At 67.2% G+C, this 55,298-nt stretch carries 57 protein-coding genes (2 of these 57 cut by a window edge); 38 read left to right on the top strand and 19 right to left on the bottom strand.

Annotation, left to right across the window (positions count from 1 at the left end; genetic code table 11):
• The 3 genes from C5O79_RS31820 to C5O79_RS31830 all read left to right on the top strand — a co-directional run.
• Positions 1-36: the 3' end of a ribonucleotide-diphosphate reductase subunit beta gene (locus tag C5O79_RS31820; RefSeq protein ID WP_039353057.1), read on the top strand. The gene continues 1,176 nt to the left of window position 1, outside the view; the window shows 36 of its 1,212 coding nt (coding positions 1,177-1,212); the start codon falls outside the window, past its left edge; it ends in the stop codon at positions 34-36.
• 82 nt (positions 37-118) lie between these two features.
• A complete protein-coding gene (locus tag C5O79_RS31825; RefSeq protein WP_081421176.1) occupies positions 119-445 on the top strand; it encodes a hypothetical protein in 327 nt (108 codons plus the stop codon).
• A gap of 28 nt (positions 446-473) precedes the next feature.
• Positions 474-1,166, top strand: coding sequence for a histone H1-like DNA-binding protein (locus C5O79_RS31830; protein WP_046544891.1), 693 nt, complete (start codon positions 474-476; stop codon positions 1,164-1,166).
• A 227-nt stretch (positions 1,167-1,393) separates the two neighbouring features.
• Here C5O79_RS31830 and C5O79_RS31835 read toward each other — a convergent pair whose 3' ends face one another.
• From C5O79_RS31835 to C5O79_RS31880, 10 genes are all read right to left on the bottom strand, one after another.
• Positions 1,394-1,867, bottom strand: coding sequence for a glycine zipper 2TM domain-containing protein (locus tag C5O79_RS31835; protein ID WP_021161893.1), 474 nt, complete (start codon positions 1,865-1,867; stop codon positions 1,394-1,396).
• Positions 1,868-1,886: 19 nt separating this feature from the next.
• Positions 1,887-2,825 (bottom strand): carbohydrate kinase family protein, encoded by a 939-nt coding sequence (locus tag C5O79_RS31840; protein ID WP_046544892.1) that lies wholly within the window; start codon positions 2,823-2,825, stop codon positions 1,887-1,889.
• Positions 2,826-2,910: 85 nt separating this feature from the next.
• A complete protein-coding gene (gene tpx, locus C5O79_RS31845; protein ID WP_011350875.1) occupies positions 2,911-3,414 on the bottom strand; it encodes a thiol peroxidase in 504 nt (167 codons plus the stop codon).
• Between the two features lie 73 nt (positions 3,415-3,487).
• On the bottom strand, positions 3,488-4,834 hold the full coding sequence (locus C5O79_RS31850) for a zinc-ribbon and DUF3426 domain-containing protein (protein ID WP_046544893.1): 1,347 nt from the start codon (positions 4,832-4,834) through the stop codon (positions 3,488-3,490).
• A 45-nt stretch (positions 4,835-4,879) separates the two neighbouring features.
• Positions 4,880-5,782 (bottom strand): 50S ribosomal protein L11 methyltransferase, encoded by a 903-nt coding sequence (prmA, locus tag C5O79_RS31855; protein WP_039353046.1) that lies wholly within the window; start codon positions 5,780-5,782, stop codon positions 4,880-4,882.
• Positions 5,783-5,784: 2 nt separating this feature from the next.
• Positions 5,785-7,152 carry an acetyl-CoA carboxylase biotin carboxylase subunit gene (gene accC / locus C5O79_RS31860; protein ID WP_021161890.1) on the bottom strand — a complete coding sequence of 456 codons (1,368 nt, stop codon included), beginning with the start codon at positions 7,150-7,152 and terminating at the stop codon, positions 5,785-5,787.
• Positions 7,153-7,236: 84 nt separating this feature from the next.
• Positions 7,237-7,710, bottom strand: coding sequence for an acetyl-CoA carboxylase biotin carboxyl carrier protein (accB, locus tag C5O79_RS31865; RefSeq protein ID WP_046544894.1), 474 nt, complete (start codon positions 7,708-7,710; stop codon positions 7,237-7,239).
• A gap of 66 nt (positions 7,711-7,776) precedes the next feature.
• Complete coding sequence (gene aroQ, locus C5O79_RS31870; RefSeq protein ID WP_039353039.1) at positions 7,777-8,229, bottom strand: type II 3-dehydroquinate dehydratase; 453 nt, start codon at positions 8,227-8,229, stop codon at positions 7,777-7,779.
• A gap of 194 nt (positions 8,230-8,423) precedes the next feature.
• Positions 8,424-8,975: a TlpA disulfide reductase family protein gene (locus C5O79_RS31875; RefSeq protein WP_046544895.1), complete on the bottom strand. Its 552-nt coding sequence runs from the start codon at positions 8,973-8,975 to the stop codon at positions 8,424-8,426.
• 7 nt (positions 8,976-8,982) lie between these two features.
• Complete coding sequence (locus tag C5O79_RS31880) at positions 8,983-9,627, bottom strand: UDP-N-acetylmuramate--alanine ligase (RefSeq protein ID WP_131932038.1); 645 nt, start codon at positions 9,625-9,627, stop codon at positions 8,983-8,985.
• Between the two features lie 246 nt (positions 9,628-9,873).
• On the opposite strand from C5O79_RS31880, the gene mpl reads away from it, so the two are divergent.
• The 18 genes from mpl to C5O79_RS31975 all read left to right on the top strand — a co-directional run bounded on the left by mpl (position 9,874) and on the right by C5O79_RS31975 (position 29,760).
• Positions 9,874-11,259, top strand: a complete 1,386-nt coding sequence (gene mpl / locus C5O79_RS31885) for a UDP-N-acetylmuramate:L-alanyl-gamma-D-glutamyl-meso-diaminopimelate ligase (RefSeq protein ID WP_046544896.1) — start codon at positions 9,874-9,876, stop codon at positions 11,257-11,259.
• Positions 11,256-11,825, top strand: coding sequence for a YqiA/YcfP family alpha/beta fold hydrolase (locus tag C5O79_RS31890; protein WP_046544897.1), 570 nt, complete (start codon positions 11,256-11,258; stop codon positions 11,823-11,825). Before mpl ends, C5O79_RS31890 begins: the two co-directional genes overlap by 4 nt.
• Positions 11,826-11,905: 80 nt before the next feature.
• Positions 11,906-13,993: an RNB domain-containing ribonuclease gene (locus C5O79_RS31895; protein WP_046544898.1), complete on the top strand. Its 2,088-nt coding sequence runs from the start codon at positions 11,906-11,908 to the stop codon at positions 13,991-13,993.
• On the top strand, positions 13,990-14,856 hold the full coding sequence (gene aroE, locus C5O79_RS31900; RefSeq protein WP_046544899.1) for a shikimate dehydrogenase: 867 nt from the start codon (positions 13,990-13,992) through the stop codon (positions 14,854-14,856). Before C5O79_RS31895 ends, aroE begins: the two co-directional genes overlap by 4 nt.
• Positions 14,857-14,870: 14 nt before the next feature.
• Complete coding sequence (mtgA, locus tag C5O79_RS31905; RefSeq protein ID WP_046544900.1) at positions 14,871-15,608, top strand: monofunctional biosynthetic peptidoglycan transglycosylase; 738 nt, start codon at positions 14,871-14,873, stop codon at positions 15,606-15,608.
• A 437-nt stretch (positions 15,609-16,045) separates the two neighbouring features.
• Positions 16,046-17,656 (top strand): peptidase S10, encoded by a 1,611-nt coding sequence (locus C5O79_RS31910; protein ID WP_039353019.1) that lies wholly within the window; start codon positions 16,046-16,048, stop codon positions 17,654-17,656.
• An 80-nt stretch (positions 17,657-17,736) separates the two neighbouring features.
• Positions 17,737-18,138: an EF-hand domain-containing protein gene (locus tag C5O79_RS31915; protein WP_122473556.1), complete on the top strand. Its 402-nt coding sequence runs from the start codon at positions 17,737-17,739 to the stop codon at positions 18,136-18,138.
• Between the two features lie 349 nt (positions 18,139-18,487).
• Positions 18,488-19,387 carry an IclR family transcriptional regulator gene (locus C5O79_RS31925; protein WP_011350890.1) on the top strand — a complete coding sequence of 300 codons (900 nt, stop codon included), beginning with the start codon at positions 18,488-18,490 and terminating at the stop codon, positions 19,385-19,387.
• Complete coding sequence (locus C5O79_RS31930; protein ID WP_046544903.1) at positions 19,384-20,409, top strand: 2-dehydro-3-deoxygalactonokinase; 1,026 nt, start codon at positions 19,384-19,386, stop codon at positions 20,407-20,409. Before C5O79_RS31925 ends, C5O79_RS31930 begins: the two co-directional genes overlap by 4 nt.
• A 22-nt stretch (positions 20,410-20,431) precedes the next feature.
• Positions 20,432-21,109 (top strand): 2-dehydro-3-deoxy-6-phosphogalactonate aldolase, encoded by a 678-nt coding sequence (locus tag C5O79_RS31935; protein WP_046546281.1) that lies wholly within the window; start codon positions 20,432-20,434, stop codon positions 21,107-21,109.
• Positions 21,109-21,888: an SDR family oxidoreductase gene (locus tag C5O79_RS31940; protein ID WP_122474493.1), complete on the top strand. Its 780-nt coding sequence runs from the start codon at positions 21,109-21,111 to the stop codon at positions 21,886-21,888. Before C5O79_RS31935 ends, C5O79_RS31940 begins: the two co-directional genes overlap by 1 nt.
• A gap of 102 nt (positions 21,889-21,990) precedes the next feature.
• The gene (locus C5O79_RS31945; protein WP_046544905.1) at positions 21,991-22,986 is read left to right on the top strand and encodes an arabinose ABC transporter substrate-binding protein; all 996 of its coding nucleotides are present in this window, start codon (positions 21,991-21,993) and stop codon (positions 22,984-22,986) included.
• Positions 22,987-23,053: 67 nt separating this feature from the next.
• Positions 23,054-24,565 (top strand): L-arabinose ABC transporter ATP-binding protein AraG, encoded by a 1,512-nt coding sequence (gene araG / locus C5O79_RS31950; RefSeq protein ID WP_046544906.1) that lies wholly within the window; start codon positions 23,054-23,056, stop codon positions 24,563-24,565.
• 70 nt (positions 24,566-24,635) lie between these two features.
• Positions 24,636-25,652, top strand: a complete 1,017-nt coding sequence (gene araH / locus C5O79_RS31955) for an L-arabinose ABC transporter permease AraH (RefSeq protein ID WP_039353002.1) — start codon at positions 24,636-24,638, stop codon at positions 25,650-25,652.
• Positions 25,653-25,681: 29 nt separating this feature from the next.
• Positions 25,682-26,488 (top strand): SDR family oxidoreductase, encoded by an 807-nt coding sequence (locus tag C5O79_RS31960; protein ID WP_046544907.1) that lies wholly within the window; start codon positions 25,682-25,684, stop codon positions 26,486-26,488.
• 49 nt (positions 26,489-26,537) lie between these two features.
• Complete coding sequence (locus C5O79_RS31965; protein WP_122473558.1) at positions 26,538-27,599, top strand: aldose 1-epimerase; 1,062 nt, start codon at positions 26,538-26,540, stop codon at positions 27,597-27,599.
• Positions 27,600-27,638: 39 nt separating this feature from the next.
• A complete protein-coding gene (pyrF, locus tag C5O79_RS31970) occupies positions 27,639-28,466 on the top strand; it encodes an orotidine-5'-phosphate decarboxylase (protein ID WP_011350899.1) in 828 nt (275 codons plus the stop codon).
• A 235-nt stretch (positions 28,467-28,701) separates the two neighbouring features.
• Complete coding sequence (locus C5O79_RS31975; RefSeq protein ID WP_047851636.1) at positions 28,702-29,760, top strand: hypothetical protein; 1,059 nt, start codon at positions 28,702-28,704, stop codon at positions 29,758-29,760.
• Positions 29,761-29,798: 38 nt separating this feature from the next.
• Here the strand turns inward: C5O79_RS31975 and C5O79_RS31980 are convergent, their stop codons facing one another.
• Genes C5O79_RS31980 through thiL form a run of 3 tightly spaced genes read right to left on the bottom strand, consistent with a single transcriptional unit; the run spans position 29,799 to position 31,869 of the window.
• Positions 29,799-30,299, bottom strand: coding sequence for a CinA family protein (locus C5O79_RS31980; protein ID WP_039352991.1), 501 nt, complete (start codon positions 30,297-30,299; stop codon positions 29,799-29,801).
• Between the two features lie 30 nt (positions 30,300-30,329).
• Positions 30,330-30,881 carry a phosphatidylglycerophosphatase A gene (locus C5O79_RS31985; protein WP_047851635.1) on the bottom strand — a complete coding sequence of 184 codons (552 nt, stop codon included), beginning with the start codon at positions 30,879-30,881 and terminating at the stop codon, positions 30,330-30,332.
• Entirely contained in the window at positions 30,871-31,869 is a 999-nt protein-coding gene (gene thiL / locus C5O79_RS31990) for a thiamine-phosphate kinase (RefSeq protein ID WP_122473559.1), read from the bottom strand. The genes C5O79_RS31985 and thiL overlap by 11 nt, the downstream gene beginning before the upstream one ends.
• Positions 31,870-32,004: 135 nt before the next feature.
• On the opposite strand from thiL, the gene C5O79_RS31995 reads away from it, so the two are divergent.
• The 4 genes from C5O79_RS31995 (at position 32,005) to C5O79_RS32010 (ending at position 36,477) form a co-directional block, all read left to right on the top strand.
• On the top strand, positions 32,005-34,347 hold the full coding sequence (locus C5O79_RS31995; RefSeq protein ID WP_269467554.1) for an NADP-dependent malic enzyme: 2,343 nt from the start codon (positions 32,005-32,007) through the stop codon (positions 34,345-34,347).
• A 378-nt stretch (positions 34,348-34,725) separates the two neighbouring features.
• Positions 34,726-35,157: a ribonuclease gene (locus C5O79_RS32000; RefSeq protein WP_039339266.1), complete on the top strand. Its 432-nt coding sequence runs from the start codon at positions 34,726-34,728 to the stop codon at positions 35,155-35,157.
• A 16-nt stretch (positions 35,158-35,173) separates the two neighbouring features.
• On the top strand, positions 35,174-35,737 hold the full coding sequence (locus C5O79_RS32005) for a barstar family protein (RefSeq protein ID WP_046544912.1): 564 nt from the start codon (positions 35,174-35,176) through the stop codon (positions 35,735-35,737).
• A gap of 317 nt (positions 35,738-36,054) precedes the next feature.
• The gene (locus C5O79_RS32010; RefSeq protein WP_160313554.1) at positions 36,055-36,477 is read left to right on the top strand and encodes a hypothetical protein; all 423 of its coding nucleotides are present in this window, start codon (positions 36,055-36,057) and stop codon (positions 36,475-36,477) included.
• A 57-nt stretch (positions 36,478-36,534) separates the two neighbouring features.
• Here the strand turns inward: C5O79_RS32010 and C5O79_RS32015 are convergent, their stop codons facing one another.
• The 3 genes from C5O79_RS32015 to speE all read right to left on the bottom strand — a co-directional run bounded on the left by C5O79_RS32015 (position 36,535) and on the right by speE (position 38,756).
• Positions 36,535-37,302, bottom strand: coding sequence for a 16S rRNA (uracil(1498)-N(3))-methyltransferase (locus tag C5O79_RS32015; protein ID WP_122473561.1), 768 nt, complete (start codon positions 37,300-37,302; stop codon positions 36,535-36,537).
• Positions 37,303-37,319: 17 nt separating this feature from the next.
• Positions 37,320-37,736 carry a VOC family protein gene (locus C5O79_RS32020; RefSeq protein ID WP_046544914.1) on the bottom strand — a complete coding sequence of 139 codons (417 nt, stop codon included), beginning with the start codon at positions 37,734-37,736 and terminating at the stop codon, positions 37,320-37,322.
• A 162-nt stretch (positions 37,737-37,898) separates the two neighbouring features.
• Positions 37,899-38,756 carry a polyamine aminopropyltransferase gene (gene speE / locus C5O79_RS32025; protein WP_046544915.1) on the bottom strand — a complete coding sequence of 286 codons (858 nt, stop codon included), beginning with the start codon at positions 38,754-38,756 and terminating at the stop codon, positions 37,899-37,901.
• 216 nt (positions 38,757-38,972) lie between these two features.
• On the opposite strand from speE, the gene tkt reads away from it, so the two are divergent.
• On the top strand, positions 38,973-41,045 hold the full coding sequence (tkt, locus tag C5O79_RS32030) for a transketolase (RefSeq protein ID WP_046544916.1): 2,073 nt from the start codon (positions 38,973-38,975) through the stop codon (positions 41,043-41,045).
• A gap of 87 nt (positions 41,046-41,132) precedes the next feature.
• Positions 41,133-42,143 (top strand): type I glyceraldehyde-3-phosphate dehydrogenase, encoded by a 1,011-nt coding sequence (gene gap / locus C5O79_RS32035; protein ID WP_039339278.1) that lies wholly within the window; start codon positions 41,133-41,135, stop codon positions 42,141-42,143.
• Positions 42,144-42,219: 76 nt separating this feature from the next.
• Here gap and C5O79_RS32040 read toward each other — a convergent pair whose 3' ends face one another.
• Entirely contained in the window at positions 42,220-43,122 is a 903-nt protein-coding gene (locus C5O79_RS32040) for a LysR substrate-binding domain-containing protein (RefSeq protein ID WP_122473562.1), read from the bottom strand.
• 151 nt (positions 43,123-43,273) lie between these two features.
• Between C5O79_RS32040 and C5O79_RS32045 the strand changes: the two genes are divergently transcribed.
• Genes C5O79_RS32045 through C5O79_RS32055 form a run of 3 tightly spaced genes read left to right on the top strand, consistent with a single transcriptional unit; the run spans position 43,274 to position 45,312 of the window.
• Positions 43,274-44,047 carry an SDR family NAD(P)-dependent oxidoreductase gene (locus C5O79_RS32045; protein ID WP_122474494.1) on the top strand — a complete coding sequence of 258 codons (774 nt, stop codon included), beginning with the start codon at positions 43,274-43,276 and terminating at the stop codon, positions 44,045-44,047.
• Positions 44,048-44,060: 13 nt separating this feature from the next.
• The gene (locus tag C5O79_RS32050; RefSeq protein ID WP_122473563.1) at positions 44,061-45,119 is read left to right on the top strand and encodes an L-idonate 5-dehydrogenase; all 1,059 of its coding nucleotides are present in this window, start codon (positions 44,061-44,063) and stop codon (positions 45,117-45,119) included.
• Between the two features lie 10 nt (positions 45,120-45,129).
• Positions 45,130-45,312 (top strand): hypothetical protein, encoded by a 183-nt coding sequence (locus C5O79_RS32055; RefSeq protein ID WP_122473564.1) that lies wholly within the window; start codon positions 45,130-45,132, stop codon positions 45,310-45,312.
• A gap of 30 nt (positions 45,313-45,342) precedes the next feature.
• Here the strand turns inward: C5O79_RS32055 and C5O79_RS32060 are convergent, their stop codons facing one another.
• Entirely contained in the window at positions 45,343-46,065 is a 723-nt protein-coding gene (locus tag C5O79_RS32060) for an FCD domain-containing protein (RefSeq protein ID WP_081421174.1), read from the bottom strand.
• Between the two features lie 212 nt (positions 46,066-46,277).
• Here C5O79_RS32060 and C5O79_RS32065 point away from each other — a divergent pair, with 212 nt between their 5' ends.
• From C5O79_RS32065 to C5O79_RS32075, 3 genes are all read left to right on the top strand, one after another.
• Positions 46,278-47,600, top strand: coding sequence for a C4-dicarboxylate transporter DctA (locus tag C5O79_RS32065; RefSeq protein WP_046546282.1), 1,323 nt, complete (start codon positions 46,278-46,280; stop codon positions 47,598-47,600).
• Between the two features lie 105 nt (positions 47,601-47,705).
• Complete coding sequence (alc, locus tag C5O79_RS32070; protein WP_046544921.1) at positions 47,706-48,713, top strand: allantoicase; 1,008 nt, start codon at positions 47,706-47,708, stop codon at positions 48,711-48,713.
• A gap of 14 nt (positions 48,714-48,727) precedes the next feature.
• Complete coding sequence (locus C5O79_RS32075; protein WP_046544922.1) at positions 48,728-49,246, top strand: ureidoglycolate lyase; 519 nt, start codon at positions 48,728-48,730, stop codon at positions 49,244-49,246.
• A 169-nt stretch (positions 49,247-49,415) separates the two neighbouring features.
• On the opposite strand, the gene fur is transcribed toward C5O79_RS32075, so the two are convergent.
• Positions 49,416-49,844 carry a ferric iron uptake transcriptional regulator gene (fur, locus tag C5O79_RS32080; protein ID WP_006400349.1) on the bottom strand — a complete coding sequence of 143 codons (429 nt, stop codon included), beginning with the start codon at positions 49,842-49,844 and terminating at the stop codon, positions 49,416-49,418.
• 142 nt (positions 49,845-49,986) lie between these two features.
• On the opposite strand from fur, the gene C5O79_RS32085 reads away from it, so the two are divergent.
• The 5 genes from C5O79_RS32085 to leuS all read left to right on the top strand — a co-directional run.
• On the top strand, positions 49,987-50,805 hold the full coding sequence (locus C5O79_RS32085; protein ID WP_039361511.1) for an outer membrane protein assembly factor BamE: 819 nt from the start codon (positions 49,987-49,989) through the stop codon (positions 50,803-50,805).
• Positions 50,806-50,867: 62 nt separating this feature from the next.
• Complete coding sequence (gene dapB / locus C5O79_RS32090) at positions 50,868-51,665, top strand: 4-hydroxy-tetrahydrodipicolinate reductase (protein WP_046544924.1); 798 nt, start codon at positions 50,868-50,870, stop codon at positions 51,663-51,665.
• 18 nt (positions 51,666-51,683) lie between these two features.
• Positions 51,684-52,352 carry a MotA/TolQ/ExbB proton channel family protein gene (locus C5O79_RS32095; protein ID WP_039361507.1) on the top strand — a complete coding sequence of 223 codons (669 nt, stop codon included), beginning with the start codon at positions 51,684-51,686 and terminating at the stop codon, positions 52,350-52,352.
• 24 nt (positions 52,353-52,376) lie between these two features.
• Positions 52,377-52,838 (top strand): biopolymer transporter ExbD, encoded by a 462-nt coding sequence (locus C5O79_RS32100; protein WP_046544925.1) that lies wholly within the window; start codon positions 52,377-52,379, stop codon positions 52,836-52,838.
• A 292-nt stretch (positions 52,839-53,130) separates the two neighbouring features.
• Positions 53,131-55,298: the 5' portion of a leucine--tRNA ligase gene (leuS, locus tag C5O79_RS32105; protein ID WP_124473190.1), read on the top strand. It continues 427 nt past the right edge of the window; 2,168 of the gene's 2,595 nt are visible here — the first part of the coding sequence; the start codon lies at positions 53,131-53,133; its stop codon lies off the right edge, out of view.

Below are 55,298 nucleotides of genomic sequence, written 5' to 3' on the forward strand. Positions count from 1 at the left end.
GAGTATCAGACGGGCGGCGCGCTGTCCTGGGAATAACCCGCAGCAGCGAACCCGTCACATGATGGAACAGCCGGCGGCCTCTCGGCCCCGGCTCAAGGTTTAGGAGCAAGAACGCCTGATGCAAAGCATGCCCGGTGCCTTAACGGCACGACGACACGACAGGCACTTTGCGAACCCTTCAGTGGGATGGGCAAACTTCCCTCCGGAAAAAGCGGACGGCCGTGTGGCGGTCCGCTTGATCAAGCGATTAGGGGTAGCGGCGCGAGGTGCGCCGGCTACCGACTTGATTTGGCGCGCGAGGCCGGGTGGCCACGCGCGCCATACCGTATTCATTAGCGTAAGCGCGTGGTATCCGCGTACGCCGATGAATAGCCCGCTTCGAAGCGCACGTGCTGAACAGCGTCCGCGGGAAGCGGGTTTTGACGAAGGGTGTAGTTTGAACTGACTCTCATCTGAACCTGAAGGAGAACAACATGGCACTTGCCAAGAAGAAACCGGCTGCAAAGAAGGCCGCAGTGAAGAAGGTCGCTGCGAAGAAGGCTGCTGCTCCGGCGAAGAAGGCCGCTGCAGTGAAGAAGGTGGCTGCCAAGAAGGTCGCGGTGAAGAAGGTTGCCGCGAAGAAGGCAGCGCCGGCAAAGAAGGCAGCAGTGAAGAAGGTTGCTGCGAAGAAGGTCGCAACGAAGAAGGTTGCTGCCAAGAAGGTCGCAGTGAAGAAGGTTGCCGCGAAGAAGGCTGCACCGGCTAAGAAGGCCGCAGCGAAGAAGGTTGCAGCCAAGAAAGTCGCAGTGAAGAAGGTTGCTGCGAAGAAGGCCGCACCGGCCAAGAAGGCTGCTGCGAAGAAGGCCGCGCCTGCGAAGAAGGCTGCTGCGAAGAAGGCCGCGCCTGCGAAGAAGGCTGCTGCGAAGAAGGCTGCGCCTGCGAAGAAGGCTGCCGCGAAGAAGGCTGCGCCTGCTGCGAAGAAGGCTGCCGCTGCTGCTCCGGCTGCTCCGGCTCCGGCGAAGAAGGCCGCGGCTCCGAAGAAGGCTGCTGCTCCGAAGAAGGCCGTCGTGAAGAAAGCTGCGCCGGCAACGACCGCGTCGACCGCATCGGTTGCGCCGGCATCGGGCGTGAAGACCGCGCTCAACCCGGCAGCAGCATGGCCGTTCCCGACCGGCAGCCGTCCGTAATCGAGGCTGACCTGCACCACCCGGACACTCACGCGGTGTCCGTGGGTTGAGTAGCGCTACTCAATCAGTCCCGCCATCTGGCTCAGGTGGCGGGATTTTTTTCGTCCGTTCTTGCCGATGTGCCGGGTGCCCGTATGTCGGCTGCGGCGAGTACGGACGAAAAAAAACGCATGTGCAACTTCGCACATGCGTTCGACCGCGGCTTGCGCCGCGTGCTGAGGTACCTGTTAGTGCGTGACGCGCGTGACGCCGCCGCTCGACAGCAGTCGCACGCGCTCGCCGGCGCGGAACGCTTCGCCGCTTGCCGCTTGCGTGATCGAGCGCAGATCGCCGTTGTCGAGGCGCACGGTGATTTCGACACCGTTCGCCGTGCTGAGGTTTTCGCCGACCGCGTTGCCCGCGACTGCGCCGACGAGGCCGCCGGCGATCGCGGTCAGGATCGACCCCTTGCCGCCGCCGATTGCGCTGCCAGCTACTGCGCCGAGTGCGCCGCCGCCGAGCGTGCCGATCGCGCTGCCGCCGCCGTCGGACTGGATACGCACCGCGCGGACGCTTTCGACCGTGCCCATGCGAACCGTTTGTTCGCGCTGCGCCTGGCCGACGCTATAGACATCCGCCGAACCGGGTGCGGTGAAGCAGCCGGTGAGCGTCAGCGAGGCCGTCAGCATGGCCGCGAGCGTGAGGGTCTTTTTCGTCAACATCTTTGCTCTCCCACAAAATTCATTTGAGACTGTAACCGAATGCAGTCTCGAAGCGTGCGTCGATTTCGGCGCGCGTCAGTACGTAAGTCTGGGGCCCCTGGTGGGCGATCTTGATCGAGCCCATCAGGCTCGCGAGGCGGCCCGTGGTTGCCCAGTCGAGGCCATGCTCGATGCCGTACAGCAAGCCACCCCGGAAGGCATCGCCGCAGCCGGTCGGATCGGAGATCCGCTCGGCCGGCACGACAGGAATCTGCTCCGTGCCCTGCTTGTGGCGGATGGTCGCGCCGTGCTCGCCGCGCGTAATCACGAGGGCGTCGACCCGGCTGGCGATTTCATCTTCGGACCATCCCGTCTTGTCGCTCACCAGCTTGGCCTCGTAGTCGTTGACCGCTACATAGGTCGCAAGTTCAATGCTGCGGCGCAGCGTCGCACCGTCGAACAGCGGCAGGCCCTGGCCCGGATCGAACACGAACGGCACGCCGGCCTTGGCGAGTTCTTCCACGTGCTGCACCATCCCGTCGAAGCCGTCGGGGCCGACGATCGCGAGCTTGATGCCCGGCGCGTCGCCCGCGTGGTTCAGGTGCGACTGCATCATCGCGCCCGGGTGGAACGCCGTGATCTGGTTGTTGTCGAGATCGGTCGTGATCATCGCCTGCGCCGTATACGTGTCGGGCAGCACGCGAACGTGATCGCGGCGCAGGCTGAGCTGGTCGAGCCGGTCGAGATACGGCTGCGCGTCGAGCGCGCCTATCGTCCCCATGATGCGCGCATCGCCGCCGAGCAGGTGCAGCGCGTACGCGATGTTGCCCGCGCAGCCGCCGAATTCGCGGCGCATCGTGGGCACCAGGAAGCTCAGGTTGATGAGGTGCACCTGGTCGGGCAGGATGTGCTCGCGGAACCGCCCCTCGAAAGTCATGATGGAATCGTAGGCGATCGAGCCGCAAATCAACGTAGCCAAGGTGTGCGTTCCTGTAGAAATGAGGAGCCCTGCGCGACAACGCCGCGCGAAAGGCGCGGCGCGGCAGGGGAAAGCGAAAGAAAGCTTACTTCAGTGCGGCAAGCGCTGCATCGTAGTTCGGCTCGTCCTTGATTTCGCCGACGAGTTCCGCGTGGATCACCTTGTCCTGCGCGTCGAGCACGACGACCGCACGTGCGGTCAGGCCGTTCAGCGGGCCGCTCGTCACGTCGACGCCGTACGCGTTCGCGAACGCGCGGCCGGTGCGGAACGTCGAAGCCGTCACGACGTTCTCGAGGCCTTCGGTCGTGCAGAAGCGCGTAGCAGCGAACGGCAGGTCGGCGGACACGACGACGACGACCGTGTTGTCGAGCGACGATGCGGCTTCGTTGAACTTGCGGGTCGACGTCGCGCAGGTCGGCGTGTCGAGGCTCGGGACGATGTTCAGCACCTTGCGCTTGCCGGCGAAGCTGGCGAGCGACAGGTCGGCGAGGTCCTTGCCCACCAGCTTGAAATCGGCGCCTTGTGCGCCGACGGCCGGGAACGTGCCGGCGAGATCGATCGGGTTGCCACCCAGCGTAACTTTGCTCATGTTCGTGCTCCGAAATAGCGCGCCGCTCGGGCGCGCGGGTTGAGACGGGCGCGCAGGCGCGCGCCGCGGCGCGTCACGGATAGAAAATCTGGACGCGGAAATTCGAGGCGGGCGTGCCGTTCGTGTCGACACGGACGACCATCGTCTGTGTCGTGCCGGGCGGCAGCCCGGCGTCGATCGGCGTGCCCGGGCGCACGTAGTCGCGCGGCGCGAGTACGCGGCGCGCGGTCACGTGGTTGGTGTCGTCGAGCAGCGTCAACTCGAGCGACGGGTAGGCGAGCGCGACACGATAGCGGTTCGTCAATGGCACCTTCAGCTCGAGCTCGCGTGGGCCGTCGAGCTGGCGCAGGTCGGTTGCGTCGAGCCGCAGGCCGTCGATCGCGCGCGGCGGCGCGACCTTGCAGCCGAGCGGCGCGCAGCCCTGCCGGAACCAGCCCTGCGTGACGGGCCAGTAGATCATCAGCGTTTCGCGTTGCCACCATGCGAGTTGCCCGACGAGCAGCACGGCGAGCACGGCCGCGACGAGGCCGCCGAAAAAGCCGCCGAGCATGCCGCGTCGCTGCGGCGCGCGCGTCTCGCGCGTGACGGCGAAATGCGGACGATCGTCGTCGGTCAGCGCGGCGGGGAAGGGGGCGGCCGGCGCGTGGGGCGCTGCGGCGGGCGTCTCGTCGTGCCGGGCGGTTTCAGCGGTGTTGGGCTCGGATCCGGCTTCGGTGACGGCTGGCGCAGGCGCGAACGCAAAGCGCGGTTCGCGCGGCGCGCGTTCGTCGTCCGGCACGGCGAAGTGTGCGGTACCGAAGGGTTCGGCGGCATCGGGAGCGGTCTCTGCGTCCGACGGAAGATGGGCGACGAAGCGGGGCTCACGCGGGTCGCGTTCGACGGGCGCGGCCGATGGTTCGGTATCCTGCGGCGTTTGCGTTTGCGTCTGCAGCGATTCGGCCGGTTGTTCGACGGCAGCGGAGGCGTCCAGTTCGGCGGGCGAGGGCGCGAACGGTGCGGGCGTACCCGACAGGTGAACGACGCCGGCTTCGGTCGACGGAAGGGCGAGCGGGATCAGCGGCTCGGTGCGCACGGTCCGCACGCTGTGCTGCAGCGACGGGTCGACGCCGGCATCGAGCCACGGCGCCCACATGTCCCAGCCTTCCGGCTTGTAATCGGTGTCGGAAGGTGACCCGGCCGGCGCTTCGGCAGCGAACAGCCGAGGCGGGGCCGGAAGAGGCGCATCACCGCCATCCGGCGCGGCAGCCGGTTCGGTCAGGGCCGGCTCGGGCTGCTGCGCGTGCTCGGGAGCGAGCGACTCGGATGCGTTGAAGACTTCGTGGCAATGCCCGCAGCGCACGAGCCCTTGATGCAGCGAGAGCTGTTCCTGCTGCAGCCGGAAGACGGTTTCGCAATGAGGGCAGCGCGTCGCAAGAAGCATGTCGAGCCGGGCGGCCTGCTGGCCAGAGTGAAGGACAGCGCTATTCTAATGGCTTTCGCGTCGGGTTCCGGCGAGGCATACCCAACCTTCGTGCTCACGCCAGACCGAGATGTCGACGTAGCGTGCGTAGACGGCCGCCACTTCGTCCGCCTGGCGCGCGAGCACGCCCGACAGCGCGATGCGCCCGCCCGGCTTGACCTTCGATGCGAGCATCGACGCCATCAGCTTCAGCGGATTCGACAGGATGTTCGCGACGACGATGTCGAATTCGCCGTCCGGGCATGCATCGGGCAGCCCATACGTGACTTCCGCATGGTTGCGTTCGCTGTTCTGCCGCGCCGATTCGACCGCTTGCGGATCGATGTCGATGCCGATGACGGGGTTCGCCCCGCATTTCTTCGCGAGGATCGCGAGAATGCCGGAGCCACAGCCGTAGTCGAGCACCGACTGGCCCGGCTTCACCGACTGCTCGAGCCATTCCATGCACAGGCGCGTGGTCGGGTGGCTGCCGGTGCCGAATGCGAGGCCCGGATCGAGTTCGAGGATGAGCGCGTCGGGATCGGGTGCATCGTGCCACGACGGCACGACCCAGATCCGCTCGCCGATCGGGATCGGCTCGAACTGCGATTGCGTGAGTCGCACCCAGTCCTGTTCCTCGACTTCGCGGACTGTGAACGCCGGTGTCTCGGCGACGCCGATCTCGTTCGCGGCGGCCGCGAGCAGCACGGCCGGCTCATGGTCGGCCGCGAGCAGCGCGACCACGCGCGAGTGCTGCCACGCGGTGCGGTCGGGCACGAGGCCCGGCTCGCCGAAGAGCGGCTGTTCGTCGGGCGTGTCGGCGTCGGCATCTTCGACCGACACCGACAGCGCGCCGAGTTCGAGCAGCGCGTCGGACAGCGCCTCCGCATGCTCACGGGCCAGTTCGACGACGAGTTCGCGATAGCTCATGCTTACGCTTCTTCCGGTGCGACCTGCTGCTTCTGGGCGAGCCGGTTTTCGAGATAGTGGATGCTGGTGCCGCCTTCGACGAACTTCGAATCGATCATCAGCTCGCGGTGCAGCGGGATGTTGGTCTGGATGCCTTCGACGACCATTTCCGACAGCGCGATGCGCATCCGGCTGATCGCCTGCTCGCGGGTCGCGCCGTAGGTGATCAGCTTGCCGATCATCGAATCATAGTTCGGCGGCACGAAATAGCCATTGTAGGCATGCGAATCGACGCGCACGCCGGGGCCGCCCGGCGTATGCCACGACGTGATCCGGCCCGGCGACGGCGTGAACTTGAACGGATCTTCAGCGTTGATCCGGCATTCGATCGCATGTCCGCGGAACTGGATGTCGCGCTGGCGCAGCGTGAGCTTCTCGCCGGCCGCGATGCGGATCTGTTCCTGCACGATGTCGACGCCCGTGATCAGCTCCGATACCGGGTGCTCGACCTGCACGCGCGTGTTCATCTCGATGAAGTAGAACTCGCCGTTTTCGTACAGGAATTCGAACGTGCCCGCACCGAGATAGCCCATCTTCTTGCATGCGTCGGCGCAGCGGTCGCCGATGCGGTCGATCAGGCGGCGCGGAATGCCGGGTGCCGGTGCTTCCTCGATTACCTTCTGGTGGCGGCGCTGCATCGAGCAATCGCGCTCGCCGAGCCAGATCGCGTTCTTGTACGCGTCGGACAGCACCTGGATCTCGATGTGGCGCGGGTTCTCGAGGAACTTCTCCATGTACACCTGCGGGTTGCCGAACGCGCGGCCGGCTTCCTCGCGGGTCATGTTGACCGCGTTGACGAGCGCAGCCTCGGTGTGCACGACGCGCATCCCGCGCCCGCCACCGCCACCTGCCGCCTTGATGATGACCGGATAGCCGATCGCGCGCGCAATCTTGACGATCTCCTTCGGATCGTCCGGCAGCGCGCCTTCCGAGCCCGGCACGCACGGCACGCCGGTCTTGATCATCGTCTGCTTCGCGGTGACCTTGTCACCCATCATGCGGATCGTTTCCGGGCGCGGCCCGATGAACGTGAAGCCCGACTGCTCGACACGTTCCGCGAAGTCGGCGTTCTCCGACAGGAAGCCGTAGCCGGGGTGGATCGCCTCGGCATCGGTGACTTCCGCGGCGCTGATCAGCGCCGGCATGTTCAGGTAGCTCAGGTTCGACGGGGCCGGGCCGATACAGACGGCTTCGTCCGCGAGGCGCACGTACTTGGCTTCCTTGTCGGCTTCCGAGTAGACGACCACCGTCTTGACGCCGAGCTCACGGCACGCACGCTGGATGCGCAGCGCGATTTCACCGCGGTTGGCAATGAGGATTTTTTCAAACATAGCGAGTATTCGTCTCTTCGAGGGGCGCGCGAACGGCGCCTGGCGGGCATCGGCGGCGCGCGGCCCGCAGGCCGCGCGGCGGACTTAGCCGATCACGAAAAGCGGCTGGCCGTATTCGACGGCCTGGCCGTTCTCGACGAGGATTTCCTTGATCACGCCGGCCTTGTCCGACTCGATCTCGTTGAGCAGCTTCATCGCTTCGATGATGCAGATCGTCTGGCCTTCCTTGACCGTGTCGCCCACCTGGACGAACGGGTCCGCGCCCGGCGACGGAGCGCGATAGAACGTGCCGACCATCGGCGACGTCACGACGTGGCCCTGCGGGACAGCCGGAGCGGCGGCGCCGCCTGCGGCCGGCGCGGCAGCGCCTTCGGTCGGCAGCGCGGCCGACGGAGCGGGCGCGCTGACTTGCGGGGCATACCCAGCCGTCGGCTGCACGTAGACCGGCGGTGCGTTCTTGACGATGCGCACCTTGCCTTCGCCTTCCGTCACTTCCAGCTCGGAGATGCCGGATTCGGAAACGAGGTCGATCAGAGTTTTCAGCTTACGAAGATCCATCGGGAATTCCCCTTTCAATACGTGAAAGCGCCGGTTAGGGGCCGGCGCTGAATCTAGATCGCGAAATCAGCCGCGCGACGTGCCTTGCAGCTTGTCCAGCGCGTGCTCGAGCGCGTACAGATAACCTTTCCAGCCGAGCCCGCAGATCACGCCTTCGGCCTGGTCGGAAAAGTAGGAGTGGTGCCTGAACGCTTCGCGGCGATGCACGTTCGACAAGTGAACCTCGACGAACGGGATGCCAACGCCGGCGATCGCGTCCCGGATCGCGACGCTCGTGTGCGTGTACGCGGCCGGATTGATCAGGATGAAATCGGTCTGTTCCTCCCGCGCGGCCTGGATGCGGTCGACCAGCGCGCCCTCATGGTTGCTCTGGAACGACGACAGTTCGGCGCCGGCTTCCCGGGCGCGCGCGGCAAGCGCCTGATCGATCTGTGCGAGCGTGACGCGGCCGTACACCTCCGGTTCCCGGGTGCCGAGAAGGTTCAGGTTGGGGCCGTGCAACACCAGCAATCGTGTCATGGTCGCTTCTATTTCTGCGGAATTGCGCGAACTTTAGCGCTATTTAGAGAAATTTGTCTAGTTTTGCCGAGCGGCCGAGCGCGCGCGACTTGCAAGAATTACCGGCGCGCCTTCAAAGTATCGGCGAATTCACGCGAAATTGCGGCGATCGACGGGCAAGTCGCCGCCAACGTGCGGGCCGCCGTTCGGGCAGGTTACAGCGCGTCGAGCGTCTTTTTCAGCTCGGCCGGCTGGATTTGTCCCAATTTTGTCTCGCGAATCTTGCCGGTTTCGTCGATGACGACCGTAAACGGCAGCGCGCCGGCAGTATTTCCGAAATTGCGGGCCAGATCGGCGCCGGCATATCCGCTGACGAATACCGGGTAATCGACCTTCACCTTCTGCAGAAAGTTCTTCACATTCTGTTCGGAATCGACGCCGATCCCGATGAAACGGATGCCCTTCTGTTTGTACTGGTGTGACAGCGCGACGAGCTCCGGCATCTCCTCGACGCACGGGCCGCACCACGACGCCCAGAAATTGACGACGACCTTCTGGCCCTTGAAGGCGGACAGCGTGGCCGGCTTGCCGTCGGTGCCCGTCAGCGATGCGGCCCACAACTGTTCGACCGGGCTGCCGTGTGCAGCGGGTGCGGCGACGGCGACACCGTCATCGGCGGTGCCGCGGAACCAATGGCCGGCGGCGAGCCCGCCGGCAACGGCGGCGGCCGCGACCACCGCGAGTGCCAACATGCGTTTCATCATCATCGTTGAATCATTCCGGTTCGGAAGGGGTCTTGCCTGCTTCGACGAGCGCGCGCAGCGCGGCGGCATCCGCACGGGCGAGCCGGCCGCGCGCGTCGGCCTTCACCGCGCCACGCAGGTCGTCGCTCGCATAGAGTGCGAGGTGGATGCCGATCGCATCGACGTCGCGCCGTGGGCGCCACAGGAAACTGAGCGTCTCGACGTCAGCGCGACCCGCGAAGTGCCGCGTCTCGGATACGTCGTACTGGACGTTCTGGTTCAGCAGGTAGATCGCGACATCCTTCGGGTTGTCGGTGAATGCCTGCAGATGGATATCCGAATGCGCGTTCGCGGTGCCGTTCAGCACGGCGCCCGTCACATAAGGATGGAACTCGGCGAGCCGGCGCATCCAGTCGAGCGCGATTTCGCGCAGGCGGCGCAGTTCGTCCGGCTGCGTGTCGCTCTGGAACAGGGCGAGGTACTCGCGCAGTTCTTCCTCGATCTGGTCGTTATCCGGCAGCCATTCGCCGGCAACGCGCGTATCGCCCAGCAACTGGCGCGCGGCCTTGCGCTTTGCGCCGGCATAGTCCAAGCCGTCCTCCGCGATCAGGCGCGCGGCGGACTGGGCGATTTCCTCGCGGACGCGCCGCGGGTCGAGAAGGGTTTTACGAGACATGATCCGGCAATCATACTCGATCGTCGCAGGGCCCGAGCGCGGGTGCGGCGGCCTGCCGCCCGGCGTGCCGGCGACGTCCGCGCGCAGCGTTCGGGCCGCCGGGCACGGCAGGCCGTCAGTTACAATAGTGTCCTTTGTGTCGCGGCAAAAGCCGTTGGCCGGGCGTCGGCCGCACGGCCTGTCCGCCGCGCCGCACACGCATCCTTTCCGAATCGACGGCGCCCGGCGGCGCGAAAGCATTCATCTATGCACATCCACATTCTTGGCATCTGCGGCACCTTCATGGGCGGTCTCGCCGTACTCGCGCGCGAGGCGGGCCACACGGTGACGGGGTGCGACGCGGGCGTCTATCCACCGATGAGCACGCAGCTCGAGGCGCAGGGCATCACGCTGATCGAGGGCTACGGCGCCGAGCAGATCGACCTGAAACCGGACCTGTTCGTGATCGGCAACGTCGTCACGCGCGGCAATCCGCTGATGGAGGCGATCCTGGATCGTGGCCTGCCGTACGTGTCGGGCCCGCAATGGCTCGGCGAGCATGTGCTGGCCGGCAAATGGGTGCTCGCGGTCGCGGGCACGCACGGCAAGACGACCACGTCGTCGATGCTCGCGTGGCTGCTGGAAGACTCGGGCCTGAATCCGGGCTTCCTGATCGGCGGCGTGCCGCTGAACTTCGGCGTGTCGGCGCGGCTCACCGATTCGAGCTTCTTCGTGATCGAGGCCGACGAATACGATACGGCGTTCTTCGACAAGCGCTCGAAGTTCGTCCACTATCGGCCGCGCACTGCGGTGCTGAACAACCTCGAATTCGATCACGCCGACATCTTCCCGGATCTCGCCGCGATCGAGACGCAATTCCACCATCTCGTGCGTACCGTGCCCGGTGTCGGCCGGATCGTCACGAACGGCCGCTCGGATGCGCTCGAGCGCGTGCTGGCGCGCGGCTGCTGGAGCGAGGTCGAGCGCTTCGGCGTCGACGGCGGCTGGCAGGCGCTGCCGGCCGAGGACGGCGTGCCGGTCGACGAGCGCTTCGCGGTGTATTCGCACGCGGAACGCGTCGGCGAAGTCGCGTGGCAAGTGCAGGGCGATCACAACCGGATGAACGCGCTCGCGGCGATCGCGGCCGCGCGCCATGTCGGGGTGCCGCCCGCGCAGGCGGCCGAATCCCTCGCGTCGTTCCGCAACGTGAAGCGCCGGATGGAAGTGCGCGGCAGCGTGGACGGCGTGACCGTCTACGACGACTTCGCGCACCATCCAACCGCGATCGACACCACGATCGCCGGCCTTCGTGCACGCATCGGCCGTCAGAATGCCCGCATCCTCGCGGTGCTCGAGCCGCGCTCGAACACGATGAAGCTCGGCGTGATGAAGTCGCAATTGCCGGCGAGCCTGGCCGACGCCGATCTCGTGTTCGGCTACGGCGCGCCGACCGGGCGCGATGCGCTCGGCTGGAATCTGGCCGAGGCCCTGGCACCGCTGGGCGAGAAGGCGCACGCATTCGACGATCTGCACCTGCTGGTGAAGTCCGTCGTCGCGGCCGCGCGCCCGGGCGACCACGTGCTCGTGATGAGCAACGGCGGCTTTGGCGGCGTGCACCAGAAGCTGCTCGATGCGCTCGGGAGCCGCCCGTGATCCTGTACCTGCACGGTTTCCGGTCGTCGCCGGAATCGCAGAAGTCGCGGCAACTCGCCGCGCGCATGGCCGAACTCGGCCGCACCGACGAGTGGCGGTGCCCGTCGCTGTCGGTGTCGCCGCTCGAAGCGATCGCGGTCGCGGAAGCGGAGGTGGCCGGTGCGCGCGACGTGACTGTCATCGGCAGCTCGCTCGGCGGCTATTACGCGACTTGGCTGGCCGAAAAGCACGGCTGGAAGGCCGTGCTGCTGAATCCGGCCATCGTGCCGCAGCGCGATCTGGAGCAGCATCTCGGCGAACAGCCGCTGTACCACGGCGGCGGCACGATCGTCGTCGAGCGCCGTCACCTGCAGGAGCTCGATGCGCTGCGCGTGCCGGCGATCACGCGTGCCGAACGCTACTATCTGTTCGCGGCGACCGGCGACGAGGTGCTCGATTACCGCGAGATGCTCGCGCATTACCCGGGCGCGAAAACGCGCGTGATCGAAGGCAGCGATCACGGGATCAGCGAATTTGCCGACTATGTCGACGACGTTCTCGCGTTTTGCGACGAAAAAACGTCTTAAACCGGCCACGTGCCGATCGAATTCCCATCATCATGCGGCGCCGCCGACGCGGCGCCCGGCAGTCTGAACGAGAGTACTGAGTGAACGTTTTCTTCGAGGAATCGGGCAGTTTCAAGGCGGGCAGCGTGCTGTCGCGCCAGGGCGACGCGTTTCAGGTCGAGTTGCCCGGCGGGCGGCGGGCGAAGGTGCGCGCGAAAGACGTGCTGATCGAATTCGACAAGCCGGCCGCAAGCGAACTGATGCAGGAGGCCGACACGGCCGCGCAGCAGATCGATCTGGATTTCCTGTGGGAATGCGCGCCGGCCGACGAGTTCGCGTATACGGCGCTGGCCGCGGAATACTTCGGCGCGACGTACGGCCCGGTCGAGCGCGCCGCGCTGGTGTTGCGACTGCACGGCTCGCCCGTCTACTTCCGCCGCAAGGGGCGCGGCCAGTACCAGCGCGCGCCGGAAGAGCAACTGAAGATGGCGCTCGCGTCGCTCGAGCGCAAGCGCCAGCAGGCGCTCGTCCAGGTGCAGTATGAAGAGGAACTGAAGGCCGGCAAGCTGCCGGAGGCGTTCGCGGGCAAGGTGCTCGGGCTGCTGACGCGGCCGGACAAGAACGCGATCGAATACAAGGCAATGGAAGCGGCGGCTGCTGCGCGCGGCGTGTCGCCGGCGCGGCTGATGCTCGACTGCGGCGGCATCGCGTCGCCGCGCGCGCTGCACGAGGCGCGCTTCCTCGCGGAATTCTTCCCGCACGGCACGGGCTTCCCGGCCGTCACGGTCGGCGCGCTGCCGGACGACCTGCCGCGCGCGGACGTCCAGGCGTTCTCTATCGACGACATCACGACGACCGAAATCGACGATGCGTTCTCGGTCGAGCACCTGGCCGACGGCCGCGTGCGGATCGGCGTGCACATTGCCGCACCGGCGCTCGGCATCGTGCGCGGCGACCCGGTCGACGCGATCGCGCGCACGCGCCTGTCGACCGTCTACATGCCGGGCGACAAGATCACGATGCTGCCGGACGACGTCGTCGACGTGTTCACGCTGAAAGAGGGCGATTACCGCCCGGCGCTGTCGCTGTACATCATCGTCAACCGCGAAACGCAGGAGATCGTCGCGAACGAGACGCGCGCCGAGCTCGTGTTCGTGAAGAGCAACCTGCGACACAACCACCTCGACGAACTCGTCAACGAAGAGACGCTCGCGGCCGGCACCGGCGACTATCCGCACAAGGACGACATCGCCGTGCTGTGGCCGCTCGCGCAGGCGCTGTTCGAGAAGCGCCAGGTCGCGCGTGCGGGCTATGGCCTGAAGCGCGAGGTGCAGCGCAACACCGACTACAACTTCTACGTCGACGGCGAGCACGTGTCGATCACGCCGCGCCGTCGCGGGTCGCCGCTCGACCTGATCGTGTCGGAGCTCGCGATCCTCGCGAACTCGACCTGGGGCGCGTTCCTGCACGACCACACGGTGCCGGGCATCTACCGCTCGCAGCGCGGCTTCGGCGCGCCGGGCCCGAAGCGCACGCGGATGCAGACGACGGCCGCGCCGCATGAAGGCCTCGGCGTGGCGCAGTACGCGTGGAGCACGTCGCCGCTGCGCCGCTACGTCGACCTCGTGAATCAGTGGCAACTGCTCGCGTGCGTGCAGCATGGCGTTACCGCGAAGCTCGCCGCGCCGTTCAAGCCGAAGGACGCCGATCTGTACGCAGTCGTGCAGGGCTTCGACGACACCTACACGGCCTACGCGGACTACCAGCGCCGGATGGAATATTTCTGGTGTCTGCGCTGGCTCGCGCAGGAGCAGAAGAAGCACGTCGTCGCGAGCGTCGTGAAGGGCGATCTCGTGCGCCTCGAGGAAATTCCGCTGCTGCTGCACGTGCCGGGGCTCGGCGTGCATGCGCGCGGCACGCGCGTGCTGCTCGACGTGATGTCGCTCGACGAGTTGACGATCGAGGCGTCGGTGCGGTTGCTGAACGTGCTCGACGCACCGACCGTGACGAGCGGCGACGCGGCCGAGGAAGAGGATGACGCCGAAGGCGGCGAAGACACGCTGATCGACGCCGACGACGCGACGGCCGAAACCGAAGCCGAAGCACTGGCGGAAGCGGATGGCGCAGCAGCTGGCGAAGGCGGCGAAGCCGCGAACGGCAACGCCGGCGACGAGGGGCGCGCATCATGACCGCGGTTGCGTCGACGAGCGGCGCCGACCGCTATGTGGTGTTCGGCAACCCGGTGGCGCACAGCAAGTCGCCGTTCATCCACGCGCAGTTCGCCGCGCAAACTGGCGAACCGGTCGAATACACGCACCGGCTCGCGCCGGTCGACGGTTTCGACGCGGCCGTGCGGGCATTCGTCGCCGAAGGCGGTCGCGGTGCGAACGTGACGGTGCCGTTCAAGCTCGAGGCGCATGCGCTCGCCGACACGTTGTCGCCGCGCGCCGCGGCGGCGGGTGCCGTGAATACGCTGCGCATCGACGCCGATGGCCGCATCCACGGCGACAACACCGACGGTGTCGGCCTCGTGCGCGACATCGAAGCGAATCTCGGCGTGTCGCTGGCAGGCGCACGCATCCTGCTGCTCGGTGCGGGTGGCGCGGCGCGCGGTGTCGTACTGCCGCTGCTCGACCGCGCGCCGCTGTCGATCACGATCGTGAATCGCACCGCGAGCAAGGCCGAAGCGCTCGTCGGCCAGTTCATGCAGGCCGCGCACGACGCGGGCTGCACGCTCGCGGGCGGCGGCCCGGACGTCGTGCGCGCGGAGCCGTACGACGTGGTGATCAACGCGACGGCCGGCAGCCTCGATGCCGCGCTGCCGGAGTGCGACGCGGCCGCATTCGGCGCGGGCACGCTTGCGTACGACATGATGTATGGCGCGCAGCCGACGGTGTTCATGCAGCATGCGGCGTCGCTCGGCGCGCGCACGGCCGACGGCCTCGGGATGCTCGTCGAGCAGGCGGCCGAATCGTTCTTCATCTGGCGCGGCGTGCGGCCGGACGGCGCACCGGTGCTGGCCGCGCTGCGCCAGGCGCTTGCGGCAAGCTGAACGGAGCGCGGCACGTGGTGGCGGTGAGCGGCACGCAGCCCACGCGGACGGTGAGCCCGACCCGCTGGATCGTCTACGCGGGATCGGTGTTCGCGGGCGCGTGGCTCGCGACGCAGCTGTTCTATCTCGCGCAGATCGCGCTGTGGTCGTTCGTGAACCCGGGCTCGACCGCGTTCATGCGCACCGACGCGTGGTGGCTGTCGCGTGACAAGCCGCCCGCGCAGATTCAGCATCAATGGGTGCCGTACGACCAGATCTCGCGCAACCTGAAGCGCGCGCTGATCGCGTCGGAGGATTCGACGTTCGCGACCAACAACGGCTACGACGTCGACGCGATCCTGCAGGCGTGGGAGAAGAACAAGGCGCGCGGCAAGATCGTCGCAGGCGGCTCGACGATCACGCAGCAGCTCGCGCGCAACCTGTTCCTGTCGCGCGAGAAGAGCTACATCCGCAAGGGGCAGGAGCTCATCATCACGTGGATGCTCGAGACGGTGCTCGACAAGGAGCGGATCTTCGAGATCTACCTGAATTCCGTCGAGTGGGGGCGCGGCGTGTACGGCGCCGAAGCGGCCGCCCGCTATTACTACAGGATTCCCGCGAGCCGGCTCGGCGCGTGGCAATCGGCACGCCTCGCGGTGATGCTGCCGAAGCCGCGCTGGTTCGACGCGCACCGCGGCTCGGCCTACCAGGCGCAGCGCGCGGCAGTCATTGCCCGCCGGATGGGCGCGGCCGAGCTGCCGCAATCGCAATGAACGGCGCGCTCGCGCCGTCGAATTGACGGTTTCGTCGCCCGTGCGCCACCCGCGGATCGTTTGTGCGCTGCAGCGCATGCGTGTCATACGCATTTCGTGCCACATCCTTTAGACGAATCCATCTATTTCGTTTTGCTGAGCAATACCGGACGCCGTGCGATTTTGTTGCCCGATATGGCACGAAATTCGGGAATTTTTAGTCTTTCAGGATAAACACGAAAGTTGGTGAAAGGTGCGTGAAATGCAACGTTTCGCAAACCGAAGCATTACTGAAAGGTGTGCGCCGCACCGGTCGCCAGCCAAATATTTCAAAATTTTTCAAAGCTGACGGGCTCGCGTATATTGGCCAGCGCCTCGGCTTATCGGCCGCAATCGAGGCGGGGGGTGGCTTATCCGGCTGCTCGACACAAAAAACATCCGAGAGAAGGAAAGCAACGATGCCAGCAAGCAAAGCGAAGCTGTTGTTGGGAGTGGTGTTTTCTTCGCTGATTCTGACGGCCTGCAACGACGACGTGACTTCGTCTACTGCTGCCAGCGCCGACAATTCAGCCGATCCCGCCAGTCAGGTGGACAAGGCGTACAACGATCCGAACAGTTATTCGTCGAGCGCAAACGCGTCGCTCGACGCCTCCGCCGCGGTTGAAAAGGCTGCCGTCACGCATCACCAGATCACCCTCAACGGCAAGACGATCCGCTACACGGCCACGGCCGGCCACCTCGTCGCGCGCAATCCGCAGACCGGCGCGCCCGAAGCATCGTTCTTCTATGTCGCCTATACGGCCGACAACCAGCCCGCGGCGAAGCGACCCGTCACGTTCCTGTACAACGGCGGCCCCGGCTCGGCATCGGTGTGGCTGCACCTCGGCTCGTTCGGCCCGCGCCGGATCCAGACGGGCGACCCGAACGCGAACACGTCGACGTTCCCGTTCGTCGACAACCAGGAAAGCCTGCTCGACACGACCGACCTCGTGTTCGTCGATGCGATCGGCACCGGCTTCTCCGAAGCGATCGCGCCGAACACGAACCAGACGTTCTGGGGCGTCGACCAGGATGGCGGCGCGTTCCGCGATTTCGTGACGCGCTACATCGCCGTGAACCAGCGCAACGACTCGCCGAAATACTTGTTCGGCGAATCGTACGGCACGCCGCGCACCGACGTGCTCGCGAACCTGCTCGAGACGGCCGGCGTGAAGCTCGACGGCATCGTGCTGCAGTCGTCGATCCTGAACTACAACGTGAACTGCGACATGGCGAGCGACTACATCGGCAACTCGAACAACGGGTCGAGCCCGGTGAGTTGCGCGGGTTTCGTGCCGTCGTATGGCACGGTCGGCGCGTACTACCAGCTCGACAACCCGAACCCGTCGAGCCTGCCGCAGTATGCGGACCAGATGCGCCTGCTGACGGCCGGCAGCTACGCGCCGGCCGTGAACGCGTACCTGGCGAGCCATACGCCGCCGCCGCCGACCCTCGTCACGACGATGGTGAATTCGACCGGCGTGAAGCAGTCGCTGTGGAATGCGGACTTCAACGTGATCCCGACCTTCTTCGACAACAGCTTCCAGCTGTCGCTGATCCCGGGCACGCTGATCGGCCGCTACGACGCGCGCGTGAACGTGCCGGTATCGAGCCCGCTGGCGGCCGACGGCGATCCGTCGAGCTCGTTCATCACGAAGCCGTTCACCGACACGATCGGCAAGTACCTGCCGAACGAGCTGAAGTACACCGCGCAGTCGGCCTACTCCGTGAGCAGCAATGCGATCAACACGTGGGACTGGACGCACGACGGCCTCGCGATGCCGGACACGATCCCCGATCTCGCCGCGGCGCTGTCGCTGAATCCGCAACTGAAGGTGTTGTCGCTGAACGGATATCACGACATCGCGACGCCGTTCTACCAGACCGAGCTCGACCTCGCGCGGCTCGGGACGCAACCGAACCTGACGATCAAGGACTATCAGGGCGGACACATGGTCTATCTCGACGATACGTCGCGTCCGCAGGAGAAAGCCGACCTCGTGACCTTCTACAACGCGGCCGCGCACTGATGCTGCGCCAGGCAGGCGACGCGCGCCCGCGGTGGCGCCGCGCCTGCCGTCGACGACCTCATTCCAGACTGGAGCCTGATATGAAGAATCGTTTCATCGTCGTTGCCGCGGCGCTCGCCTGTGTCGGCGCCGCAGCATCCGTATCCGCGTTCGCGCAGGCGAGCGACGCCGCCGCACCGGTGCGTGCTCGCCAGGCGCAGCTCGGCGATCCGTATGTACCGCCGGCCGCGCGCAAGCCGACCGCCGGCACGCAGACGACGGGCGCCGCGCTGCATGCGCAGGTGGTGCGCAAGCTCGCGCGACAGTTCAGCGCGGCCGACGCGCAGAACACGGGTTCGATCACGGAGTCGCAGGCACGCGCGGCCGGCCTCGGCTATGTCGCGAACCACTTCCGGCAGATCGACTCGGGCGGCAGCGGCCGCGTGTCGTTCGCGGACGTCCAGCGCTACATGCAGGCACGCAGCACGAGCAGCCAGCAGTAAGCGCGGCGCGCGGTGAACAAACGGGGGCGGAACCTGCTGCACGGCGGGTTCCGCCCCCGTGCACATGAAGCCGCCGCTACATCGAATACATGGCGGATTCGCGCCGAATTCTCATTATCTGGGCAACGCATTCAAATATTGGAGGCGAGTGCGTGCGCTCCTACAATCCGAAGCACATCGACAGCTTCGGACCCACGCATCGCGCGGCGCCCGACGCACACGGAGACACCTTCCATGAAGTTCGCCGGGCGCTTTACTCGGTGCATCGACCGCCGCCTCGTCGCGACGCCGCGCGCAGTTTCGGCATCGTGCGAACGGCTTCACCGATTCCGTTGAAGAAGCCCGCCCCATGACCAAGATGCCCGATACCCTTGCCCTCGACGCCCGGCGTGCGACGCCGGACGATGCGTCGCTGACCGACAGCATCGGCGCGACCAGTACGCCGCTCGATCTCGCCGCACAGCAGGCCGGTACGCAGACGTTGCTGCGCGGTCTCGCGATCCTCGAAGCGATCGCGAACGGCGCGCGCGACATGCGTGCGATCGGCGCCGCGCTCGGCACGACGCGCAGCACGACGCACCGCCTCGTCAGCAGCCTCGTGCAGGCGCGCTACCTGCGCCAGGTGCAGGGCGGCTACCTGCTCGGCCCGAAGCTGATCGAGCTCGGCACGATCGCGCTCGAGCAGATGCCGCTCACCGCGGTGGCGCGCCCGCACCTCGAAGCCCTCGCGGAAGCGACGCTCGACACGATCCATCTCGGCGTGCGCGACGGCGACGACGTGCTGTACATCGACAAGATTCCCGGCACGCGCGGCCTCGAGATGCGCTCGCGCGTCGGCCACCGGATGCCGCTCGCGTCGACCGGCATCGGCAAGGCGATGATGCTCGACACCGATCCCGACACGTGGCGCTCGCTGTTCGAGGCCGCCCGGCGGGCGCTTGCCGGCGTCAATTTCAAGCCGGACAACCGGCCCGAGACCAGCGCGTTCCTGCAGCGCATGGCGCATTACGCGGCCGGCGGCTACACGTTCGATCTCGAGGAGAACGAGGCGTCGATCCGCTGCGTGGCCGCGCCGATCCGCGACGCATCGGGCGCGATCGTCGCGGCCGTGTCGGTCGCGAGCACGATTCCGTACATGCCGCACGACCGGATGGACGAACTGATTCCGCTCGTGCAGCGCGAAGCGCGAGCCATTTCCGCGGAACTGGGCTGGAGCCCGCCGCAGGGTACCCGCAGGATCAAACGATGACGACTTCGACCCGGCCCGTTCCGGATGCCAGTACCGCCACACCGTCGCTGATCGCGCTCGACTGGGGCACGACGTCGCTGCGCGCTTATCTGTACGACGCGCACGGCGCGCTCATCGACACGCGCAGCCGTGCGGCGGGCGTGATGCATGTGCCGGGCGGCGGCGCGCGCGCGTTCGACGCCGTGTTCGAGGAAGCGTGCGGCGACTGGCTCGACCGCACGCCGGGCCTGCCGGTGCTCGCCGCCGGGATGGTCGGCAGCGCGCAGGGCTGGCGCGAGGCGCCGTACGTCGCGGTGCCGGCCGGCGCCGATGCGCTCGTCAAGGGCCTCATCACGGTGACGACGTCGCGCGGCACGACGATCTCGATCGTGCCGGGCGTCATCGCCACGGGCGAATTGCCCGACGTGATGCGCGGTGAAGAAACGCAGATATTCGGTGCGCTTGCGAGCGATCCCACGCTTGGCGCCGATCGTTCAGGGGTACTGATCGGCTTGCCGGGCACCCATGCGAAATGGGCATGGGTGAGGGACGGGCTGATCGAGCGTTTCCAGACCTTCATGACGGGCGAGCTGTTCGCGGTGCTGCGCGACCATACGATCCTCGGCCGCACGATGCGCGCCGGTGCGTCGCCCGATCGCGCGGCGTTCGTACGCGGCGTCTCGGTCGCGCGCGGCGCGCAGCACACGGGGCTGCTCGCGACGATCTTCAGCACGCGCACGCTCGGCCTGACCGACCGGCTCGCACCCGATGCGCAGGGCGATTACCTGTCCGGGCTGCTGATCGGCCATGAGCTCAACGCGCTCGACGCGATGCTCGCGGAGCGCGGCATCGCACTCGCGGACCAGCCGCTGCTGCTGATCGGCGACGACAGCTTGTGCGCGCGCTACGCCGATGCGCTCCAGGAATTCGGCCACCCGCACGCCCGCGTCGTCGCACACGCGACCGACCGCGGCCTGTGGCGGATCGCGTCGCGCGCCGGGCTCGTGCGTGCAGACGGCGAGCCCGTCTGTGCCGACCAATGAATTGTTCGACGAGGAATTTTCGATGCCGTCCGACCTGACCCTGCCCGCGCCGTATGCGCCCCACGCCGCGCTGATGCGTGCGTTCGACGCGTGCCCGCTGATCGCGATCATGCGCGGGATCACGTCCGCCGAAGCGGCCGACCACGGCCGTGCGCTCTATGAAGCCGGCTTCCGGATCGTCGAGGTGCCGCTCAACTCGCCCGATCCGTTCGACAGCATCGCCGCGCTGCGGCGTGCGCTGCCCGACGATGCGATCGTCGGCGCGGGCACCGTGCTGCGTGCCGAGTATGTCGATCGCGTGCAGGATGCGGGCGGCGCGCTGATCGTGATGCCGCACAGCGACGCGGCCGTGATCCGCCGCGCACGCGAGCGCGGCCTCGCGAGCGCGCCGGGCGTGGCGACGCCGACCGAAGCCTTTGCGGCGCTCGCGAACGGCGCCGACGTGCTGAAGATGTTCCCGGCCGAGCAGCTCGGCGTGCCTGTCGTGAAGGCGTGGCGCGCGGTGATCGACCGCGCGGTGCCGCTGATTCCGGTCGGCGGTATCTCGCCCGACAACATGGCGCCGTTCCTCGATGCCGGCGCGAACGGTTTCGGGCTCGGCTCGGCGCTGTACCGCCCCGGCCAGTCGGCCGACGCGACCGCGGCGAACGCGCATGCGTTCCAGGCCGGCTTGCGCGCGGCGCGCGGCGGAGCTGCATGATGAGCCGCCTCGCGGACAAGGTCGCGATGGTGACTGGCGCGGGCCGGGGCATCGGCGCCGCGATCGCTCGCGCGTTCGTTCGCGAGGGGGCGGCCGTCGCGCTCGTCGATCTCGACTTTCCGCAGGCGCAGCGCACGGCCGCCGGGATTGCGCAGGAGACTGCCGGCGCGCGCGTGCTGCCGCTGCACGCGGATGTCGCGCGGCAGGAGTCGGTGCGTGCTGCACTGGCGCAGACCGAGGCGGCATTCGGGCCGCTCGACGTGCTCGTGAACAACGCGGGCATCAACGTGTTCGCCGATCCGCTGACGATGACCGACGACGACTGGCGGCGCTGCTTCGCGGTCGACCTCGACGGCGTGTGGCACGGTTGCCGCGCGGCACTGGAGGGGATGGTCGAACGCGGCCGCGGCAGCATCGTGAACATCGCGTCGACGCACGCGTTCAGGATCATTCCGGGCTGCTTTCCGTACCCGGTCGCGAAGCACGGCGTGCTGGGCCTCACCCGCGCGCTCGGCATCGAATACGCGGCGCGCAACGTGCGCGTGAACGCGATCGCGCCGGGCTACATCGAGACGCAGCTCACGCGCGACTGGTGGGACGCACAACCCGACCCTGCTGCCGCGCGCGCCGAAACGCTCGCGCTGCAGCCGATGAAGCGGATCGGCCGGCCGGAGGAAGTCGCGATGACGGCCGTGTTCCTCGCGTCCGACGAGGCGCCGTTCATCAATGCCGCGTGCATCACCGTCGATGGCGGGCGCGCGGCGCTGTATCACGACTGAAGCAACGATTCGAAAGACCGCACGTGCGACGGCCGCGCGCACGCAGCGTCGAAACCAACAAGCGGCTGCATCCTGTTCGATGAAAACAAGGAGACACTGGAGATGAAACGCAGAACGTTCGTAACGCTGGCGGCCGCGGCCGCGGTGGTGATGGGCAGCCCGGTCGCGCACGCGGCCGACCCGGTCAAGATCGGCTTCCTCGTGAAGCAGCCGGAAGAGCCGTGGTTCCAGGACGAGTGGAAGTTCGCCGAGATCGCCGCGAAGCAGAAGGGCTTCACGCTCGTGAAGATCGGCGCGCCGTCCGGCGAGAAGGTGATGAGCGCGATCGACAACCTGTCGGCGCAGAAGGCGCAGGGCTTCATCATCTGCACGCCCGACGTGAAGCTCGGGCCGGGCATCGTCGCGAAGGCGAAGTCGCACAACCTGAAGATGATGACGGTGGACGACCGCCTCGTCGACGGCGCGGGCAAGCCGATCGAGTCGGTCCCGCACATGGGGATCTCCGCCTACAACATCGGCAAGCAGGTCGGCGACGGCATTGCGGCCGAGATCAAGAAGCGCGGCTGGGACATGAAGGACGTCGGCGCGATCGACATCACCTACGAGCAGCTGCCGACCGCGCATGACCGCACCAGCGGCGCGACCGACGCGCTGGTGGCGGCCGGCTTCCCGAAGGCGAACGTGATCGCGGCGCCGCAGGCGAAGACCGACACGGAAAATGCCTTCAACGCGGCGAACATCGCGCTCACGAAGAATCCGCAGTTCAAGCACTGGGTGGCGTACGGCCTGAACGACGAGGCCGTGCTCGGCGCGGTGCGTGCGGCCGAAGGGCGCGGCTTCAAGGCGGACAACATGATCGGCATCGGCATCGGCGGTTCCGATTCGGCGCTGAACGAGTTCAAGAAGCCGCAGCCGACGGGCTTCTACGGCACCGTGATCATCAGCCCGAAGCGCCACGGCGAGGAAACCTCGGACCTGATGTACACGTGGATCACGCAGGGCAAGGCGCCGCCGGCGCTGACGCTGACGACCGGCATGCTCGCGACGCGCGACAACGTGTCGAAGGTGCGCGACGAGATGGGGCTCGCGTCGAAGTAAGCGGCCCGCCGGCTGCCGCCGAGAGGCGGCGGCCGGCGGTCGATCGATCAGGAAGTAGGGAGACGACGTGTCAGCGGCACTGCGTTTTGACAATATCGGCAAGGTCTTTCCCGGCGTGCGCGCACTCGACGGCATCTCGTTCGACGTGCATGCGGGCGAGGTGCATGGCCTGATGGGCGAGAACGGCGCGGGCAAGTCGACGCTGCTGAAGATTCTCGGCGGCGAATACCAGCCCGATGCGGGCAGCGTGCTGGTCGACGGCCAGCCCGTGCAGTTCGCGAGTGCGGCCGCGTCGATCGCGGCCGGCATCGCGGTGATTCACCAGGAGCTGCAGTACGTGCCCGACCTGACGGTCGCGGAAAACCTGCTGCTCGGCCGCCTGCCGAATGCGTTCGGCTGGGTGAGGAAGCGCGAGGCGAAGCGCTTCGTGCGCGAGCGGCTCGCCGCGATGGGCGTCGATCTCGATCCGGACGCGAAGCTCGGGCGGCTGTCGATCGCGCAGCGGCAGATGGTCGAGATCTGCAAGGCGCTGATGCGCAATGCGCGCGTGATCGCGCTCGACGAGCCGACCAGCTCGCTGTCGCATCGCGAGACCGAAGTGCTGTTCAAGCTCGTCGACGACCTGCGTGCGCAGGGCCGCGCGCTGATCTACATCTCGCACCGGATGGACGAGATCTACCGGCTGTGCGACGCCTGCACGATCTTCCGCGACGGGCGCAAGATCGCATCGCACGAATCGCTCGCCGACGTGCCGCGCGAACGGCTCGTCGCCGAGATGGTCGGGCGCGAGATTTCGGATATCTACCATTACGCGCCGCGTGCGCTCGGCGACGTGCGCTTCGCGGCCGAAGGCATCGACGGCCCGGCACTGCGCGAACCCGCGAGCTTCTCGGTGCGCGCGGGTGAGATCGTCGGCTTCTTCGGGCTCGTGGGCGCGGGCCGCAGCGAGCTGATGCGGCTCGTGTACGGCGCGGATCGCCGGCGCGCGGGCGCGCTGACGCTCGACGGCGTGCGCATCGACGTGAAGCGCACCGGCGACGCGATCCGCCACGGCATCGTGCTGTGCCCCGAGGACCGCAAGGAAGAGGGGATCATCGCGATCGCGTCGGTCGCGGAGAACATCAACATCAGCTGCCGCCGCCATTCGCTGCGCGCGGGGCTCTTTATCAACCGCAAGGCAGAGAGCGAAACGGCCGATCGTTTCATCCAGCGGCTCAAGATCAAGACGCCGAACCGGCGGCAGAAGATCCGCTTCCTGTCGGGCGGCAACCAGCAGAAGGCGATCCTGTCGCGCTGGCTCGCGGAGCCCGACCTGAAGGTCGTGATCCTCGACGAGCCGACGCGCGGGATCGACGTCGGCGCGAAACACGAGATCTACGACGTGATCTACCGGCTCGCGGAACGCGGCTGCGCGATCGTGATGGTGTCGTCGGAACTGCCGGAAGTGCTCGGCGTGTCCGACCGCATCGTCGTGATGCGCGAGGGCCGGATCGCGGGTGAGCTGCCGCGCGAACAGGCGAACGAACACGCGGTGCTGAGCCTGGCGCTGCCGCAGACGAGCGCCGTCGAAGCGGCCTGACGCAGGACACGACAATCGAATCGGACATGCACGGCGCGGGCCGTGCGATGCAGGAGCAGGAGACTCAATCATGCAAGTCAACGAAAACCTTGGCAGCGCCGCCGTGAAGCCGTCGGCCGACGCGCTGGTGCCGCAGCAGAGCGACCGCCAGAAGTGGTGGCAGCATCTGACCGAATACAGCCTGATCGCGATCTTCGCGGTGATGTTCATCACGATGTCGCTGACCGTCGATCACTTCTTCTCGATCGACAACATGCTCGGCCTCGCGCTGTCGATCTCGCAGATCGGCATGGTCGCGTGCACGATGATGTTCTGTCTCGCGTCGCGCGACTTCGACCTGTCGATCGGCTCGACCGTCGCGTTCTCGGGCGTGCTGTGCGCGATGGTGCTGAACGCGACCGACAACACGTTCGTCGCGATCGTCGCGGCGGTCGCGGCCGGCGCCGCGATCGGCTTCGTGAACGGCGCGGTGATCGCGTACCTGCGCATCAACGCGCTGATCACGACGCTCGCGACGATGGAGATCGTGCGCGGGCTCGGCTTCATCGTGTCGAAGGGGCAGGCGGTCGGCGTGTCGTCGGATACCTTCATCGCGCTCGGCGGGCTCACGCTCTTCGGCGTGTCGCTGCCGATCTGGGTCACGCTGCTGTGCTTCATCGCGTTCGGCGTGCTGCTGAACCAGACGGTGTACGGCCGCAACACGCTCGCGATCGGCGGCAACCCGGAAGCCTCGCGGCTTGCGGGCATCAACGTCGAACGCACGCGCGTGTACATCTTCCTGATCCAGGGCGCGGTGACGGCGCTGGCGGGCGTGATTCTCGCATCGCGCATCACGTCGGGCCAGCCGAACGCCGCGCAGGGCTTCGAGCTGAACGTGATCTCCGCGTGCGTGCTCGGCGGCGTGTCGCTGATGGGCGGCCGTGCGACGATCTCGGGCGTCGTGATCGGCGTGCTGATCATGGGCACCGTCGAGAACGTGATGAACCTGCTGAACATCGATGCGTTCTACCAGTACCTCGTGCGCGGCGCGATCCTGCTCGCGGCCGTGCTGCTCGACCAGTTGAAGAACCGCGGCGTCCGCGACTGACCCGATCCGCTCTTACGGAGACGAACCGCATGACCATCGACACTTCCGCGCCCGACCCGCACACCGCGAGCCACGCGCGCTATGCCCGCTACCCGAGCCTCGAGGATCGCGCGGTGCTGATCACGGGCGGCGCGACCGGCATCGGCGCGGCGTTCGTCGAACACTTCGCAGAGCAGGGCTCGCGCGTCGCGTTCGTCGACCTCGACGCGGCGGCCGGTGCCGCGCTCGCGGAAAGCCTCGCGCACGTGCGCCATGCGCCGCTGTTCCTCCAGTGCGACCTGACCGACATCGACGCGCTGCGCCACGCGATCGACGCGATCCGCGCGCGCATCGGCGCGATCGCGGTGCTCGTGAACAATGCGGCGAACGACGCGCGCCATGCGATCGGCGACGTGACGCCCGCATCGTTCGACGCGGGCATCGCGGTGAACCTGCGTCACCAGTTCTTCGCCGCGCAGGCGGTGATCGACGACATGAAGCAGCGTGGCGGCGGCGCGATCATCAATCTCGGCTCGATCAGCTGGATGCTGAAGAACGGCGGCTATCCCGTCTACGTGATGGCGAAGGCGGCCGTGCAGGGGCTGACGCGCGGGCTCGCGCGCGACCTCGGCCCGTTCGGCATCCGCGTGAATTCGCTGGTGCCCGGCTGGGTGATGACCGACAAGCAGCGCCGGCTGTGGCTCGACGACGCGGGCCGCGCGGCGATCAAGGCCGGCCAGTGCGTCGATGCCGAACTGCTGCCGGCCGACCTCGCGCGGATGGCGCTGTTTCTCGCGGCCGACGACAGCCGGATGATCACCGCGCAGGATGTGATCGTCGACGGCGGCTGGGCCTGACCGTTCGCACGTCCCGCATCGTTTCTTCGACGAAGGAAAGGAGTTCATCATGACCGCCACGTCCTCGCGCGCATCGTCGTCCACCAGCCAGTCGCGCCGCGCGCGCCTGGCCGCCGCCGCGCAGCCGGTCAGCCCCGGCCCGCAGACGGCTGCCTTCGCGCAGGGCGTCGGCGCCGCCCATGCGGCGGCCGTCACGCTGTCGAACGCGTCGCTGCGGCTCGACGTGCTGCCGCATCTCGGCGGCGGCATCGCGCGCTTCGACTGGCGCGGCGACAACGGCGCGCTGGTGCCGGTGTTCCGCCGCTGCGAGCACCCGGAGACGGCAACGGACCCGAACGAACTCGCGTGCTATCCGCTGCTGCCGTACTCCAACCGGATCGGCGACGGGCGGTTCGAATGCGACGGGCGCCGCGTCGCGGTGCCGCGCAACCGCCGCGACGAGCCGCTGCCGATCCACGGCGACGGCTGGCTTGCGCCGTGGCAGGTGGACGATGCGACCGGCACGTCGCTGCAACTGTCGCTCGATCGCACCGCCGGCGCGCCGTATGCGTTCCGCGCGATCCAGTCGTTCGAGCTCGACGACGCGACGCTGTCGATCGCGCTGACGATCGAGAACGCGGGGCGCGCGCGGCTGCCGTTCGGGCTCGGCGTGCATCCGTTCCTCGTGCGCGATGTCGCGACCGAGCTGGCCGCGGCCGCCGGCGGGCTGTGGCTGTCGGGCGCGGATTTCCTGCCGGTGCGACACGTCAGCGTGCCACCGGCCTGGCAGTTCGGCGTCGCGTATCCGCTGCCGGCCGCGCTCGTCAATCATGCGTTCACCGGCTGGGGCGGCCACGCGACGGTGAGCTGGCCGCGCCGCGGGCTGTCGCTGACGGTAGCGGCCGACGCCGACGCGTACGTGCTCTATACGCCGCCCGGCGAGGATTTCTTCTGCTTCGAGCCGGTCGATCATCCGATCAATGCGGTGAACCTGCCGGGCGGCGCGGCAGCGCACGGGATGACGCTGCTCGCGCCCGGCGAGCGGCTCGCGCGGCGGTTCGCGTTCACCGTCGAGCGCACCGATGCGCGCGGCAATGCCGCGTCACGCGAGGCGGGCCGGCGACGCGGGTAAAATACGCGATCTACCAACGGTTTGCCGCGAGTCCCCGCCATGTCTTCCCCGCTTACTTTCATTGAGTCGCTGCGCGCCGCGTGGCAGCGCACGAATTCGCTGCTGTGCGTCGGCCTCGATCCCGAGCCGTCGCGTTTCCCCGTGCAGTTCGACGGCCAGCCCGACGCGATCTTCGAATTCTGCCGGCAGATCGTCGATGCAACCGCGCAATACGCGAGCGCGTTCAAGCCGCAGATCGCCTACTTCGCCGCGCATCGCGCGGAAGACCAGCTCGAGCGGCTGATCGCGCACATCCACCTCCAGCATCCGGGCCTGCCCGTGATCCTCGACGCGAAGCGCGGCGACATCGGCAGCACGGCCGAGCAGTACGCGCGCGAAGCGTTCGAGCGCTACCGCGCGGACGCCGTCACGGTGAACCCGTACATGGGCTACGACTCGGTCGAGCCGTACTTCGAGCACGAAGGCAAGGGCGTGATCGTGCTGTGCCGCACGTCGAACCCGGGCGGCTCCGACCTGCAGTTCCTCGACACGAACGGCCGGCCGCTGTACCAGGTCGTCGCCGATCTCGCGGCGAACAAGTGGAACGCGAAGAACGGCCAGCTCGGCCTCGTGGTCGGCGCGACGTTCCCGAAGGAAATCGAGATCGTGCGCGGGATCGTCGGCGACATGCCGCTGCTGATTCCCGGCATCGGCGCGCAGGGCGGCGACGTGCAGGCGACCGTCAACGCGGGCCGCACGGCCGACGGCACCGGCATGATGATCAACTCGTCGCGCGCGATCCTGTACGCGAGCAAGGGCGAGGATTTCGCCGAAGCCGCGGCGCTCGCCGCGCAGAAGACGCGCGACACGATCAACGCGCATCGTTGATCGGTTGCACCGGCGGTCCGGGCAGGAGCCCGCTCCGGGCAGCCGGTTCCGGTGGGCTCCCACGCGCGAGCCCGCCGCGTCCCCTCGGTTTTTCCGTTCCTCCGCCCGCCTGGCCTGCACTGGCGCACGCGGACAACTTCCCGTCGCTTCCATATCGCATGTCGCCAATTCAATCGAGCGATGCTCCCGCTTGTCATCGATCCGTAACGAAAATGTCAAGAAAGGGAGTGACGACATGCCCAAGCTGTCCCGCCGTCTTCTGAGCGCATTCGCTGCATCGCTGTGCATGACGTTCGCCCATGCGGCGGAGCTCTCGCACTGGCCGGCCGACAGCGCGAAGGCGCTGAACGCGATGATCGCCGCGCACGCGCACCGCGGCGACTACGCGGTGTTCGACGCCGACAACACGACCTACCGCTACGACCTCGAGGAGTCGCTGCTGCCGTACCTCGAGAACCGTGGCGTGCTGACGCGCGACACGCTCGACCCGTCGCTGAAGCTGATCCCGTTCAAGGATTCCGCCGACTACCGGGAATCGCTGACGAGCTATTACTACCGGCTGTGCGAGATCGACGACCTGGTCTGCTACCCGTGGATCGCGCAGGCGTTCGCCGGCCAGTCGCTGGCCGACCTGAAGCGCCACGTCGACGCGATGCTCGCCGACGGCAAGCCGATCCCGATCCGCTACTGGCAGGGCGACAAGGTGGTCGACGGCACGGTGAACCCGCCGCGTTTCTTCCGCGGGATGCAGGAGCTGTACAACGCGCTGCGCGAGAACGGGATCGAGGTGTACGTGATGACGGCCGCGCACGAGGAACTCGCGCGGCTCGTGCTGTCCGACCCGAAGTACGGCTACAACGTGAAGCCGCAGAACGTGATCGGCGTGACGACGCTGCTGCGCAACCCGGCGACCGGCGCGCTGACCACATCGCGGCTGCAGATCAAGGCCGGCAAGTACGACGAGGCCGCGAACCGCAGCCTGGTGATCACGCCGTTCCTGATGAACCCGATGACGTGGTACGAAGGCAAGCTGGGCTCGATCGTCGGCTGGATCGACCAGTGGAAGAAGCCGGTGCTCGTCGCGGGCGACACGCCGACGTCCGACGGCTACATGCTGCTGAACGCGACTGACGTCGCGCGTGGCGGCGTGCGCGTGTGGGTGAACAAGAAGGACAAGCAGATGGCGCAGATCCGCGCGTGGTCGGATGAATCGGCCGCGCAGCAGAAATCGCTCGGCCTGCCGGTCACGGCGGACAAGAACTGGATCGTCGTGAAGCCGGACGCGATCCAGTAAGCGGGCAAGCGGGGGTGCGGCGTGCGCCCCCGGCCCGATCAGCCCTCGCGCTCGTCGAGCAGCTTCAGCAGCCCGCGCAGCGCATGCGCGGCCGCCTGCGTGCGGATCTGGTCGCGGTCGCCCTTGAATACAAGCGTTTCGACGTCGGTGTGGAGCCGGTTGCTCCAGCCGAACGACACGGTGCCGACCGGCTTCTTCTCGCTGCCGCCGGCCGGGCCCGCGATGCCCGTGACCGACAGCGCGACCTGCGCGCGGCTGTTGCGCAGCGCGCCTTCGGCCATCGCGCGTGCGACGGGCTCGCTGACGGCGCCGTGCTTGTCGATCAGGTCGGGCGGCACGCCGATCATCTCGATCTTGGCCTGGTTCGAGTACGTGACGAAGCCGCGCTCGAACCACTGGCTGCTGCCGGAGATGTCGGTGATCGCCGCGGCGATCATGCCGCCGGTGCAGGATTCGGCGGTGGCGAGCGTCAGGTGCTCGTCACGCAGCTTGTTGCCTGCGCGGATCGCAAGCTGGTGGACGACGGAATCGGTTGGCATGCGCGTCGGGAAGCGGGAGTCGGAAATCGGTCAGCCGACGACGGAGCGCCACAGGGCGATCACGAGCAGCGTCATGAACGCGGCGACCTGGTCGTCGACCATGATGCCGAGCCCGCCTTTCAGGCGGCGCTCGAAATAGCGGATCGGCGGCGGCTTGAGCATGTCGAAGACGCGGAACGCGACGAACGCCCACAGCTGGCCGACGAAGGTCGCGGGCGTGACGAACAGCATCACGAGCCAGATCGCGACGATCTCGTCCCAGACGACGGCGCCGGGATCGGCCGAGCCCATTTTCCTCGCGGTGAATCCGGTGAGCCGCGTGCCCGCCACGAAGCCGACCGCGATCAGCGCCCACCATTCGGGCACCGTCAGATAGCGGTTGAGCACGACGAACGAGAGCCAGCCGAACAGCGAGCCGAACGTGCCGGGCATGATCGGCGCGAGCCCGCTGCCGAAGCCGAGCGACACGATGTGCGCCGGGTGCGACAGCATGAAACGCGCGGTCGCGCGCCGCGGCGCGTTGCCGCCGGATGCGGCGCCGGGCTCGGCCGCGGTGTGCGCGGGCGTCGGGTCAGTCTGCATGGAAGTGGTCGAAGCCGTGCAACGTGAGAGCGAGAGGCGCGCCGGCAGCGTCGCGCCACGCGATCGCGGGCTGGTCCGACGGCGCGGACAACGCGCGTATTGTACCGATTCGGGTGACCGCCACGCCGGCCGTCGCGCCCGCCGCTTCGACCGCCGCGCGGGCCGCCGCCGGCGCGGTGAAGCACAGCTCGTAATCGTCGCCGCCGGCCAGCGTGCAGCGGCGCTGTACGTCGGGCGGCAGCGTCGCGAGCGCGGCCGAGCGCGGCACCGCGTCGGCATCGATCTCGGCGCGCACGTTCGAGCGGACCAGGATGTGCTGCAGGTCACCTGCGAGGCCGTCCGAGAGGTCGAGCGCCGCGTGCGCGACGCCCGCGAGCGCGAGGCCGAGCGCAATGCGCGGTTCCGGGTACTCGAGCGCGCGCCGGAACGCGACCGCTTCGTTTGCGCCGGCCGCCCATTCGCCGCGCGCAACGCCGAGGCCGGCGCGCGCGTCGCCGAGCGTGCCGGACACCCAGACGTCGTCACCGTCGCGCGCGGCATCGCGGCGCAGCACCGCTTCCGGCGCGACTTCGCCGAACACGGTCACGCACAGGTTCAACGGGCCGCTCGTCGTGTCGCCGCCGATCAACTCGCAGCCGTAGCGCTCGGCGAGCGCGAACAGCCCGTTGCTGAACGCTTCCAGCCACGCGGCGTCGGCGCGCGGCAGCGCGCACGCGAGCGTGAACGCGCGCGGCTCGGCGCCCATCGCGGCGAGGTCCGACAGATTGACCGCGAGCGTCTTGTGGCCGAGGGCGTCGGGCGCGACGTCGGGGAAGAAGTGGCGGCCTTCCACCAACATGTCCGTCGAAATGGCCAGCAATTTCCCGGATCGGGGCGCGATCAACGCGCAGTCGTCGCCGATGCCGAGCGTCGACGCGCGGGCGCCCTGCGCGGCGCGGCGCGTGAAGAAGCGTTCGATCAGCGAAAACTCGGAGAGGGCGGCTGGCACGGCGGATGGATCCGAAACGGTGGAAGGAACGGCATTGTACGAGGCGAGCGGTGGCGTTCCTGCACCGTTCAGTACAATTTTGTCGCGGCTGTTGCACCCGAATCGCCGGTCTGGCGGCCGATGATTGGCGCTACAATGCCGTCGAAGAGTTATTCTAATCCGCCCGCCAAGAGACACATGTCTACCCAAGCCTCCTCCAAAGCCAAACTTCGCGAAGCCGCGCTCGACTATCACGAATTCCCGACCCCCGGGAAAATCGCGATCGCCCCGACCAAGCAGATGATCAACCAGCGCGACCTCGCGCTCGCGTACTCGCCGGGTGTGGCGTACGCATGCGAGGAGATCGTCGAGAATCCGCTCAACGCGGCGCGCTTCACCGCGCGCAGCAACCTGGTCGGCGTGGTCACGAACGGCACGGCGGTGCTCGGTCTCGGCAACATCGGTCCGCTCGCGTCGAAGCCGGTGATGGAAGGCAAGGCCGTGCTGTTCAAGAAGTTCGCGGGCATCGACGTGTTCGACATCGAGCTGAACGAATCGGATCCGCACAAACTCGTCGACGTGATCGCCGCGCTGGAGCCGACCTTCGGCGGGATCAACCTGGAAGACATCAAGGCGCCGGACTGCTTCATCGTCGAGCGCGAAGCGCGCAAGCGGATGAAGATTCCGGTGTTCCACGATGACCAGCACGGCACCGCGATCGTGGTGGCCGCGGCCGTCACGAACGGGCTGAAGGTCGTCAACAAGGACATCAAGAAGGTCAAGCTCGTCGCGTCTGGCGCAGGTGCGGCCGCGCTCGCGTGTCTCGACCTGCTGGTCGACATCGGCCTGCCGCTCGAGAACATCACGGTGACCGACCTGGCCGGCGTGGTCTACAAGGGCCGCACCGAGCTGATGGATCCGGACAAGGAGCGTTTCGCGCGCGAAACGGAAGCGCGGACGCTGGCCGAAGTGATCGACGGCGCGGACATCTTCCTCGGCCTGTCGGCCGCGGGCGTGCTGAAGCAGGAGATGGTGAAGGGCATGGCCGAGCGTCCGCTGATTCTCGCGCTCGCGAACCCGACGCCGGAAATCCTGCCGGAAGCGGCGCTCGAAGTGCGCCCCGACGCGATTCTCGCGACCGGCCGTACCGACTATCCGAACCAGGTCAACAACGTCCTGTGCTTCCCGTTCATCTTCCGCGGCGCGCTCGACGTCGGCGCGACGACGATCACGCGTGAAATGGAGATCGCGGCCGTCAACGCGATCGCCGAGCTCGCGCAGCACGAGCAGAGCGACATCGTCGCGACCGCGTACGGCATCCAGGACCTGTCGTTCGGGCCCGAATACCTGATTCCGAAGCCGTTCGATCCGCGCCTGATCGTGAAGATCGCGCCGGCCGTCGCGCAGGCCGCGATGGACGGCGGCGTCGCGACGCGCCCGATCGAGGACATGGAGGCGTATCGCGTCCACCTGCAGCAGTTCGTGTACCACAGCGGCACGACGATGAAGCCGATCTTCCAGATCGCACGTGCTGCGCCGGAAGAGAAGAAGCGCGTTGTATTCGCGGAAGGCGAAGAAGAGCGCGTGTTGCGCGCCGTTCAGATCATCGTCGACGAAAAACTCGCGAAGCCGATCCTGATCGGCCGCCCGTCGGTGATCGAGCACCGTATCCACCGCTACGGCCTGCGCCTCACGCCGGGTACCGACTTCACGGTCGTCAACACCGAGCACGACGAGCGTTACCGCGATTTCTGGCAGACGTACTACAAGATGATGGCGCGCAAGGGCATCAGCGAGCAGCTCGCGCGCGTCGAGATGCGCCGCCGCACGACGCTGATCGGCTCGATGCTGGTGAAAAAGGGCGAAGCGGACGGAATGATCTGCGGCACGATCAGCACCACGCACCGCCACCTGCACTTCATCGACCAGGTGATCGGCAAGCGCCGGGGCTGCAGCGTGTACGCGGCGATGAACGGCCTCGTGCTGCCGGGCCGCCAGATTTTCCTGGTCGACACGCACGTGAACGTCGATCCGACCCCGGAAGAGCTGGCCGAGATCACGATCATGGCAGCGGAAGAAGTGCGCCGCTTCGGCATCGAGCCGAAGGTCGCGCTGCTGTCGCACTCGAATTTCGGCACGAGCAACGCACCTTCGGCGAAGAAGATGCGCGATACGCTCGCGATCCTGCAGGAACGCGCGCCGGAGCTGAAGGTGGACGGCGAGATGCACGGCGACGTCGCGCTCGATGCGGCGCTGCGCAAGGAAATCCTGCCGGAATCGACGCTGGAAGGCGAAGCGAACCTGCTGATCCTGCCGAACATCGACGCCGCGAACATCGCGTACAACCTGCTGAAGACGGCCGCGGGCAACAACATCGCGATCGGGCCGATCCTGCTGGGCGCTGCGCAGCCGGTGCACGTGCTGACCGAATCGGCGACCGTTCGTCGCATCGTCAACATGGCGGCGCTACTGGTCGCCGACGTGAACGCCACGCGCTGAGCCAAAACGAACGCGCCAGGCCGGTCGAACCGGTGTGGCGCGTCGGGCGAAATTGTAAACAAAAGCAAAAAGAGGCGTGCCCGCAATGGGCACGCCGCGGGCAGGGCGCAAACGCGCTTCCCTCAAGCAACATCAGCATCTCTCTCCACTCAGCGTAGCGAGCACGGCAAGGAGGCAGAGTCTTGCCATGGCAGAGATGCCGCCCGCATTTTATCCTATGTAAGATAAATGTAGTGCAAATTCGGTAAAAAATGCGCGATTCCAGGTATCACTGGCCTTTCGATTCCCAAACGGACATTGATTCGCGCGGCCAATAACGCTACGCTAACGCCTTTGTTGGTCGTCAACTACTTGATTTAACAGCGGGAACCCTGGTTCATGGCACGCAAGTGGCTCCGCAACGGCGCGCTCGCGTCCGTCTTCGCGATGTTCGCGATGGGTATCGTCGGCACGCCGACGGGCAGTCTGGTTTCCGCCGCTTACGCACGGGAGGCCGTTCCGGCCGACGTGGCGGCGAGCGGGCTCGATACGATTCCGACCGCCCGTCTTCCGCGCGAGGCCGTGACCACGCTGGGTTTGATCAGCGCCGGCGGCCCCTATCCGTACGAGAAAGACGGCGTCGTGTTCGGCAACCGCGAGCGGATCCTGCCGAAGGCGAAGCGCGGCTACTACCATGAGTACACGGTGCCGACGCCGCGTGCGCGCAATCGCGGCGCGCGCCGGATCGTCTGTGGCGGGCCGTTGCGCCGGATCGACAACTGTTATTACACGGGCGACCACTACAACAGTTTTAAACGTATTGTTGAATGACTTCGGGACGAATGGCATGAGCGACTCCATCTACGCGCACGACACGGCGGCGGCGGAACTGTTCGCGGCCGGCGACGGCAATCTGTTTCAGCGTGTGATTCAGCTGCACGCGGCGGCGCAGGCCGGCGGCACGCCGGAGCAACAGGAAGCCGAGCCCGGGCTTTCATCGAACGAGGAGCCTATGAGCCTTTTCACGACCGTGCGACCCAATCTCGTGCAGTCGATCCGCGCGTTCCGCGTGCAGGATCTCGCCGACGAAGCCGGTCGGCTCGGCCAGCATTTCCTGTATGCGTATTGCGGCGCCGCGCAGTCGAAGCAGGAAGTGATGGAAACGATCGCGACGTCGTTCCTGTTCCCGAAGCATTTCGGGAAGAACTACGACGCGCTGTATGACTCGCTGACCGACCTCGTCGCGAAGGCCGGCGCGCAGCCCGGTTTCGTGATCGTCCTCGAAGGGCTGCCGATTGCGCAGAAGTTCGACAAGGAAGGGCGCGAGACACTGCTCGACGTGTTCCGCGAGGCGGCCGAATTCTGGGCCGAGCGCAAGGTCGCGTTCCGCGTGTTCTACTCGTTCGCGTAAGCGCGCACCAGCGTTCACCGTACGCAGCGTTCGTTATCGCGCCTTCCGGTCGCGTACGTCACCGGCATCGGAATCAGGTCCGCAACTTCTCGAAAACCCGCGTTTGTGCGGGTTTTTTGCTTTGGGGGCCGAATTTGCGGGCGCGCCGGGCACCCACGGACCGTACTTCACGTCATTGCAGCCGAACCAGCGATAAGCCGATAAGCAGATCGAGGCAATAGGACAACGTAGATTCTGCGGGTTTGTCGTTTGCATCCGACGAGTCGCGGAAATCCGCTCGAGCAGCGAAATACAATTTTCGCTCGTTCGCTCGTTCGATGAAATTCATGAAACGAATTGCAGGGGTTCTTATGCTTGTGATGGCGGTGACGCCGGCAACAGGCTTCGCGGAAGGTGCGCACATTTGCTGGATTTCCCACGTAAGCCGTGTCGAAGAAGGAGTAAAAGTCGATTTTCGGGGTAGCTTGCACGTGATTTCCACCCGTCGAGCCGACACGTCCGAGTCAGGCTCGGTCGCGTCCGGCGCAGCCCGACGGGAGAACCGCTCGGCCGGTTACATGCAAGAGCGCTCGCTTGTGCTGGCAATGGGCGACACGGCGGTTGCCATGTCTATTCCTGAAGATTATTGCGAGTACAAGGCGGAAGTAAGCGATGGACGGGTGGGTGTCACGGCACGCTCGATCATGCGCTTGCACGGATTGCCTCCTACCACGACAACGAAATTTATCGCCGCGGAATGAACCCGAGGCGATCTACGCGTTGAAGTAGCGCCGGATCGAATCGCTTGCAGTTGCCGATCACCATCCCCCCCAGCGCGCCGCAAGCGCCGCAAGCACGGCCGCGCCGGCCGTCTCGGTGCGCAGCACGCGGGGGCCGAGCGACAGCGCGGTGAACCCGCGTGCGCGTGCCGCATTTTCCTCGTCGGGCGACAGCCCGCCTTCCGGTCCGATCAGCAGCGTGACCGTTGCAGCGGGCGGCGCGTCGGGCAGCGACGCGAACGGGATGCTCGCGCGCGGCGACAGCAGCAGCCGCAACTCGCCGTCGGCCGGTGCGGCAGGCAGCATATCGAGCCATGCGCTGAAGCCGGTGACCGGCGCGACGTCGGGCACGCGGTTGCGCCCGCATTGCTCGCACGACGCGCGCACGACGCCGCGCCAGTGCGCGACGCGCTTGTCCGCACGCTCGCCGGACAGCTTCACGACGCCGCGCGCGGTCGACAGCGGCACGACCGCCGTCACGCCGAGCTCGACGGCCTTCTCGATCACCCAGTCCATCTTGTCGCCGCCGGCGATGCCTTGCGCGAGCGTCACGCGATAGGGCGGCTCGGCCTCTGCCGGTTCGAACGTGTCGATCTGTGCGAGCGCGCTGCGCTTGTCGATCTCGACGAGCCGCGCGCGGTACTGGCCGCCGGTGCCGTCGAACAGGGCGAGCACGTCGCCGGGCTGCAGGCGCAGCACCTGTACGTGGCGCGCGACCTCGGCCGGCAACGCGAGCGTGGCGTCGGCGCGCAGTGCCGCGTCGACGAAAAAGCGCGGCACGGCCGCGGTGGTGGTGGCTTCGTTCATGCGTGTAACGGTTGGGGTCATGCGTCGAGACGGCGCCCGAGCGCCCATCGGTAGCCGTCGAGATCCTCGATCTGCGCGAACCGATCGCCCCAGAACTGATCCTGCGGCGCGCTCAGCGACTTCGCGCCCGCGTCGAGCGCGCGCTGCCAGGTGGCGTCGACGTCGTCGACATACAGGTAGAACGATTGCGGCGCGATGGCATTCGCACTCTTCGGCGTGAGCGCGGTCGAGCCGAATGCGCCTTCGGGCGCGAACATCACGATCAGCTGGCCGCGGTAGGCCATCTCGACGTGCATGATCGCGCCGTCTTCGTCGTGCACGTCGCGCAGCTCGAAGCCGAATGCGGCCTTGAAGAAATCGATGGCCGCGCGCGCGTTGCGTACGGCCAGGTAGGGCGTCAACCAAGGCACGTTGGCCGGACGTGGATCGGTCATGAAAATCTCCTGTGGGGGCGCTTGGGCACGTGTTCTGATTCGATGCCCGGGCGTTCGTTCAGGGGGCGGCGCGGCGTCCGGGACGTTCCGCCCCGGTGCCTTGCATCGCGAATCCCGCAAGGACGCGATGGAAAAACGGAAGCGAGGCGGCTGCGCGGACGCTCAGCGGCGAATGCCCAGTGTATCGCGCAGCGCGCGCGGCAGGGCAAAGAGGGACGCATGCAGCCGCGCGTCGTAGTAGCGCAAGCCCTGGACGCGGCGGGCCGCGAGCCGTTCGTCGATGTCGTGTGCGAACAGCGCGGCCGCGTCGAGCGTGTCGCTCGCGATCGCCATCAGCCACTGCGAGCCGTACAGCGGCACGTGCGCGGACAGCGGATCGACGACCGCGAAGCTCGCGCGCAGGTCGTCGAGCAGCGCGGCGATGCGCGTTGCATGGAACACCGGCGAGCCGAGATGCATCGAGATCGCGCCGCACGGCGTCAGGATCCGCTTGAGCCGCGCATAGAACGCGCGGGTATAAAGGCCGGCCGCCGGCGAATCGGGCGGCGTGAGGTCGAACACGACGAGATCGAAATGCTCGACGGTCGACTCGACGAAATGCGCGGCGTCGCCGATCACGACCTCGACGCGCGGGTCGTCGAGCGCACCCTGGTGCACGTCGTCGAGATAGCGGCGCGCCATCCCGACCACCTCGTCGTCGAGCTCCGCGATCACGATCCGCTCGAGGCACGCGTGCTTGAGCAGCTGGCGTGCCGCGCCGCCGTCGCCGCCGCCGAGCACGAGCGCCTTCTTCGGCGACGGGTGCGCGAGGGCGGCCGGGTGCGTCATGCACTCGTGATAGACGTACTCGTCGCCGACCGACGTCATCGGCCGGCCGTCCAGCGTGAACAGGCGGCCGAGCTGCGGCGTTTCCCAGACCTCGATCTGCTGGTGCGGGGACGCGACGTGCGCGAGCCGCCGGGCATTCGGGAAGCCGTAGGTGGCGTGGGGCGTAGGGTGAAAGAGAAGCGTGGTGCTCACGGGCGGGCCACTCGGGGCGGGCAGTTCCGACGTCTGAATTATAGGAGGCCGGCGCGTTGACGGAAAACCGTGCCGGAACACTACGCGCCGACAAGGGAAATGTCAGCCCATCTGTTAAAATGACGAGCTTTGCAGCCCCGTCCGTAGGCTCCGTCCGCTTCGCGTCCGTCAGGCGCCGCACCGCGCGCCGGGAACGATTGACGCTCGAGCTTCCGGATGCCGCCGTGCCCCCGTTTCCTCGACTCGTTCTCCGGACTCGACATGACGACTTCGTCTCCCGCCTCCACCACCCTGATGGCCAATGCGATCCGTGCGCTCGCAATGGACGCCGTCCAGCAAGCGAACTCCGGCCACCCCGGCATGCCGATGGGCATGGCCGAAATCGGCGTCGCGCTCTGGTCGCGCCATCTGAAGCACAATCCGACGAACCCGCACTGGGCAGACCGCGACCGCTTCGTGCTGTCGAACGGCCATGGCTCGATGCTGCTGTACTCGCTGCTGCACCTGACCGGCTACGACCTGCCGATCGAAGAGCTGAAGAACTTCCGCCAGCTGCACTCGAAGACGCCGGGCCACCCGGAATACGGCATCACGCCGGGCGTCGAGACGACCACCGGCCCGCTCGGCCAGGGTCTCGCGAACGCGGTCGGCATGGCGCTCGGCGAAGCGCTGATGGCCGACGAGTTCAACCGTGACGGCGCGAAGATCGTCGATCACCACACGTACGTGTTCCTCGGCGACGGCTGCCTGATGGAAGGCATCTCGCACGAAGCCTGCTCGCTCGCCGGCACGCTGAAGCTGAACAAGCTGATCGCGCTGTACGACGACAACGGCATCTCGATCGACGGCGACGTCGTGAACTGGTTCCACGACGACACGCCGAAGCGCTTCGAAGCGTACGGCTGGAACGTGATCCCGAATGTGAACGGCCATGATGTCGACGCGGTCGACGCAGCCATCGCGAAGGCAAAGCTGTCGGACAAGCCGACGCTGATCTGCTGCAAGACGGTGATCGGCCAGGGCGCGGCAACCAAGGCCGGCGGCCACGACGTGCACGGCGCGGCGCTCGGCGCGGAAGAAATCGCGAAGACGCGCGAAGCGCTCGGCTGGACGTGGGCGCCGTTCGTGATTCCGCAGGAAGTCTATGCGGCATGGGATGCGAAGGAAGCCGGCAAGCGCGCGGAAACCGAATGGGATGCGACGTTCGCTGCGTATCGCGCGAAGTTCCCGGCAGAAGCCGCTGAATTCGAGCGCCGGATGGCCAACCAGCTGCCGGCCGACTGGGCCGAAAAGGCTGCGGCGATCATCGCCGGCGCGAACGAGCGCGCCGAGACGGTGGCGACCCGCAAGGCGTCGCAGCAGGCGATCGAAGGCCTGGCTGCCGCGCTGCCCGAGCTGCTCGGCGGCTCGGCCGACCTGACCGGCTCGAACCTGACCAACTGGAAGGCATCGAAGGCCGTCCGCGCGAATCCGGAAGGCCCGGGCGTCCAGCTGGGCAACCACATCAACTACGGCGTGCGCGAATTCGGCATGAGCGCCGCGATCAACGGCCTCGCGCTGCATGGCGGCCACAAGCCGTTCGGCGGCACGTTCCTGACGTTCTCCGACTACAGCCGCAATGCGCTGCGCGTGGCCGCGCTGATGAAGGTGCCGTCGATCTTCGTGTTCACGCACGACTCGATCGGCCTCGGCGAAGACGGCCCGACGCACCAGTCGATCGAGCACGTGTCGAGCCTGCGCCTGATCCCGAACCACGACGTATGGCGTCCGGCCGACACGGTCGAAACGGCCGTCGCATGGACGCACGCGGTCGCCGCCGACCGTCCGTCGAGCCTGATCTTCAGCCGCCAGAACCTGGCGTTCAACCCGCGTACCGATGCGCAGATCGCGAACATCGAGAAAGGCGGTTACGTGCTGAAGGATTGGGACGAAGAAATCGTCGCGCGCAAGATCATCCTGATCGCGACGGGCTCGGAAGTCGAACTCGCGATGAAGGCCGTCGAGCCGCTCGCGCAGCAGGGCATCGCGGCACGCGTCGTGTCGATGCCGTCGACCAACGTGTTCGACCGCCAGGACGCCGAATACCGTGAACGCGTGCTGCCGCACGGCGTGCGCCGCGTCGCGATCGAAGCGGGCGTGACGTCCTTCTGGCACAAGTACGTCGGCCTCGAAGGCGGCGTCGTCGGGATCGACACGTTCGGCGAATCGGCGCCGGCCGGCGTGCTGTTCAAGTACTTCGGCTTTACCGTCGAGCACGTCGTCGAGACCGCCAAGGCCGTGCTGGCCTAAAAGCATACGCGACGCGCGCCACCCCTCGCGCGCGTCGCACCGTGAAGCTGCACGAAACGAATTTTTTCAGCCATCAGGAGATAGACCATGACGATTCGCGTCGCAATCAACGGCTACGGCCGCATCGGCCGCAACACGCTGCGCGCGTTCTACGAGAACGGCAAGAAGCACGACATCGAGATCGTCGCGATCAACGATCTGGGCGATGCGAAGACCAACGCGCACCTGACCCAGTACGACACCGCGCACGGCAAGTTCCCGGGTGAAGTGTCGGTCGACGGCGATTACCTCGTCGTGAACGGCGACAAGATCCGCGTGCTGGCAAACCGCAACCCGGCCGAACTGCCGTGGGGCGAGCTGGGCGTCGACGTCGTGATGGAATGCACGGGCTTCTTCACGACGAAGGAAAAGGCCAGCGCTCACCTGAAGGGCGGCGCGAAGAAGGTGATCATCTCGGCACCGGGCGGCAAGGATGTCGACGCCACGATCGTCTACGGCGTGAACCACGACGTGCTGAAGGCCGAGCACACCGTCATCTCGAACGCATCGTGCACGACGAACTGCCTCGCACCGCTCGTCAAGCCGCTGAACGACAAGATCGGCCTCGAAACCGGCCTGATGACGACGATCCACGCGTACACGAACGACCAGGTGCTGACGGACGTCTATCACGAAGACCTGCGCCGTGCGCGTTCGGCCACGCACAGCCAGATCCCGACGAAGACGGGCGCTGCTTCGGCCGTCGGCCTCGTGCTGCCGGAACTGAACGGCAAGCTCGACGGCTACGCGATCCGCGTCCCGACGATCAACGTGTCGATCGTCGACCTGTCGTTCATCGCAAAGCGCGACACGACGGTCGAGGAAGTCAACGCGATCATGAAGGAAGCTTCGGAAGGCGCGCTGAAGGGCATCCTCGGCTACAACGAAGCACCGCTGGTGTCGATCGACTTCAACCACAACCCGGCTTCGTCGACGTTCGACGCAACGCTGACCAAGGTGTCGGGCCGCCTCGTGAAGGTGTCGAGCTGGTACGACAACGAGTGGGGTTTCTCGAACCGCATGCTGGATACGGCTGTCGCGTTCGCGAACGCGAAGTAATCCCGCACGTTGCGCGGCCGCTGCACGGCGGCCTGCGCGGCGAACGAGCCCGGCCCGGTTTTTCGGCCGAGCTTTTTTATTGCGCGCCGTTATTGCCCGATGTTGCCGTCACCTGCTCGAGCGCCGCGACGAACGCGCGCTTCAGCGGGCTGTCGAGGTCGGTCCACGCGAGGCCGATGCCCGTTCTGTGCCCGGCCAGGTCGAGCGGCCGCGCGAGCACGTTCGGCGGCAACGCGCTGGCGGCTTCCGCCGGGATCAGCCCGATGCCCATCCCCGCCGCGACGAGTGCGAGCATCGTCGTGAATTCCCCGAACTCCTGTGCGATCTCGAGCGTCGTGCCCGCGCGGCTCAGCGCGAGCAACATGTCGTCGTGAAGGCCCGGCGCGTAGCGGCGCGCGAGCACGAACGCGGGCTGGCCGCGCAGCGCGGCCGGCGCGATCACATCGTGGGCGGCGAGCGGATGGTCGAGCGGCAGTGCGACGACGAAACCTTCCTCGAGTACCACGCGCGTGTCGATGCCCGCATACGCGGCCGGCAGCCGGATCATCCCGAAATCGACCCGCCGGTCGTGCAGCGCGGCGATCTGGTCGGGCGTCGGCAGGTCCTTCAGTTCGAGCGCGATCAGCGGATAGCGCTCGCGCATCGTGCGCAGCACGGCCGGCAGCAGCACGGGCAGCACCGACGATACGAACGCGATCCGCAGCGTACCGATTTCGCCGCGGCTCGACAGCCGCGCCAGCTGTTCCGCGCGTGCGGCCTGCTGCAGCGTCGCGCGCGCCTCGGGCAGGAACACGCGCCCCGTATCGCTCAGTTCGACCTTGTGCCGGTCGCGCTCGAACAGGCGCGCGCCGAGTTCTTCCTCGAGCGCCCTGATCTGCATGCTCAGCGCGGGCTGTACGATGAACAGGCGCTGCGCGGCGCGCCCGAAATGCAGTTCTTCCGCGAGCGTGACGAAGGCGCGCAATTGCTTGAGTTCCATGGGCGGCGGGCACGAGAAAGCAGTGATCAATTTTCATGATAACCGTATCAAAAATGACCATTGGCGCGGCCCCCGGCAGGCAGCCGAAGATACCGTCAACGCGAGACCGGCCGCGATGGGCCGCCGGTTCGACTGGCACGAGGAGACACGCATGACCAACGCGCTTGAACGGTTCCGCCTTGACGGCCGCCGCGCACTGATTACCGGTTCCGGCCGCGGGATCGGGCTGACGCTCGCCCGCGGGCTGGCCGAAGCGGGGGCCGCGATCGTCATCAACGATCGCAATGAGGAGAAGGCCGCGACGCTCGTGCAGCACCTGCGCGAGGAAGGCTTCACGGCCGACTACGCGGTATTCGACGTTGCCGAGCATGCGCAGGTGCGCGCGGCGATCGACGATTTCGAGGCGCGCGTCGGCGCGATCGACATCCTCGTGAACAACGCCGGCATCCAGCGCCGCGCACCGCTCGATGAGTTCGAGCCCGACGACTGGCATGCGCTGATGCGCGTGAACCTCGACGGCGTGTTCAACGTCGCGCAGGCCGTCGCGCGGCACATGATCGCGCGCGGCCGCGGCAAGATCATCAACATCTGCTCGGTGCAGAGCGAGCTCGCACGGCCGACGATCGCGCCGTACGCGGCGACCAAGGGCGCGGTGCGGATGCTGACGAAAGGGATGTGCGCGGACTGGGCGCGCCACGGCATCCAGGCGAACGGCCTTGCGCCCGGCTATTTCGAAACCGAACTCAACCGCGCGCTGGTCGACGACGCGGCGTTCTCGGACTGGCTGTGCAAGCGCACGCCGGCCGGCCGCTGGGGGCGCGTCGACGAGCTGTGCGGCGCGGCGATCTTCCTCGCGTCGGCAGCATCCGATTTCGTGAACGGCCAGACGCTGTTCGTGGACGGCGGGCTGACCAGTGCCGTCTGACAAGGAGGCTGTCATGCGTATGCGTTGCATGTGTGTCGTGATCCACGGGCCGAACGACCTGCGAGTGGAAGAGCAGGACGCGGACGAGATCGGCCCGGGCCAGGTGCGCGTCGATGTCGCGATGGGCGGCATCTGCGGCTCCGATCTCCATTATTTCCGGCACGGCGGCTTCGGCGCGATCCGGCTGCAGCAGCCGATGGTGCTCGGTCATGAGGTGGCCGGCACGGTTGCGGAAGTGGCGCCGGACGTGACGTCGGTGAAGGTCGGCGATCGCGTCGCGGTCAATCCGAGCCGGCCGTGCGGCGCGTGCCGCTATTGCCTCGAAGGGCTGCCGAACCAGTGTCTCGACATGCGCTTCTACGGCAGCGCAATGCGGATGCCGCACGTGCAGGGCGCGTTCCGTAATGCGCTCGTGTGCGACGCGGTGCAGTGCGTGAAGGTCGCCGACCACGTGCCGCTGTCTCTTGCGGCGCTCGCCGAACCGTTCGCGGTCGGGCTGCATGCGGTGTCGCGCGCGGGCCCGCTGATCGGCAAGCGCGTGCTCGTGTCGGGCTGCGGGCCGATCGGCGTGCTGGCGGTGGCAGCGGCGCGCGTGCACGGCGCGGCGGAGATCGTCGCGACGGATGTCGTCGAAGCGCCGCTGGCAGTGGCGAGCGCGCTCGGCGCGGACCGCACGATCAATGCCGCGGTCGATGCAGGCTGGGTCGAGCGCTACGGCGCCGACAAGGGCACGTTCGACGTGATGATCGAGTGTTCGGGCAATGCACGCGCGCTGCGCGACGGGCTGGACGTGATGCGCCCGCGCGGGGTCGTCGTGCAGCTCGGGCTCGGCGGCGACGTCAGCCTGCCGCAGAACGTCGTGGTCGCGAAGGAGTTGTCGATCTGCGGATCGTTCCGTTTTCATGCGGAATTCGCGCTCGCGGTGCAGTTGATCAACGCGGGGCGCGTCGACCTGCGTCCGGCCGTCACGCGCGTGTTCCCGATGCGCGATGCGAACCTCGCGTTCGAACTGGCCGGCGATCGCCAGCGCGCGATGAAGGTACTGATCGATTTCGCGAACGAGGCCGCTTGACGGTGCGGCCTTGGCGCGCGACGGCAGCAGCGCCCTTGGCAAAAAGGCACGCCCGCAACGTGCGGCGCGTGCCTTTTTCGTCGTGCGGCGGAAACGGATTGCCGGCCTGCCGCATGACTGCGTGACCCGCAGCGTCGCGGCGCGCGCTTTCATCGAGCGCGTGCTCGTGCATCGCGATCCGTCGGAACGGTGACCGGTGCGGCCGGGCGGTGGCGCGGGAGGACTACGCGCCGGGTGTCGGGAAGAAGATGCCCGCGCGCTGAGCGGCGTTCGCGATGTGCGTTTCGATCGCGGTGCCGGCGGCGGCGGCATCGCGCGCGATCAGCGCATCGACGATCGCGCGGTGCTCCTGCCACGTGGACAGCAGCAGCTCGCGCCGGTAGAACGGCATGCGCTGGCTTTCCTTCATGATGTCCGCGCTGCTGCGCAGCACCGATTCGATCGCCGCGTTGCCGGCGAGATGGATGATCCGCATGTGGAAGTCGAAGTCGAGCTGCGACGCGTCGTCGAGCGCGCTTTCGGTGAGCGCGACGTGCAGGTTGGCGAGGTTGTCCTCGAACCACGCGATGTCGTCGTCGCTGACGACGTGCGCGGCCATCCGCGCGGCGAACCCTTCGAGCGCATAGCGCATCTGGTACGTGTCGGGCGGCGACGACTGCTCGGCGAAGCGCCACGCGTGCGCGGCCGTGGCCTGCGCGCTTTCGACATACACGCCCTTGCCGGCGCGGATGCGCAGCATCCCGAGCGCCTCGAGTGTCGACAGCGCCTCGCGCAGCGACGCGCGGCTGATCTCCAGCTCCTCGGAGAGCTGGCGCTGGGCCGGCAGCAGGCTGCCGACCGGATAAACGCCTGCCTCGATCCGGTCGCGGATCGTCGCGATGGCGGCGTCGGTCACGGTATGCGGAACGTTTTTCATGATGTGAACTTTGGCCGGTCTGACCGGCATTGTAATCCGCACGCGGGCGGCGCATGGCCGCCCTACGGGAAAGCCACGATCTGCCCCTGTCCGATGGATCGAAGCCAGACGGGCAGGGGCGGGAAATCCCTATTTTGTCCGTCCTTGACGCGACTATATCGGCTTCCTACTATCCACCATAACATCACTGGTCTTACCAGTATGAACAGACGAAACTGCAACCGTTGGATCGGGAGAGCGCCGTGTCGAAATTCCTCAATTCGCTGTTTGGCCGGGTAGTCGTCGCATTGATTCTAGGGATCGCGCTCGGCGCGTTCTTCCCGCATTTCGCCGAGTCGTTGCGACCGCTCGGCGACGGCTTCCTGAAGCTGATCAAGATGGTGATCGGGCCGATCGTGTTCTGCGTGGTGGTCAGCGGGATGGCCAACGCGGGCGACCTGAAGAAGGTCGGCCGGGTCGGCCTGAAGGCCGTCATCTACTTCGAGATCATGACGACGCTCGCGCTCGGCATCGGCCTCGTCCTCGCGTGGCTCACGCGCCCGGGCGTCGGGATGAACATCGACCTGCGCTCGCTCGACGCGTCGTCGCTCGCGTCGTACGCAAAGAACGCGGAGAGCCTGAAGGATACGGCCGGCTACCTGATGAAGATCATCCCCGAGACTGCGATCGACGCGTTCGCGAAGGGCGACATCCTGCAGATCCTCGTGTTCGCGGTGCTGTTCGGCTCCGCGCTGTCGCTGCTCGGCGACAAGGCGCAGCGCGTCAACTCGCTGATCGAGGAACTGTCGCACGTGTTCTTCCGGATCATCGGCTTCATCATCAAGCTCGCGCCGCTCGGCGTGCTCGGCGCGATCGCGTTCACGACCGGCAAGTACGGCGTCGCGTCGCTCAAGCAGCTCGGCTACCTGGTTGCGGTGTTCTACCTGAGCTGCTTCGTGTTCGTCACGGTCGTGCTCGGCGCGGTGATGCGGCTCGCGGGCTTCTCGGTGTTCAAGCTGATCCGCTACCTGCGCGAGGAACTGTCGATCGTGCTCGGCACGGCGTCGTCGGATGCGGTGCTGCCGCAGGTGATGCGCAAGCTCGAATACATGGGCGTGAAGGATTCGACGGTCGGCCTCGTGATCCCGACCGGCTATTCGTTCAACCTCGACGGCTTCTCGATCTACCTGACGCTCGCCGTGCTGTTCATCGCGCAGGCCACCAACACGCCGCTGTCGACGCATGACCTGATCGTCGTGCTGCTCGTATCGCTCGTCACGTCGAAGGGCGCGCACGGGATCCCGGGCTCGGCGATCGTGATCCTCGCGGCGACGCTGTCGGCGATCCCGGCGATTCCGGTGCTCGGCCTCGTGCTGATCCTGCCGGTCGACTGGTTCGTCGGCATCGCCCGCGCGCTGACCAACCTGATCGGCAACTGCGTCGCGACGGTCGTCGTCGCGGTGTGGGAGAACGACATCGATCGTGCCCGCGCGACGCGCGTGCTGAACCGCGAGCTGCGTTACGTGCCGGCCGAAGAGGAAGGCCGCGCGGCGCCGGTCGCCGGCGACCAGGCTCACGCGCTCTGAGCGCACCCCCCGCGCGGGGCGGCTTCCCCTGGTCGTCCCGCGCAACCGAATTCATGCTGCCGGCGCCTCGATGTGCCGGCACGCCATCAAACATCAGGAGACGACATGGCAGCCCCCATCCTCGATCCGAATGCGCCTGCCTTCACGCGGCGTTACATGAACCTCGCCGACCCGCGCGTCGGGGCGCAGGCGCTCTTTGCCAGCGATGAATTCTTCGCGCCGAAAGAGCGCATGCTGAATCCCGAGCCGGCCGTGTTCATCCCCGGCAAGTACGACGACCACGGCAAGTGGATGGACGGCTGGGAAACGCGCCGCAAGCGCACGACCGGCCACGACTTCTGCGTGGTGCGGCTCGCGCGGCCGGGCGTGATCCATGGCGTCGACCTCGATACGAGCCACTTCACCGGCAACTTCCCGCCGGCCGCGTCGATCGACGCATGCGTCGCCGAAGGCGACATGCCGCCTGACGACGCGCAATGGCGCCCGATCGTCCCGGCGACGACGCTGCAGGGTAATTCGCATCACTACGTGAGCGTCGACGATGCGCAGCCCTATACGCACCTGCGCGTGAACCTGTACCCGGACGGCGGCCTCGCACGGCTGCGCGTGTACGGCCAGCCGCAGCGCGACTGGCGCCAGGTGCCGGCCGGCGAGCTGGTGGATCTCGCGGCGATCGAGAACGGCGGTTACCTGGTGGCCGCGAACAACCAGCACTTCGGCCCGGCATCGCAGATGCTGATGCCGGGGCGCGGCGTGAACATGGGCGACGGCTGGGAAACGCGGCGCCGCCGCGAGCCCGGCAACGACTGGGCGATCGTCGCGCTCGCGCGGCCGGGCATCATCCGGCGCGTCGAGGTCGATACCGCGTTCTTCAAGGGCAATTTCCCCGACCGCTGCTCGCTGCAGGCCGCGCGGGTCGCGGGCGGCACCGACGATTCGCTCGTCACGCAGGCGATGTTCTGGGCCGAACTGCTCGGTGAGCAGAAGCTGCAGATGGACCACGTCCACACGTTCGACCAGCTTGCCGCGCTCGGCCCCGTCACGCACGTGCGTTTCAACATCTTCCCGGACGGTGGCGTGTCGCGCCTGCGTCTGTGGGGCGAGCCGGCTTGAAGGAGGGCAAGGGCATGAGCGAATCCCGGATCCTGCGCGTCGAGCGCCTGACGCGCGAAGCGTTTGCGCCGTTCGGCGACGTGATCGCGCTCGAAGGCGCGCGTCATTTTCCGATCAACGGCGGCACGACCGAGCGCTTCCACGATCTCGCGACGATCGACGTATGCGCAGACGGTGGCCGCCCGCTCGTCAGCGTGTTCCGCGCCCAGCCGCGCGCGCTGCCGGTCGCGGTCACGCTGATGGAGCGCCATCCGCACGGCAGCCAGGCGTTCATCCCGCTCGCGGCCGTGTCGCGCTACGCGATCGTCGTCGCGCCGGCCGGCGAATTCCGGCCCGACGCGATGCGCGCGTTCCTCGCGGAAGGCTGGCAGGGCGTGAACTATGCGAAGGGCGTCTGGCACCATCCGCTGCTCGCGCTCGACGCGGTCAGCGATTTCGTGATCGTCGATCGCGGCGGGCCGCAGCCGAACTGCGACGAGATCCCGCTCGAGCGCGCGTGGGCGCTCGAGTTCGAGCCGGCCTGCACGGCGTGACGCAAGGGCGGCGCCCGGTTTCGGCAGCCTGACGGCAGCCCGGGCGGGGATGTCGAAGGGTTTTCGAAAGCCTGGGCGCACGATTCACGCGGTACCGTTATCCCGAAATGAACACGGCCCGGGCGGCGAGATGCCGGCCGGGCCGTGCTGCATGCGCGAGGCGCGCGAATCAGTGCTTGCGGTGCGGGCAGTTCTCGGTCGTGCAGGAACCGTACATCGCGAGCGAGTGCTCCTGGAGCCGGAAGCCGCGCTCCTTCGCGATCGCCTGCTGGCGGCTTTCGATCTCGGCGTCGAAGAATTCCTCGACGCGGCCGCAATCGAGGCACACGAGGTGGTCGTGGTGCGAGCCTTCGTTCAGTTCGAACACGGCCTTGCCGGATTCGAAGTTGCTGCGCGACAGCAGGCCGGCCTGCTCGAACTGCGTCAGCACGCGGTAGACGGTGGCCAGCCCGATGTCGAGCTGCTCGTTGAGCAGGTTCCGGTAGACGTCTTCTGCCGTCAGGTGGCGCACCGGGCTTTGCTGGAAGATCTCGAGAATCTTGAGGCGCGGTAGGGTGGCCTTTAGCCCGATATTCTTGAGATCCGTCGGATTGGTCATGGCTAGGCATCCCTAGAGTACAATGCAGGGCTTCAATGTTACCGGCTTTTCGCCGTTCCAGAAACACGCGCGGCCTGCGAGGCGGGCCTGCACGGTGAGGGAAATGATTCCAGAATCTCTTTCGCACTTTCAGAGGAGCCGCATGCGGAGTGTCATCATCGCTGCCGCCGCCGTTGCCGCGCTGGCTGGTTGTTCGTCGTACGACAGCGTGACGCAGCGCATCGCGCAGAGCATCACCCCCTACCGGATCACCGTCGTGCAAGGCAACTTCGTGTCGCAGGAGAAGGCCGCGCAGCTGCAGGTCGGCATGTCGCGCGAGCAGGTGCGCGCGTTGCTCGGCACCCCGCTGCTGGCCGACATGTTCCACGCCGACCGCTGGGATTACCTCTTCTACTTCAAGCGCGGCTCGACGGCAGTCGTCCAGCAGCGCGATCTCGTCGTGACGTTCTCGGGCGATCGCCTGGCGAGCTGGACGGGGGCGGACAACCTCCCTTCGGAGCTCGACCTGCTGGCCGACATCGACGGCGACCGCGGCGGCAAGAAGGCGAAGGCGGCCGCAGCGGCGAAGAAGGCCGCCGAGGCTGCCGCCGCCGCGAGCGCCGCGCAAGCGGCCGCGAGCGCGCCGGCGCCGGAGGCTGTCGCCAGCCCGTCCACCGCGCCGGCGTCCGGTGCGGCGGTCGACCAGGATGCGAACGCGCAGGCCGCTCGCGCGGCGAACCGTGCGACGAACCAGGTGTCGGGTCAGGGCACGGCCGCACGGCGGTTCGCGCCGTCCACGCAGGCTGCCGGCGGTGCGCCGGTGCCGGGCGGCCAGCCGCCGGGCGCGGTTCCGGCGATCCAGCCGCAGTTCCAGTTCCATCGTCCGCCGCAGCCGAACGTGTCGAACGAGGCATCGCCGCCGGTCGGCCCGCAAGGCTCCGATACGCTGCAGAACCAGCCGCTCACCGCGCCGGCACAGTAAGTCCGCGTGCGGAAACCGGGCGGCGTGCGCCGCCCGTCTTTAGACCTGTCGTGTAGAAAGCCATGAAGATTGCGATTGCCGGGGCATCGGGCCGAATGGGCCGGATGCTGATCGAAGCCGTTCTCAACGATGCCGACGCGCAGCTCGTCGGCGCGCTCGACCGCGCCGATTCGCCATTCCTCGGCCAGGACGCCGGCGCGTTCCTCGGCAAGGAAACCGGGGTCAAGCTGACCGCCGACCTCGACGCCGTGTTCGCGCAGGCCGACACCCTGATCGATTTCACGCGTCCGGAAGGCACGATGGCGCATGTCGAGGCCGCGTTGCGCCACGACGTGAAGCTCGTGATCGGCACGACCGGCTTCACCGCCGAGCAGAAGGCCGAGCTGCAGGCCGCGGCAGGCAAGATCGGCATCGTGTTCGCGGCGAACATGAGCGTCGGCGTGAACGTCACGCTGAAGCTCCTCGAATTCGCGGCAAAGCATTTCTCGCACGGCTACGACATCGAGATCATCGAGGCGCATCACCGCCACAAGGTCGACGCGCCGTCGGGCACCGCGCTGATGATGGGCGAGGCCGTGGCCGGCGCGCTCGGGCGCTCGCTCGACGACTGCGCGGTGTACGGCCGCCACGGCGTGACGGGCGAGCGCGATCCGTCGTCGATCGGCTTCGCCGCGGTGCGCGGCGGCGACATCGTCGGCGATCACACCGTGCTGTTTGCCGGGATCGGCGAGCGCATCGAGATCACGCACAAGTCGTCGAGCCGCGTGTCGTATGCGCAGGGCGCGCTGCGCGCGGTCCACTTCCTGTCGGCGCGCGGCGCCGGCCTGTTCGACATGCAGGACGTGCTCGGCCTGCGCTGACACCACGGGGAAACTCCGATGGCGATACCCACCGGCGTTGTCCACTACCTCGAAAGCGGCGATGCGATCACGCACGCCGTCGCCTACGTGCTGCTGGCGATGTCCGTCGCCAGCTGGTGCTTCCTCCTCATGAAAGCCTGGCTCCTGGTCCGTGCGAAACGGCAGGGGCCGCGCGCGCTCGCCGCGTTCTGGCGCGCGTCGTCGCTCGACGCGGGCATCGCCGCGCTCGCCGGCGCCGATCGCGAGCGCGTGTTCGTGCCGCTCGCCGAAGCCGCGCGCGATGCGGCCGACGACCACGATCCGGCTGCCCTGGCCGCGCGCGTCGAGCGCAGCGAACGCGTGCTGCGCGCGTTGCGGCACGCGATGCTGCGTTCGCAGCGGCGCCTCGAATTCGGCCAGGTGCTGCTCGCGTCGATCGGCAGCACCGCGCCGTTCGTCGGGCTGCTCGGCACCGTATGGGGCATCTACCACGCGCTCGGCAGCATCGCCGCGAGCGGGCAGGCGCAGATCGAGAACGTCGCGGGGCCGGTCGGCGAGGCGCTGATCATGACCGCGTTCGGTCTCGTCGTCGCGATTCCCGCGGTGCTGGCCTACAACATCCTCGGGCGGCTCGTGCGGCAGCTTGCCGAGGAGCTCGACGGCTTCGCGCGCGACCTGCACGTGTTCGTGTGCGCGCAGGAAGCCTGACGTACCCATTCCGAAGGAGCGACCATGGCATTCGGCGGACTCGAGCACCACAAGACGTCCGCGCCGATGGCGGAGATCAACATGACCCCGCTGATCGACGTGATGCTGGTGCTGCTCGTCATCTTCATCATTACCGCGCCGCTGATGACGCACGCGATCCGGCTCGACCTGCCGAAGGTCGCCGCCGGCGTCGCACGCGACACGCCGCAATCCGTCACCTTGTCGATCGACGATGCGGGCAAGCTGTATTGGGACGACTCACCGGTCGCGCTCGATGCGCTGCCCGCGCGTTTCCGGGCCGCCGCCGCGGGCGGCGCACCGCCCGAGCTGAGGCTGCGCGCGTCGCGCGCGACCCGCTACGACGTGATCGCGCAGGTGATGGGCGCCGCGCAGGCCGCCGGTCTCACGCGAATCGGTTTCGTGACCGACGTGCCGCCGCAGGCGGGCGGTTCCGCGGCGGCGCCTGCCGTGCCGGCCAACCGCTGAGCGGAGCCGGCGGGCCCGTCCCCGCCGCGGGATCGGGCCGCACGCCGCAAGACCGGTCGAATGGGCCGGCGCGGGCGGTATAATCAACGTTTTTCCCGGTTGGCAGGCTTTTTTCAGGTAACCCGGAATTTTCCAGGCTACCCGGGCATGCTGCGGGTTACCCGGAAAATGCCCGGAAACCGCGAACAGGTCCGGCAACAGCGAACCTGCAGGTCCGCCGGGCAAGCACGATTTTCGATCCACTCCTGCGCGCGCGCCGTCGCGTCGCTTAAAGCCTAGTCCGAACCACACCATGCACGAGAGATACGTACCCGCCGACGTCGAAGCCGCCGCCCAGGGCGACTGGCGCGCAGCCGATGCCTACAAGACGCAGGAAGATTCGCAGAAGCCGAAGTTCTACTGCGTGTCGATGCTGCCGTACCCGTCCGGCAAGCTGCACATGGGTCACGTGCGCAACTACACGATCAACGACGTGATGTACCGCTATCTGCGGATGAACGGCTACAACACGCTGATGCCGATGGGCTGGGACGCATTCGGGATGCCGGCCGAGAACGCCGCGATGGCGAACGGCGTGCCGCCCGCGAAGTGGACTTACGACAACATCGACTACATGAAGGGCCAGATGCAGTCGATGGGCCTCGCGATCGACTGGTCGCGCGAAATCGCGACGTGCAAGCCCGACTACTACAAGTGGAACCAGTGGCTGTTCCTGAAGATGCTCGAGAAGGGCATCGCGTACAAGAAGACGGGCACCGTGAACTGGGACCCGGTCGACCAGACCGTGCTCGCGAACGAGCAGGTGATCGACGGCCGCGGCTGGCGTTCGGGCGCGCTCGTCGAGAAGCGCGAGATCCCGATGTACTACCTGCGTATCACGCAGTACGCGGATGAGCTGCTGAACGACCTCGACGGCCTCGGCTGGCCCGAGCGCGTGAAGATCATGCAGCAGAACTGGATCGGCAAGAGCTTCGGCGTGAACTTCGGCTTCCCGTATGAACTCGACGGCGAGAAGAAGCTGCTGCGGGTGTTCACGACGCGTGCCGACACGATCATGGGCGTCACGTTCTGCGCGATCGCGGCCGAGCATCCGCTCGCCACGCGCCTCGCGCAGGACAAGCCCGAGCTGCTCGCGTTCATCGACGAATGCAAGCGCGGCGGCGTCGCCGAGGCCGACGTCGCGACGATGGAGAAGAAGGGCGTCGCGACGGGCTTCTCGGTCGCACACCCGCTGACCGGCGAGCCGGTCGAGGTGTGGATCGGCAACTACGTGCTGATGAGCTACGGCGAAGGCGCGGTGATGGGCGTGCCGGGCCACGACGAGCGCGATTTCGCGTTCGCGAAGAAATACGACCTGCCGATCAAGCAGGTGATCTCGGCCGAAGGCCAGCAGTACTCGCTCGACGCATGGCAGGAGTGGTACGGCGACAAGGAAACCGCGGTCTGCGTGAACAGCGGCAAGTACGATGGCCTGCGCTATACGGATGCGGTCGACGCGGTCGCGGCCGACCTGAAGGCCGGCGGCTTCGGCGACAAGCAGGTCACGTGGCGCCTGCGCGACTGGGGCGTGTCGCGCCAGCGCTACTGGGGTACGCCGATCCCGATCATCCACTGCCCGTCGTGCGGCGACGTGCCGGTGCCCGAGCAGGATCTGCCCGTCGTGCTGCCGGAGGACCTCGTGCCGGACGGCTCGGGCAACCCGCTCGCGAAGTCGGAAGCGTTCCTGAACTGCGCGTGCCCGAAGTGCGGCGCGGCAGCCAAGCGTGAAACCGACACGATGGACACCTTCGTCGATTCGTCGTGGTACTTCTCGCGCTACACGGCGCCGGACGCCGAGACGATGGTCGACGCGCGCACCGACTACTGGATGCCGATGGATCAATACATCGGCGGCATCGAGCACGCGATCCTGCACCTGCTGTATTCGCGCTTCTGGACCAAGGTGATGCGCGACCTCGGCCTCGTGAAGTTCGGCGAGCCGGCGAAGAACCTGCTCACGCAGGGCATGGTGCTGAACGAGACGTACTACCGCGAAGACGCTTCCGGCAAGAAGACCTGGTACAACCCGCTCGACGTGACCGTCACGCACGACGACAAGGGCCGCCCGGTCGGCGCGACGCTGAACGCGGACGGCCAGCCGGTCGTGCTCGGCGGCATCGAGAAGATGTCGAAGTCGAAGAACAACGGCGTCGATCCGCAGCTGTTGATCGACCAGTACGGCGCGGATACCGCGCGCCTGTTCACGATGTTCGCCGCACCGCCCGAGCAGCAGCTCGAGTGGTCGGGTGCGGGCGTCGAGGGCGCGAGCCGCTTCCTGCGCCGCGTGTGGAGCTTCGGTGCGACGAACCGCGAAGCGCTCGCCGCGCGCGCGGGCTTCGATGCGGCCACGCTCGGCGAAGCCGACAAGGCGCTGCGCCGCGAGATCTACAGCGTGCTGAAGCAGGCCGATTTCGACTACCA

Origin of the sequence: Burkholderia sp. SRS-25 (genome assembly GCF_004343765.1) — a bacterium.
Classification (GTDB): domain Bacteria; phylum Pseudomonadota; class Gammaproteobacteria; order Burkholderiales; family Burkholderiaceae; genus Burkholderia; species Burkholderia contaminans.

Excerpts from the sequence above, each read along its gene's own strand:
- accB (WP_046544894.1), bottom strand. The coding sequence starts at position 7,710 with ATGGATCTTCGTAAGCTGAAAACTCTGATCGACCTCGTTTCCGAATCC.
- C5O79_RS31935 (WP_046546281.1), top strand. The coding sequence starts at position 20,432 with ATGCCGTCCGACCTGACCCTGCCCGCGCCGTATGCGCCCCACGCCGCG.
- C5O79_RS31880 (WP_131932038.1), bottom strand. The coding sequence starts at position 9,627 with ATGTCTCGTAAAACCCTTCTCGACCCGCGGCGCGTCCGCGAGGAAATC.
- C5O79_RS31875 (WP_046544895.1), bottom strand. The coding sequence starts at position 8,975 with ATGATGATGAAACGCATGTTGGCACTCGCGGTGGTCGCGGCCGCCGCC.
- C5O79_RS32015 (WP_122473561.1), bottom strand. The coding sequence starts at position 37,302 with ATGAACGAAGCCACCACCACCGCGGCCGTGCCGCGCTTTTTCGTCGAC.
- C5O79_RS32045 (WP_122474494.1), top strand. The coding sequence starts at position 43,274 with ATGACCAACGCGCTTGAACGGTTCCGCCTTGACGGCCGCCGCGCACTG.
- C5O79_RS32010 (WP_160313554.1), top strand. The coding sequence starts at position 36,055 with ATGAAATTCATGAAACGAATTGCAGGGGTTCTTATGCTTGTGATGGCG.
- C5O79_RS31965 (WP_122473558.1), top strand. The coding sequence starts at position 26,538 with ATGACCGCCACGTCCTCGCGCGCATCGTCGTCCACCAGCCAGTCGCGC.
- C5O79_RS31925 (WP_011350890.1), top strand. The coding sequence starts at position 18,488 with ATGACCAAGATGCCCGATACCCTTGCCCTCGACGCCCGGCGTGCGACG.
- fur (WP_006400349.1), bottom strand. The coding sequence starts at position 49,844 with ATGACCAATCCGACGGATCTCAAGAATATCGGGCTAAAGGCCACCCTA.
- prmA (WP_039353046.1), bottom strand. The coding sequence starts at position 5,782 with ATGAGCTATCGCGAACTCGTCGTCGAACTGGCCCGTGAGCATGCGGAG.
- aroE (WP_046544899.1), top strand. The coding sequence starts at position 13,990 with ATGACCGCGGTTGCGTCGACGAGCGGCGCCGACCGCTATGTGGTGTTC.
- C5O79_RS31830 (WP_046544891.1), top strand. The coding sequence starts at position 474 with ATGGCACTTGCCAAGAAGAAACCGGCTGCAAAGAAGGCCGCAGTGAAG.
- C5O79_RS32075 (WP_046544922.1), top strand. The coding sequence starts at position 48,728 with ATGAGCGAATCCCGGATCCTGCGCGTCGAGCGCCTGACGCGCGAAGCG.
- C5O79_RS31835 (WP_021161893.1), bottom strand. The coding sequence starts at position 1,867 with ATGTTGACGAAAAAGACCCTCACGCTCGCGGCCATGCTGACGGCCTCG.
- pyrF (WP_011350899.1), top strand. The coding sequence starts at position 27,639 with ATGTCTTCCCCGCTTACTTTCATTGAGTCGCTGCGCGCCGCGTGGCAG.
- C5O79_RS31825 (WP_081421176.1), top strand. The coding sequence starts at position 119 with ATGCAAAGCATGCCCGGTGCCTTAACGGCACGACGACACGACAGGCAC.
- C5O79_RS31850 (WP_046544893.1), bottom strand. The coding sequence starts at position 4,834 with ATGCTTCTTGCGACGCGCTGCCCTCATTGCGAAACCGTCTTCCGGCTG.
- C5O79_RS31960 (WP_046544907.1), top strand. The coding sequence starts at position 25,682 with ATGACCATCGACACTTCCGCGCCCGACCCGCACACCGCGAGCCACGCG.
- C5O79_RS31910 (WP_039353019.1), top strand. The coding sequence starts at position 16,046 with ATGCCAGCAAGCAAAGCGAAGCTGTTGTTGGGAGTGGTGTTTTCTTCG.
- C5O79_RS32085 (WP_039361511.1), top strand. The coding sequence starts at position 49,987 with ATGCGGAGTGTCATCATCGCTGCCGCCGCCGTTGCCGCGCTGGCTGGT.
- araH (WP_039353002.1), top strand. The coding sequence starts at position 24,636 with ATGCAAGTCAACGAAAACCTTGGCAGCGCCGCCGTGAAGCCGTCGGCC.
- C5O79_RS31980 (WP_039352991.1), bottom strand. The coding sequence starts at position 30,299 with ATGCCAACCGATTCCGTCGTCCACCAGCTTGCGATCCGCGCAGGCAAC.
- mpl (WP_046544896.1), top strand. The coding sequence starts at position 9,874 with ATGCACATCCACATTCTTGGCATCTGCGGCACCTTCATGGGCGGTCTC.
- C5O79_RS32020 (WP_046544914.1), bottom strand. The coding sequence starts at position 37,736 with ATGACCGATCCACGTCCGGCCAACGTGCCTTGGTTGACGCCCTACCTG.
- C5O79_RS31930 (WP_046544903.1), top strand. The coding sequence starts at position 19,384 with ATGACGACTTCGACCCGGCCCGTTCCGGATGCCAGTACCGCCACACCG.
- C5O79_RS32005 (WP_046544912.1), top strand. The coding sequence starts at position 35,174 with ATGAGCGACTCCATCTACGCGCACGACACGGCGGCGGCGGAACTGTTC.
- C5O79_RS31975 (WP_047851636.1), top strand. The coding sequence starts at position 28,702 with ATGCCCAAGCTGTCCCGCCGTCTTCTGAGCGCATTCGCTGCATCGCTG.
- dapB (WP_046544924.1), top strand. The coding sequence starts at position 50,868 with ATGAAGATTGCGATTGCCGGGGCATCGGGCCGAATGGGCCGGATGCTG.
- C5O79_RS31995 (WP_269467554.1), top strand. The coding sequence starts at position 32,005 with ATGCCGTCGAAGAGTTATTCTAATCCGCCCGCCAAGAGACACATGTCT.
- alc (WP_046544921.1), top strand. The coding sequence starts at position 47,706 with ATGGCAGCCCCCATCCTCGATCCGAATGCGCCTGCCTTCACGCGGCGT.
- C5O79_RS31915 (WP_122473556.1), top strand. The coding sequence starts at position 17,737 with ATGAAGAATCGTTTCATCGTCGTTGCCGCGGCGCTCGCCTGTGTCGGC.
- C5O79_RS31940 (WP_122474493.1), top strand. The coding sequence starts at position 21,109 with ATGAGCCGCCTCGCGGACAAGGTCGCGATGGTGACTGGCGCGGGCCGG.
- aroQ (WP_039353039.1), bottom strand. The coding sequence starts at position 8,229 with ATGACACGATTGCTGGTGTTGCACGGCCCCAACCTGAACCTTCTCGGC.
- C5O79_RS31985 (WP_047851635.1), bottom strand. The coding sequence starts at position 30,881 with ATGCAGACTGACCCGACGCCCGCGCACACCGCGGCCGAGCCCGGCGCC.
- tkt (WP_046544916.1), top strand. The coding sequence starts at position 38,973 with ATGCCGCCGTGCCCCCGTTTCCTCGACTCGTTCTCCGGACTCGACATG.
- C5O79_RS31945 (WP_046544905.1), top strand. The coding sequence starts at position 21,991 with ATGAAACGCAGAACGTTCGTAACGCTGGCGGCCGCGGCCGCGGTGGTG.
- C5O79_RS32060 (WP_081421174.1), bottom strand. The coding sequence starts at position 46,065 with ATGCCGGTCAGACCGGCCAAAGTTCACATCATGAAAAACGTTCCGCAT.
- C5O79_RS32095 (WP_039361507.1), top strand. The coding sequence starts at position 51,684 with ATGGCGATACCCACCGGCGTTGTCCACTACCTCGAAAGCGGCGATGCG.
- C5O79_RS32100 (WP_046544925.1), top strand. The coding sequence starts at position 52,377 with ATGGCATTCGGCGGACTCGAGCACCACAAGACGTCCGCGCCGATGGCG.
- accC (WP_021161890.1), bottom strand. The coding sequence starts at position 7,152 with ATGTTTGAAAAAATCCTCATTGCCAACCGCGGTGAAATCGCGCTGCGC.
- C5O79_RS32040 (WP_122473562.1), bottom strand. The coding sequence starts at position 43,122 with ATGGAACTCAAGCAATTGCGCGCCTTCGTCACGCTCGCGGAAGAACTG.
- C5O79_RS32000 (WP_039339266.1), top strand. The coding sequence starts at position 34,726 with ATGGCACGCAAGTGGCTCCGCAACGGCGCGCTCGCGTCCGTCTTCGCG.
- gap (WP_039339278.1), top strand. The coding sequence starts at position 41,133 with ATGACGATTCGCGTCGCAATCAACGGCTACGGCCGCATCGGCCGCAAC.
- C5O79_RS32050 (WP_122473563.1), top strand. The coding sequence starts at position 44,061 with ATGCGTATGCGTTGCATGTGTGTCGTGATCCACGGGCCGAACGACCTG.
- tpx (WP_011350875.1), bottom strand. The coding sequence starts at position 3,414 with ATGAGCAAAGTTACGCTGGGTGGCAACCCGATCGATCTCGCCGGCACG.